Annotated in this window: 34 protein-coding genes, 1 tRNA gene and 3 pseudogenes; 18 read left to right on the forward strand and 20 right to left on the reverse strand. The window is 38.6% G+C overall.

Going from position 1 to position 42,110, the window contains the following annotated elements; translation table 11 throughout:
• Positions 1 to 395: 395 nt before the first annotated feature.
• On the forward strand, positions 396 to 1,400 hold the full coding sequence (locus EJF25_RS22715) for a class II fructose-bisphosphate aldolase (protein ID WP_125042946.1): 1,005 nt from the start codon (positions 396 to 398) through the stop codon (positions 1,398 to 1,400).
• Between the two features lie 88 nt (positions 1,401 to 1,488).
• Here EJF25_RS22715 and EJF25_RS22720 read toward each other — a convergent pair.
• The 7 genes and pseudogenes from EJF25_RS22720 to EJF25_RS22750 all read right to left on the reverse strand — a co-directional run bounded on the left by EJF25_RS22720 (position 1,489) and on the right by EJF25_RS22750 (position 8,718).
• Positions 1,489 to 2,731: pseudogene (locus EJF25_RS22720) on the reverse strand (tetratricopeptide repeat protein).
• Positions 2,732 to 2,990: 259 nt separating this feature from the next.
• A complete protein-coding gene (locus EJF25_RS22725; RefSeq protein ID WP_073349793.1) occupies positions 2,991 to 4,151 on the reverse strand; it encodes a sodium ion-translocating decarboxylase subunit beta in 1,161 nt (386 codons plus the stop codon).
• Position 4,152: 1 nt separating this feature from the next.
• Entirely contained in the window at positions 4,153 to 4,590 is a 438-nt protein-coding gene (locus EJF25_RS22730; protein ID WP_125042948.1) for an acetyl-CoA carboxylase biotin carboxyl carrier protein, read from the reverse strand.
• Positions 4,591 to 4,614: 24 nt separating this feature from the next.
• Positions 4,615 to 5,535 carry an OadG family transporter subunit gene (locus EJF25_RS22735; RefSeq protein ID WP_125042950.1) on the reverse strand — a complete coding sequence of 307 codons (921 nt, stop codon included), beginning with the start codon at positions 5,533 to 5,535 and terminating at the stop codon, positions 4,615 to 4,617.
• A gap of 21 nt (positions 5,536 to 5,556) precedes the next feature.
• Complete coding sequence (locus tag EJF25_RS22740) at positions 5,557 to 7,110, reverse strand: acyl-CoA carboxylase subunit beta (RefSeq protein WP_125042952.1); 1,554 nt, start codon at positions 7,108 to 7,110, stop codon at positions 5,557 to 5,559.
• Positions 7,111 to 7,139: 29 nt separating this feature from the next.
• Positions 7,140 to 7,544 carry a methylmalonyl-CoA epimerase gene (gene mce, locus EJF25_RS22745; protein WP_125042954.1) on the reverse strand — a complete coding sequence of 135 codons (405 nt, stop codon included), beginning with the start codon at positions 7,542 to 7,544 and terminating at the stop codon, positions 7,140 to 7,142.
• Positions 7,545 to 7,719: 175 nt separating this feature from the next.
• On the reverse strand, positions 7,720 to 8,718 hold the full coding sequence (locus tag EJF25_RS22750) for a GNAT family N-acetyltransferase (RefSeq protein WP_125042956.1): 999 nt from the start codon (positions 8,716 to 8,718) through the stop codon (positions 7,720 to 7,722).
• A gap of 125 nt (positions 8,719 to 8,843) precedes the next feature.
• On the opposite strand from EJF25_RS22750, the gene EJF25_RS22755 reads away from it, so the two are divergent.
• Entirely contained in the window at positions 8,844 to 9,386 is a 543-nt protein-coding gene (locus EJF25_RS22755; protein ID WP_125042958.1) for a beta-class carbonic anhydrase, read from the forward strand.
• Positions 9,387 to 9,411: 25 nt separating this feature from the next.
• Here the strand turns inward: EJF25_RS22755 and EJF25_RS22760 are convergent, their stop codons facing one another.
• Entirely contained in the window at positions 9,412 to 9,591 is a 180-nt protein-coding gene (locus tag EJF25_RS22760) for a hypothetical protein (RefSeq protein WP_125042960.1), read from the reverse strand.
• A gap of 184 nt (positions 9,592 to 9,775) precedes the next feature.
• Here EJF25_RS22760 and EJF25_RS22765 point away from each other — a divergent pair, with 184 nt between their 5' ends.
• The 5 genes from EJF25_RS22765 to EJF25_RS22785 all read left to right on the forward strand — a co-directional run bounded on the left by EJF25_RS22765 (position 9,776) and on the right by EJF25_RS22785 (position 12,617).
• On the forward strand, positions 9,776 to 10,312 hold the full coding sequence (locus EJF25_RS22765) for a nitroreductase family protein (protein WP_125042962.1): 537 nt from the start codon (positions 9,776 to 9,778) through the stop codon (positions 10,310 to 10,312).
• A gap of 2 nt (positions 10,313 to 10,314) precedes the next feature.
• Positions 10,315 to 10,650, forward strand: coding sequence for a hypothetical protein (locus tag EJF25_RS22770; RefSeq protein ID WP_125042964.1), 336 nt, complete (start codon positions 10,315 to 10,317; stop codon positions 10,648 to 10,650).
• A 15-nt stretch (positions 10,651 to 10,665) separates the two neighbouring features.
• Positions 10,666 to 11,454: a Rossmann-like and DUF2520 domain-containing protein gene (locus tag EJF25_RS22775; RefSeq protein WP_125042966.1), complete on the forward strand. Its 789-nt coding sequence runs from the start codon at positions 10,666 to 10,668 to the stop codon at positions 11,452 to 11,454.
• Entirely contained in the window at positions 11,441 to 11,962 is a 522-nt protein-coding gene (locus tag EJF25_RS22780; protein ID WP_125042968.1) for a KdsC family phosphatase, read from the forward strand. The genes EJF25_RS22775 and EJF25_RS22780 overlap by 14 nt, the downstream gene beginning before the upstream one ends.
• A gap of 73 nt (positions 11,963 to 12,035) precedes the next feature.
• Positions 12,036 to 12,617 (forward strand): Maf-like protein, encoded by a 582-nt coding sequence (locus EJF25_RS22785; RefSeq protein WP_125042970.1) that lies wholly within the window; start codon positions 12,036 to 12,038, stop codon positions 12,615 to 12,617.
• 214 nt (positions 12,618 to 12,831) lie between these two features.
• Here EJF25_RS22785 and EJF25_RS22790 read toward each other — a convergent pair whose 3' ends face one another.
• From EJF25_RS22790 to EJF25_RS22820, 7 genes and pseudogenes are all read right to left on the reverse strand, one after another.
• Positions 12,832 to 15,039: a tetratricopeptide repeat protein gene (locus EJF25_RS22790; protein WP_235016898.1), complete on the reverse strand. Its 2,208-nt coding sequence runs from the start codon at positions 15,037 to 15,039 to the stop codon at positions 12,832 to 12,834.
• 85 nt (positions 15,040 to 15,124) lie between these two features.
• Positions 15,125 to 15,262: pseudogene (locus tag EJF25_RS22795) on the reverse strand (porin); the annotation flags it as partial.
• 141 nt (positions 15,263 to 15,403) lie between these two features.
• Complete coding sequence (locus EJF25_RS22800) at positions 15,404 to 16,372, reverse strand: ABC transporter substrate-binding protein (RefSeq protein WP_125042972.1); 969 nt, start codon at positions 16,370 to 16,372, stop codon at positions 15,404 to 15,406.
• Between the two features lie 93 nt (positions 16,373 to 16,465).
• Entirely contained in the window at positions 16,466 to 17,725 is a 1,260-nt protein-coding gene (locus tag EJF25_RS22805; protein WP_125042974.1) for a phosphoglycerate kinase, read from the reverse strand.
• A 93-nt stretch (positions 17,726 to 17,818) separates the two neighbouring features.
• Positions 17,819 to 18,496: an endonuclease III gene (gene nth, locus EJF25_RS22810; protein WP_125042976.1), complete on the reverse strand. Its 678-nt coding sequence runs from the start codon at positions 18,494 to 18,496 to the stop codon at positions 17,819 to 17,821.
• Positions 18,493 to 19,692 carry an MFS transporter gene (locus EJF25_RS22815; protein WP_125042978.1) on the reverse strand — a complete coding sequence of 400 codons (1,200 nt, stop codon included), beginning with the start codon at positions 19,690 to 19,692 and terminating at the stop codon, positions 18,493 to 18,495. Before EJF25_RS22815 ends, nth begins: the two co-directional genes overlap by 4 nt.
• Before the next feature lie 144 nt (positions 19,693 to 19,836).
• Positions 19,837 to 20,856, reverse strand: coding sequence for a phenylalanine--tRNA ligase subunit alpha (locus EJF25_RS22820; protein ID WP_125042980.1), 1,020 nt, complete (start codon positions 20,854 to 20,856; stop codon positions 19,837 to 19,839).
• A 119-nt stretch (positions 20,857 to 20,975) separates the two neighbouring features.
• Here EJF25_RS22820 and EJF25_RS22825 point away from each other — a divergent pair, with 119 nt between their 5' ends.
• The 3 genes from EJF25_RS22825 (at position 20,976) to EJF25_RS22835 (ending at position 25,927) form a co-directional block, all read left to right on the forward strand.
• Complete coding sequence (locus tag EJF25_RS22825; protein WP_125042982.1) at positions 20,976 to 22,016, forward strand: energy transducer TonB; 1,041 nt, start codon at positions 20,976 to 20,978, stop codon at positions 22,014 to 22,016.
• Between the two features lie 68 nt (positions 22,017 to 22,084).
• Positions 22,085 to 22,294 carry a hypothetical protein gene (locus tag EJF25_RS22830; RefSeq protein ID WP_125042984.1) on the forward strand — a complete coding sequence of 70 codons (210 nt, stop codon included), beginning with the start codon at positions 22,085 to 22,087 and terminating at the stop codon, positions 22,292 to 22,294.
• A 177-nt stretch (positions 22,295 to 22,471) separates the two neighbouring features.
• On the forward strand, positions 22,472 to 25,927 hold the full coding sequence (locus EJF25_RS22835) for a glycoside hydrolase family 78 protein (protein WP_125042986.1): 3,456 nt from the start codon (positions 22,472 to 22,474) through the stop codon (positions 25,925 to 25,927).
• A 76-nt stretch (positions 25,928 to 26,003) separates the two neighbouring features.
• On the opposite strand, the gene EJF25_RS22840 is transcribed toward EJF25_RS22835, so the two are convergent.
• Positions 26,004 to 26,077: transfer RNA gene (locus tag EJF25_RS22840), tRNA-Ala, on the reverse strand.
• A 112-nt stretch (positions 26,078 to 26,189) separates the two neighbouring features.
• Here EJF25_RS22840 and EJF25_RS22845 point away from each other — a divergent pair.
• From EJF25_RS22845 to EJF25_RS22870, 6 genes are all read left to right on the forward strand, one after another.
• Positions 26,190 to 26,492: a DUF4286 family protein gene (locus EJF25_RS22845; RefSeq protein ID WP_125042988.1), complete on the forward strand. Its 303-nt coding sequence runs from the start codon at positions 26,190 to 26,192 to the stop codon at positions 26,490 to 26,492.
• Entirely contained in the window at positions 26,489 to 27,055 is a 567-nt protein-coding gene (ruvC, locus tag EJF25_RS22850; protein ID WP_125042990.1) for a crossover junction endodeoxyribonuclease RuvC, read from the forward strand. The genes EJF25_RS22845 and ruvC overlap by 4 nt, the downstream gene beginning before the upstream one ends.
• 36 nt (positions 27,056 to 27,091) lie before the next feature.
• Entirely contained in the window at positions 27,092 to 29,098 is a 2,007-nt protein-coding gene (pulA, locus tag EJF25_RS22855; RefSeq protein WP_125042992.1) for a type I pullulanase, read from the forward strand.
• A 93-nt stretch (positions 29,099 to 29,191) separates the two neighbouring features.
• Positions 29,192 to 30,646, forward strand: coding sequence for an ATP-binding cassette domain-containing protein (locus EJF25_RS22860; protein ID WP_125042994.1), 1,455 nt, complete (start codon positions 29,192 to 29,194; stop codon positions 30,644 to 30,646).
• 162 nt (positions 30,647 to 30,808) lie between these two features.
• Positions 30,809 to 32,953, forward strand: coding sequence for a GH92 family glycosyl hydrolase (locus EJF25_RS22865; protein WP_125042996.1), 2,145 nt, complete (start codon positions 30,809 to 30,811; stop codon positions 32,951 to 32,953).
• Between the two features lie 69 nt (positions 32,954 to 33,022).
• Positions 33,023 to 35,227: a S41 family peptidase gene (locus EJF25_RS22870; RefSeq protein WP_125042998.1), complete on the forward strand. Its 2,205-nt coding sequence runs from the start codon at positions 33,023 to 33,025 to the stop codon at positions 35,225 to 35,227.
• 158 nt (positions 35,228 to 35,385) lie between these two features.
• On the opposite strand, the gene EJF25_RS22875 is transcribed toward EJF25_RS22870, so the two are convergent.
• The gene (locus EJF25_RS22875; protein ID WP_125043000.1) at positions 35,386 to 36,678 is read right to left on the reverse strand and encodes a VapE domain-containing protein; all 1,293 of its coding nucleotides are present in this window, start codon (positions 36,676 to 36,678) and stop codon (positions 35,386 to 35,388) included.
• Between the two features lie 341 nt (positions 36,679 to 37,019).
• Here EJF25_RS22875 and EJF25_RS22880 point away from each other — a divergent pair, with 341 nt between their 5' ends.
• Positions 37,020 to 37,640 carry an HU family DNA-binding protein gene (locus EJF25_RS22880; protein WP_125043002.1) on the forward strand — a complete coding sequence of 207 codons (621 nt, stop codon included), beginning with the start codon at positions 37,020 to 37,022 and terminating at the stop codon, positions 37,638 to 37,640.
• Positions 37,641 to 37,795: 155 nt separating this feature from the next.
• Positions 37,796 to 38,185: a hypothetical protein gene (locus tag EJF25_RS22885; RefSeq protein ID WP_125043004.1), complete on the forward strand. Its 390-nt coding sequence runs from the start codon at positions 37,796 to 37,798 to the stop codon at positions 38,183 to 38,185.
• A 41-nt stretch (positions 38,186 to 38,226) separates the two neighbouring features.
• Here the strand turns inward: EJF25_RS22885 and EJF25_RS22890 are convergent, their stop codons facing one another.
• The 3 genes and pseudogenes from EJF25_RS22890 to EJF25_RS25965 all read right to left on the reverse strand — a co-directional run.
• Complete coding sequence (locus tag EJF25_RS22890; protein ID WP_125043005.1) at positions 38,227 to 39,693, reverse strand: TolC family protein; 1,467 nt, start codon at positions 39,691 to 39,693, stop codon at positions 38,227 to 38,229.
• Positions 39,694 to 39,754: 61 nt separating this feature from the next.
• Positions 39,755 to 41,935, reverse strand: coding sequence for a peptidase domain-containing ABC transporter (locus EJF25_RS22895; protein ID WP_125043007.1), 2,181 nt, complete (start codon positions 41,933 to 41,935; stop codon positions 39,755 to 39,757).
• Between the two features lie 34 nt (positions 41,936 to 41,969).
• Positions 41,970 to 42,110: pseudogene (locus EJF25_RS25965) on the reverse strand (HlyD family secretion protein); the annotation flags it as partial.

Consider the following 42,110-nt stretch of genomic DNA (forward strand, 5'->3'; position numbering starts at 1 on the left):
TTGCTACTTAAATTAGTCTTTTCTTTATTACTATGTTCTTTCTGTTTGCTTGCCTGTAATTAATTTCTTGTTTGCCTATTACTAATTCGTTCCATAGATATATCTATTAATGTTAGTATGTGAAAACACTATGTTTAGGATACTAAAAAAATGAATTTTACAATAATTTTCTTTAAGTATATCAATAACAAATTTGTTGCGATGGGAAATTTACCTTGAACGTATATTTGCAAGGTAGACATTACAATATTATGTCGGAAGTACTCTTTGCAAGGATTTAGTAGAGTGATTTGAACGTTTTTCGACTATATTTTCTTTTCTAGCGTTCGTTATTAACAGGATAATGTTTACTTTTGCGTAGAATTTTTATTCACTAACAATAAATTTTAAACAAAATGGTAAATTACAAAGACTTAGGCTTGGTAAACACAAGAGAAATGTTTGCTAAAGCTATCAAAGGCGGATATGCAATTCCGGCTTTCAACTTCAACAATATGGAACAGATGCAGGCTATCATTAAGGCTGCTGTTGAAACTAAGTCTCCGGTGATTCTTCAGGTATCTAAAGGTGCTCGTCAATATGCTAATGCTACTTTGTTGCGTTACATGGCTCAGGGTGCTGTAGAATACGCAAAAGAATTAGGTTGTGCTCATCCTGAAATCGTTCTTCACCTTGACCACGGAGATACTTTCGAAACTTGTAAGTCTTGTATCGACTCAGGTTTTTCTTCTGTAATGATCGACGGTTCTCATCTTCCTTACGAAGAAAATGTAGCTTTGACTAAGAAAGTTGTAGAATACGCACATCAGTTTGATGTAACTGTAGAAGGTGAACTTGGTGTATTGGCTGGTGTAGAAGACGAAGTTTCTGCTGAACATCACACATATACTGACCCGGAAGAAGTAATTGATTTCGCTACTCGTACAGGTTGCGATTCATTGGCTATCTCTATCGGTACTTCTCATGGTGCTTACAAATTTACTCCGGAACAATGTCATATCGATCCTGTTACAGGCGTTATGGTTCCTCCTCCATTGGCATTCGAGGTTTTGGATGCTGTTATGGAAAAACTTCCGGGATTCCCTATCGTTCTGCATGGTTCATCTTCTGTACCTCAGGAAGAGGTTGAAACAATCAACAAATTTGGTGGTAACTTGAAAGCTGCTATCGGTATTCCTGAAGAATGGTTGCGCAAAGCTGCTACTTCTGCAGTTTGCAAGATCAACATTGATTCAGACTCACGTTTGGCTATGACTGCTGCTATTCGTAAGACTTTCGCTGAAAAACCAGCTGAATTCGACCCACGTAAGTATCTTGGTCCGGCTCGTGACAATATGGAAAAACTGTACAAACACAAAATTATCAATGTGTTAGGTTCAGACAATAAATTGGCTAACTAATTAGCGAATCTTATCATAAAGAAAGGCTGCAATCTGTTGAAGGTTGCAGCCTTTTCTTATTTTTTTCCGGCAGATACAGGCTTTCCGTTCAGGAAAAATCTTCTATCTTTTGTTTGCTTTGAAGATCTTTCAACCAATTGGCAGCAGTATTATACTAACTGGCTTCTCTCAATATACGACTTTCCGCCTCATATTTTTCCGTTTGATTTTCTTTCTCATTCTTGGGGCGTGTTTTCAGGAATGCTTCCAAATACCGTTTGTATTCTTTTTATCTTTTAGATTATAAAAGTAAATATAGACTATTTCATATAATAATTTGTGGTTCTCCCTATCATATTTCTTATAACGTTCTTGAATGGATTCTATTTGTTTTTGGTACATTTGAGCCATCTTATAACAATCAGTCATTCCGATATAAAGACGTGACATTACGCTATCTCTGGGAATAGCTAGGTTAATTGCTTTTTCCAGAGATTCTACTCCTTGTTTTTTTCATGATGTTTAAGCATAGGTACCTCCCTGATAATAGAGGAGTCGATATTCTCTGGTTCTTGCTTAAGGGCTGTTCCTAAGGGCACATGGGCTTCATAATACTTATCGACTGCATAGTCATTGATTTCCTGGTAAAAACAAGTTTGGAAAGCATTATCTCCTTGATCGAAGAGACATTTATAACGCTGGATAGCGTTGGGATAATCTTTCTTTAAGCAATAAGCTAAAGCATTTAGACGATTGATAGCGATATTAGTAGAATCAATTTAGCGATATTTTTCTGTCACTTCAATGGCTTTATCATAAAAGAGTTGGTAACGCAGAGAATACTTAGTTTAGCTGCCGATAAATAGTCGGATGCATATTTTTCCTGAATCTTATAGTAGCAATCAATAGCTGGTAAGATTTGTTTCATTCCTTCAAAACACTGTGCCTGTAAGTGTAAGATGGTGGCGGAACTATCTGTTTCGATCATCAAATAGCTTTCTTTTAACGCTTCTTGATATTTCTCTAAAGATAAAAGTAAAGTAATGTATTGAATACGTGCATATTTGTTTTTAGGAGCTAAAGCAATTGCTTGTTCGTAGTATTTTAGTGCTTGATTGTTTTGCACTAGTTTTCGGCAAAAAACTGCGGCTTCGATAAATGCGCGTGTATTGGTCGTGTCTCTGGATATCACCTGTTTATATATAGGCAGTGAGGGCTTCTTTATTTAATCCTAGCCCTCGTAAAGCTTTTCCCTTTTGTAAGAGTAGCGGGACAGTCTGTTCTTTTTGCTCAATGAGAGAAAGTACTGTTTCATAATCATAGTTAGCCATTGCTTCCTGAATTTGCTCCATGTGCTGAGCCCTTAATAGGGTAGTGGAACAGAGGAATAAAAGAAGAAGGATTTGTTTCGTAAATGATTATTTTAGGTTGTTGTTTATGATAGTGCAAGTTACTAAAATAATTGTGTTTACGAAATGTCCGTAGGGTGGTTTGTATAAATTAACGTGATAAAAATATCAGAAGGAGATGATGTGAATATGTTGAGGTGTAATAAAAAAAGCCTCTTTCGATTTCGCGAGAGAGGCTTTTTTATAATGATAGATGATTTGTTTACATCAAGAATCCAAGTAAGATACCAGCAGCAACAGCTGAACCGATTACACCTGCTACGTTCGGCCCCATAGCGTGCATTAACAAATAGTTGGTAGAATCATATTCTAAACCTACTACTTGAGAGATGCGCGCAGAGTCGGGAACGGCAGATACGCCTGCGTTACCTATCAACGGGTTAATCTTGTTATCTTTCTTCAGGAATAAATTGAAGAATTTAACAAAAAGTACTCCCGAAGCAGTAGCAATGACAAATGACAATGCACCTAGAGCGAAAATCTTGATAGAATCCCAAGTCAAGAACTCTGATGCCTGTGTAGAAGCACCTACAGTCAGACCTAACAGAATTGTAATTGTATCAATCAACGGACCACTTGCTGTATTAGCAAGACGGCGAGTTACACCACTTTCTTTCAATAAGTTACCGAAGAATAACATACCTAACAAAGGTAAGCCGGAAGGAACTAGGAAGCAAGTTAGCAGCAAACCGATGATCGGGAAAATAACCTTTTCTGTATGAGAAACAGCACGTGGAGGTTTCATACGGATCAAACGTTCGTGTTTCGTGGTGAGCAGACGCATAATAGGCGGCTGTATCACCGGTACTAACGCCATATAAGAATACGCAGATACAGCAATCGCTCCCATTAAGTTAGGTGCTAGTTTAGACGAAAGGAAGATTGCCGTTGGACCGTCAGCCCCACCAATGATACCAATAGCACCAGCCTGCATCGGATCGAATCCCATTTCCAGTGCAATCATGTAAGCACCAAAAATACCAAACTGTGCAGCTGCACCGATTAACATCAATTTCGGGTTCGAAATCAGCGCCGAGAAATCAGTCATGGCACCAATACCCAAGAATATGAGTGGCGGATACCAACCAGATGTTACTCCCTGATATAATATATTCAACACAGAACCTTCTTCATAAATACCGACTTTCAAACCGGCTTCCATGTTGAAAGGTATATTACCGATTAAAATACCGAATCCGATAGGAATCAGTAACATCGGTTCAAACTCCTTAGCAACTGCCAGATAGATGAAAAACAAACCTATCACAATCATGGCGATATGTCCTATGGTAGCGTTCGCAAATCCCGTATAAGTCCAGAAGTCAGCTAAGTTGTTTCCTAAAAAGCTAATAAAATCTCCCATATCATTCAATAATTACGAGGTCATTACCTTCAAGAACTGAATCTCCCTTATTTACGTTGATAGCAGTAATTTTACCGTCTTTGTCAGCGTTGATATTGTTTTCCATTTTCATGGCTTCTAGGATGATAATAGTCTGTCCTTTCTTTACTGTGTCACCTACATTCACTTTAATATCGAGGATCACACCAGGAAGTGGAGATTTCACACCTGATTTGCCGCTGGAAGCTGCAGCAGGTTTTACTACTTGCGTAGTAGGAGTAGCGGGAGCAGTCGATACCGGACGTACAACTGGCTTCACTACAGTTTGCTTCACCGGTTGTTGCTCCATTTCTACTTTATAAGGAGTACCGTTCACTTCTACATGAGCGATATTATCTTCAATATCTCCAATCGTTACTTTATATAAGTTACCATTGATTTTATATTTATATTCTTTCATCGTTTTATCTTTTTATTGAGTGACTTACTTTTTGTTGGGAGTTTCACGCAGTGTATAAATCTTCGAACTCCATGGTGAATAGCTACGTTTCACACGAGTGATGGTCAGCACTGTTTCTTCTACATCGTGTACATCACTTTGCATTTCATGCAGAGCCATAGCAATAGCAGCATAAACATCGCCCGGAGCTTGTGTCAATTCTTTCGCTTCATGCTTATCGATACCTTTAGCCCTCATTGCATTACGTTTGCTCAGATTGACAGAGATTTTACCAACAATTTTGAAAGCGATATAAAGAAGAATTAAACCTGTAAATACAACGCTCATAGCAGAAATAGACATACCGATACCGACAGCATCATGCTCTTCGAATTTCTCCATTTTGGCATTACTGTTGATCGTTTTGTTGTTAGTGCTTGGAGTCACATATTTGTCAGGAGATCCACCTTTTACTTCCCATTGACCGGCAGCATCGCTGACACGTGCATACGATTCGTCAGCGGACAGAGTTCCTGCAGGAACCACAATTTGGTCAATTAACTTACGCCCTGAATCGAATAAACCAATCCAGTTGTCAGTCTGTGTATTTAATTTGAAGTTGGTGTGGAATGTTCCACGGTTAGGTTCGCCGTCTGCCCAGAATAAAGCGTGTTGGCGCGGTTTTACCAAGGTTAGTACGTCTCCTTTAGGGATAAAGTATGTTACAGTATCCCCGGGCTGATTGCTTACTTTGAGCAGCCAGCCGGCCAGATCGGCACTACCGTATGATCTGTTGAATATTTCAATCCATGCACTGTGTAATCCGTAGTCGTCCTGAAAGTTACTTTGGTTGTCGATCAGTACTTCATTCAATAGCAGTTTATTGTTTGATTTTTGTTCTTGGCAAGAGCACAAACCAATCAACATCAACAAGGAAAGGAATATTCCGATTTTGGTTTTATTCATAATCGTTTTTCTTTTTAATGTTTACAATGGAATGTTACCATGCTTCTTAGAAGGATTGGCTAATTTCTTAGTCTGTAACTGTTGCAAGGCACGGATGATACGGAAACGAGTATTACGCGGTTCGATAACATCATCGATATAGCCATACTTAGCTGCATTATAAGGATTAGCAAATAATTTAGTGTATTCTGCTTCTTTTTCCGCAAGGAATTGAGCCGGATTTTCTTGTTCTTTAGCTTCTCTTGCATAAAGTACTTCTACAGCACCAGCACCACCCATAACAGCGATTTCGGCTGTTGGCCATGCATAATTCATATCGCCACGAAGTTGTTTACAACTCATTACGATGTGAGAACCACCATATGATTTACGCAGAGTGACGGTTACTTTGGGAACAGTAGCTTCTCCGTAAGCATACAACAATTTTGCACCGTGCAGGATAACACCATTATATTCCTGTCCTGTTCCCGGAAGGAATCCCGGAACGTCTACTAATGATACGATAGGAATGTTGAATGCATCACAAAAACGCACGAAGCGCGCACCTTTACGGGAAGCGTTGCTGTCTAGTACACCTGCCAAGTATTTGGGCTGATTAGCAACAATACCAACAGATTGTCCGTTGAAACGTGCAAAACCGATGATGATATTTTTTGCGAAATCTTTCTGAACTTCAAGGAATTCACCATTATCGACAATAGCAGCGATAATTTCATACATATCGTATGGCTTATTCGGATTGTCAGGTATGATTTCGTTCAGTGAATCTTCCAGACGGTCAATTGGATCTGTACAATCGATATAAGGAGGTTCTTCCAAATTGTTTTGAGGGATATAACCTAGTAATTTGCGGATTAGAGCCAAACCTTCTTCTTCAGTAGAAGCTGTGAAATGAGTAACACCGGATTTAGTAGAGTGTACGCTTGCACCACCTAAATTTTCCTGGGATACATCTTCGCCTGTTACAGTCTTTACAACTTTCGGTCCGGTAAGGAACATATAAGAAGTACCTTCCATCATCAATGTGAAGTCAGTCAGTGCCGGAGAATAAACCGCACCACCTGCACAAGGACCAAAGATACCTGAGATTTGAGGAATCACACCGGAAGCAAGGATATTGCGTTGGAAAATTTCTGCGTAACCTGCTAATGCATTGATACCTTCCTGAATACGTGCACCACCTGAATCGTTAATACCGATACAAGGAGCACCCATCTTCATTGCCTGATCCATGATCTTACAGATCTTAAGAGACATGGTTTCTGACAATGAACCGGCCGAAACGGTAAAGTCTTGTGCGAAGATATATACCAGACGACCTTCGATTGTACCGCAGCCAGTTACTACACCGTCGCCGGGATAATGTTTTTTCTCCATGCCGAAGTTGGTACATCTATGTTCAACGAACATATCCATTTCTTCGAAGCTACCTTCGTCAAGCAACATAGCTATGCGTTCGCGTGCTGTGTATTTACCTTTTTCATGTTGTTTGGCAATTGCTTTTTCACCGCCTCCAATACGCGCTACGGCACGGCGTTCGATAAGCTCTTTAATTTTGTCAAGTTGATTACTCATGAGTTCTTGTAGTTTTTAGAGTTTATAGATTAGTGTTCGCAGAGTTCTGTTAATACTCCCAAAGTAGATTTCGGGTGAAGGAAAGCGATACTCAATCCTTCTGCACCTTTGCGGGGAGCTTTGTCGATTAAACGGATCTCTTTGCTTTCTGCTTCTGCCAAAGCATCAGCCACACCGTCTTCTACTGCGAATGCAATATGGTGCACACCCACTCCTTTATTCTCAATGAATTTAGCAATAGTACTTTCAGGGCAAGTTGGCTCCAATAACTCAATTTTTGTTTCACCTACTTTTAAGAAAGCTGTTCTTACTTTTTGGTCTTCTACTGTCTCGATGTTGTAACATTTCAAACCTAATACATTTTCGTAGTAAGGAAGGGCTTCTTCAATGCTTTTTACAGCAATGCCCAGATGCTCAATGTGTGAAATCTTCATAACGAATTTATTTTAAATTGGTTTTAAATCAGTTTTTGTATAGCATAAAACAAGCACAAAGAAAGACATTTCTTATCTAATAAAGAAATTTTTCAGCATTTAATTATTGGAGAATAAAAGATAAAAAGTGGTAAGAATGGAGGATGAAGGAGCTTTTGCAATCCTGAGATTGCATTTATACATAGAATTTGACCAGTAACTTATTGAGCCAATCCCAATTAACGCGAAACCAACGACGTGTACTACTTTGTTTACCCCCAAAACGGAGTACAAAATCACGATAACCATGCTTGCGGAATGGTAGTCCCACATCCATAAATTCCATGTGGCTGATGCCACGTTCGTGTGCATCTTCTAATGCTTTCCATACGGCTAATATACCTGGGTATTGTAACGCATAAGTTTTTCGCATTCCTCCCGAAAACCAGAGATAAGCATTATCTTCGGAGTAGATACAAACAGCTCCTCCAATGATTTTCTCTTTATATTTGACAATGAATATTTTTCCTTGTTTTCCTTTGATTAGCAGGTTGTGCATGTGACTGAAAAAGTCCTTATTAGGAAAATAGCGGCGTATACGGGATGAATATATTTTATGCAGCATGTGTGAAAATTCCTTTATTTCTTCTACGGTGTGTGCCTCTTTCACTATTGCTCCGTTATGAAGTCCTTTTTTTACTTGGCGAATGCGGGATGGGCTAAATCTATCTTCTACTTTTTTCATGCTGTGAAGAGAATTGCGGACACGCAACCAATTGACCGGAAAATATCCGTTACTTCGGAAAAAACGATAGCCGAACATCGAATTTTCCAGGTTTCTAAATTCGATGAGAAGACAAGTACGAGAAGCCTCCTGAGTCAGATGTTCAAGAATCTCTCCAAAGATTTCTTCTTCCTTTTCTTTGTTGAGATGCGAAGGCTCAAATAACAGTTCGCCTGATCCATATACAACACATTGTTTGGTGAGTGAGGAGGGAAGCCACTTCCGGGTTTTACGAATGGCAGCCAATAAGCGTGCCACTGGTTTATCGTCTTCTGTTGCTACAATTAGGAGAGGTATATACCCTGGAGTCGCTTCATAAATCAGAAACAACTCTTTTGAATGAAATGTGTTTTTTCCCGGTAAATCGGGAATATCCTTTCCACGATAATATGTAGTTAATTTAAGTGGCATAAGTACAAATTTACACTTTTTATTTGTCTTTCAACAAAAAGAGGAATATTTTTGTTGAAAATGTAATAACTGAAAAAGAAATTTATCTTTGTATGTCTACTAACCTTTAAACACTGATTAAAATTATGATTGAAGAAATGCTAGCCTACAATAAACAGTTTGTAGAGAATGAAGGATATAAAGAGTATATAACCAATAAATATCCCGATAAAAAGATAGCGATTCTTTCTTGTATGGATACTCGGTTGACTGCGTTACTTCCAGCTGCATTGGGTATAAAGAATGGAGATGTGAAAATGATTAAGAATGCTGGGGGTGTCATTTCTCATCCCTTTGGCAGTGTCATTCGTAGTTTGTTGGTAGCAATTTATGAGCTGGGAGTCGAAGAAGTTATGGTAATTGCTCATTCCGATTGTGGCGCTTGTCATATGCATAGTGAGGAAATGATTGAGAAGATGGAAGCTCGTGGAGTCAATGCCGATTACATTGATATGATGCGTTTTTGTGGGGTAGATTTTCATTCTTGGTTGGATGGTTTTGAAGATACGGAAAAGTCAGTGCGTGGTACGGTAGATTTTATAGTCCGTCATCCTTTGATTCCTTCAGATGTAAAAGTGCATGGATTTATCATTGACTCTACTACCGGGGAATTATCGAGAATCATTTAATTCCTATTAGATCATTAAAGGCATTTTAATAAAATAAATAAGGCAGCTTATTATTAGCTGCCTTTATCTTTTTGCGGTTGTATACTTTCTTTGACTGGTGCACTCTCTTATGACAGATAGGGTGACCGTACATCTCTATTTCAGCCTCCCGGCTGGCTTTGCGATTCGCTTTAATGTAATCGTCTTGTGTAATTCGTTTTTTCATGATTCATTTCTCTTTTCTTGATGCAAAGATACAATTAATTCTTCATTTTACAGAGGTATTCCCAGCCTTTTCATAGAGTGGGTAGTACTTTGATAATGGAAAATGAAAAACAAACTTTTATTTCTTATTACGCTCGGTTTACACTATCTTTGCATACATTAATCATATGAAACCACAAAATAATATGGAAAATTTCAGTGAATTGATAAAGAACCGTCGCAGTATGCGTAAGTTTACTGATGAAGAACTCACTCAGGATCAGGTAGTAACTTTGATGAAGGCAGCATTGATGGCGCCCACATCCAAGCGTAGTAATAGTTGGCAGTTTGTTGTAGTAGATGATAAAGAGATATTGAAAGAATTGTCACATTGTAAAGAACAAGCTTCTGCTTTTATAGCCGATGCAGCTTTGGCGATTGTCGTGACAGCGGATCCATTGGCGAGCGATGTTTGGATTGAGGATGCTGCTATTGCTTCTGTTATGATTCAACTACAGGCTGAAGATTTGGGATTGGGTAGTTGTTGGGTACAGGTTCGTGAACGTTTTACAGCAACTGGAATGCCATCTGACGAATTTGTTCATGGAGTATTGGATATTCCTTTGCAACTTCAGGTTCTTTCTGTGATAGCCATCGGTTATAAAGGGATGGAACGGAAACCTTTCAATGAAGAGCATTTACAATGGGAAAAAATTCATATCAATAAGTTTGGGGGAAAATAAAGATGGCTACTGCAAAAGCAAATAATCATAAGGATACTTATAAGGCTACTGCCGTTTCTCTGATAGTCATTGGATTACTTTATTTGATTGATAAGCTAATTCATTTTGCTTCTATCGGGTTACCTTGGGTGATGAATAAAGACAATCTACTGTTGTATGCTTCTATTTGTTTTCTGATTTTTAAACGGGACAAGTCGGTAGGATGTGTATTACTAGCACTTTGGCTGGTTATGAATATCGGATTAGTGATGTCATTGCTTGGTTCGTTGTCGGGTTATTTGTTGCCGCTTGCATTACTATTAGTAGGAGGTATTTTATTGTTAGTTGCAAGTCGATAATATGGAGAAATGAAGATGAAAAGAAGTGTTGAAGATACTCCAATAGTATTTATCGGTGCCGGAAATTTGGCTACTAATCTGGCAAAAGCGCTTTATCGAAAAGGATTTCGTATTGTGCAGGTTTATAGTCGTACGGAAGAGTCTGCATGTACCTTAGCACGAGAGATAGAAGCTGAATTTACTACGGATTTGCAGGAAATATCGAAAGAGGCACGCTTATATATAGTCTCGTTAAAGGATGCTGCTTTCGTGGAGTTACTGCCTCAGATTTCGGAAGGAAAGGGGAAAGCTTTATTAGTACATACTGCCGGAAGTGTTCCTATGACTATTTGGGAAGGTTATGCAGAGCGGTATGGAGTTTTTTATCCTATGCAGACGTTCAGTAAGCAGCGAGAAGTAAATTTTGAAGAGGTACCTTTCTTTGTAGAAGCGAATAGTCAGGAAGATGCCGAGTTATTGAAAGCCATTGCCGGAACTCTCTCTGAAAAGGTATATGAAGTAACATCTGAACAGCGAAAGAGTTTACATCTGGCAGCTGTCTTTACATGTAATTTCACAAATCATATGTATGCTTTGGCAGCCGAATTACTTGATAAGTATCATTTGCCTTTTGAAGTCATGTTGCCTTTAATTGATGAAACGGCGCGTAAAGTACACGAGTTGGCTCCGCATGATGCACAAACGGGACCTGCGGTGCGTTATGACGAAAATGTGATTAATCATCATCTTACAATGCTGGAAGATACTCCGAAGTTGCAAGAAATCTATAAATTAATTAGTAAAAGTATTCATGAGCACCATTAATTATGATTTATCCCGTATCAAAGCATTGGCTTTTGATGTAGACGGTGTATTGAGTTCAACTACTGTTCCGTTGCATCCTTCGGGAGAGCCGATGCGTACAGTGAATATAAAAGATGGTTATGCTTTACAACTGGCTGTGAAGAAGGGAATTTATATTGCTATAATAACCGGTGGGCGGACAGAAGCAGTACGTATTCGTTTTGAAGCATTGGGAGTGAAGGATTTATATATGGGTTCGTCTGTGAAGATTCACGATTATCGTGTTTTCCGTGATAAATACGGTTTATCCGATGATGAGATTTTGTACATGGGGGATGATGTTCCCGACATAGAAGTGATGCGTGAATGCGGATTACCATGTTGTCCGAAAGATGCTGTGCCGGAGGTGAAAGCTGTTGCAAAATATATATCTTATGCCGATGGTGGTCGTGGTTGTGGACGTGATGTGATAGAACAAGTGCTGAAAGCACATGGCAAATGGATGGCGCAAGATGCCTTCGGTTGGTAAGAATAGAATATAAGATCAGTTTACGGTTAATAGAAATTTTATCTATAGTTATATTATTAATATTGAGATTGCTATGCTTGATAACTTGAAGAAATATGATATTATATTGGCCTCTAATTCTCCCCGCCGAAAAGAATTGATGTCGGGTTTAGGTGTTGATTATGTGGTGAGAACATTACCTGATGTAGACGAATCATATCCTGATACATTAGTTGGAGGGGAAATTCCCGAATACATCTCGAGAGAAAAGGCTGATGCTTACCGATCCTTGATGAAGCCAAAAGAATTATTGATTACAGCAGATACGATCGTCTGGCTGAATGGAAAAGTTCTTGGAAAACCGAGTGGGCGAGCGGGGGCTATTGAAATGTTACGTGATCTTTCGGGAAAACTCCACCAGGTTTTTACAGGGGTCTGTTTGACTACAATAGATTGGCAGAAAAGTTTTACGGTTGTTTCTGATGTACAGTTTGACGATTTATCAGACAAAGAGATTGAATATTATGTAGACCGTTATCTACCAATGGATAAAGCGGGAGCATACGGGGTACAGGAATGGATTGGATATATAGGGGTTAAATCTATCTCTGGTAGTTTTTATAATATTATGGGACTTCCCATACAGAAATTATATGTAGAGTTGAAGAAACTGTAATATAGTATAGTTACAATGGAAATCAAATCTTCGGGGTAATACGGACTTTGATGATTTATTCGTGGCATTTGTTCAGACTTTTACTGGTTATAATGATTTGGGAGTTTAAAAGATCATATACACTCATAATAATAGCTCAGAATTAATTAAATGTCTGAGCTATTACTAGTTAGGTTCTCAACTTACTATTTCGATGGTTCGTTATCTATGATGATTATAATAAATCCAGCATCAAAGGTATATCTTCTTCTCGAATACCTTGTTTGAGAAGAGCTCCTTCGTCTTTGTGAAACATTTCCAGAAATTGTTCCCTACTATCACTTATAGTTATTGCTTTTCCGTAAAAGACGGCAGCTTTCTGAATGTCTCCCATTACCCAGGCAACGTGTCCGGCATTCATGAAGTCAATAGCCAATGGCATATGGTCTATAATTTTTTCGTAGTATTTTATAGCTTGTTCATATTTCAATCCAATAAATGAACACCAGCCAATACCACGCCATGCTCTGATACTGTTATTTTCCATGAAATCCAATTTAAAGAAATAGTTTAATGCCTCTTCATTTAGTCCAAGTTCGGAGAGGCAGCTACCAATATAGAACGTTACATTAGTATCATTCGGAGCTACTTCTTCTACCTTTTTATAATAGGTTAGTGCTGCTTGATAATTTCGGTTCAGGCGATAGCAAGTCGCCAGATGACGATTGGTCCAAATGTTATCTGGTTTTAATGTATCCGCTTTTAGATAAGCATCGATCGCAGCTGCATATTTTCTTTGCTTTTGAAAAGCAAATCCAAGTTTCTGATAGCATTCCGCAGCATTCTTGTCTAAAGCTTCAATAGATTCTAGTTCTTCATAAATCTCAATTGCTTCATTCCAGCGTTCTTTTTTTATGTAGAAGTCTGCAATCGGAAATAATATTTCGTCCCAATAAAGTACATTGTCGAGTGCGGGAATATGGTGCAGATCAAGTTTTTCTTTAAATATATCCCTGAACTCATGACGACGTACGCTGAGTTTAAAAAAACGATATAAGTCATGCAAATATTGGTTGCTGACAGTTCCCGGTCTTTCGAAGAACTTTTTCAGTGTATCTGCATTCGACTTGTCTGTTAATTCTGCCACCTGCTGCTCATTAAGCTGGCTTAACATCATGTCTTGCTGTGACTTGGGCAACTGTTGGATAGTAAAGAAGAGCGAATATTTATCACTATTGCTAAAAAATCCCGATTGAAGCAGTATATCTAACAAGCTATTTTTTTCGTTTGTTTTTGATTTCAACATATTATGTACGTCGGATTGTTGTTTAGTGAAAGGATAAAACCAATTATGTACTTCCCGGAAAAACGGATAACTTTTTAGACCGGCAAACGTACTCATATATACATCAGCACCTTCCAACTGCAATTCGTTCATTTCACGCAGCTTGTCACCTAAGCCGGATTTTTCAATAGCTTCTTCCCAATCCGGATTCTTGTCATTGTTTTCTTCTTCATTTTCTTCAATGCCAAAACGTGTATCTCGCATGGACGAAGCATTTTTCAACATTTCGGGAATAATCTCTTCTCTCATTTTTTTATCTATCTTCTCCGTTTCCTGGCAAAGCAACATTTGCTGGTAGATACGAGCGACATCTCTTTGGAAGAAAGGATCTTCCGCGATGAGATCTACTCTTTTGAGTAATTCAGTATAGAGGTTAAGACGATTCCTGTGAATATGGAAGATAATAACAAGACTCACCAGTGCTCGTTGTCTCACATTGATATTTGGATGTGAGTATGCATCCAGTAGCCACATGATTTTACGTAAATCGAAACATTCCATCAGACTAAGCATGATTGCGCTGATAAATAAGCACAAATCATCGATCAATAGTTGTTCCGAAGCAAGCATGGCTTTTGCATCCTCTTCTTCTTGTGAATTCCATGAACTGTTTGTCCAGCCTTCCAGGAAAAGAAATTTGAGGGTGTCTTCATGACGTTTCATAACTTCAAGTGTTTTTGCCTCGGATAGAAGTCCGCTTACTGCCAGATCGTCATTGAATGATTCCAATATATGTAACAGCTTTTTGAGATCATAAGCTGCCAGTCCATCCGTACGGGGAGTCCGGCGTACCTCATGATAATATCTTGAAGAAGAATTATCTAACATCAGCAAGCGTGACTGATCGGCAATACTCCACGTATCCGCTAGAAGTTTACGATATACATTCCAACGTTCAGGGTCATTGACCCCCTGGCGCATATAGTCTAGCATATATTTGTAAGAAGTCTGAAGTTGTTCCAGCTGTGTCCGTAAATTCCAATTGGGACATTGCCAGAGTAAAGACTCTAACTGCATTAATGCTTCTTTGAGTCTTTGACCTTCAAGAAGGGTACGTATATATGCGTATTGTTCATTAATTGTTTTTTCGTTCATCATTGTTCAACTATTTATTTCAGTATATGAATAAATACTGTTTATTCTATAACAAAAAGGATGCCAAAAAGGATATGAAAGAAAGTCTCTAAAATCTGACTTGTATTTGTTTCAGATTGGAGTTTTTAAGTCCATTTTCTTTTTTGTCGCAGAATGTATATTGTGTCTGCAAACGACATTTGGGATAAAACCAATATTGTAGCCCCGCAATATAATTATTTTGTTTCTGCAAGATGATTCGTTCTTTCAAAGTATTGACGACCTGGCTGATCGTTTTGTTTTCCTGAGCGATAAGGGTACTATGCATACTTAGTATACTTAGTACGATGATTGGGAATCGAAGAATTGTCTTTTGCATACGTCGTTATTATTGCATTGTGGTTAGTTGGGAGTGAATATATGTTGTGTCTATTAGATTATTTTCTTCATATGATTTAGGTATGCGATGATTAGCTTTTAACCAATTTACGGCTTTCTCTATTGCTTCCGGTGAGGGTTGTGTCGCTTTTTTGTAAGCAGGAAGTGCGATTAATCCGGTTAGATTTTCTGGGACACCTATTTCTACTAACACTTGTTCCCATTCTTTTTGTGGATGAGTCTTGATATAGCCTACACCGAGGTTGTAACCTGTAATAAGTAATTCGATTTCTCTTCTTTTTTCATTCAGGGCTTTTAGGGAAAAAGCGGTGACAGTAAAGTCAATATCTAATTCCCGGGTGCTAACTAAAGAACAGTGTCCATTATCCATCGCAACAGAAGCAGCGGGATCGGGTAGAAAGGAAGCGTCTAGCTGATTAAAGTCTAACATTTGTAAACGCAGAGGAATTTGCCCTATTTCCGGTTTGTTTATTTCTGAAGATTTTATTCCTGCTTTATCTAATAATAAATCGGTTGCATATTCAATAATTGTATTCCGCGATACAGCGATATTTTTTTCTTTAAGTTGTTTTAATTGGTTGATATTACTTTCTTTAGAAACGATAAAGCAAAAATAACTGTCGTTTTTCTGAATCAGTCTTAGATTGGTGTGATGGTTGGCTTGCAATATTACAGCACTCGAATAATCAGTAATGATACCGTCTACCTGATGAGTCTGAAATGCAGCATCCCGATCGTTGGCAGAATAAAAAGGAAAGATCGTTAATTTTAATCCTAACGAGTCGTAGATACCTTGTTTTTGAGCGATGTAGTAAGGTAATCCTTCTAAAGTTGGCATCACTCCTAATGTGATCGGTTGTAATTCGGATGGAGGCAGAAAAGAACTTTCTCCTTTTTTTCTCTGGCAAGAAGAAAGGAAAGAAAGTAAGATACAGAACACGAGTATCAGCTTTTTCATACCTTAATATGTATAATGAAGGGCAATTCTTTTCACAAAGAACTGCCCTTTAATCTATATTTTAGATTTTAACACTATTTCCACTAATTGGACTTATTCTTTGATAGCAGCAATACCCGGAAGAACTTTTCCTTCGATTGCTTCGAGCAATGCTCCGCCACCAGTAGAAACATAAGATACGCCGTCAGCCAAACCGAACTTGTTTACACAAGCTACTGAGTCGCCACCACCTACAAGTGAGAATGCACCGTTCTTAGTTGCTTCAACGATCGCTTCACCTACTGTACGTGAACCGTGAGTAAAGTTATCGAATTCGAAAACACCCGTAGGACCGTTCCAAAGAATAGTCTTAGATTGTTTGATAACGTTAGCGAAGATTTCTTCAGTCTTAGGACCAATATCAAGACCTTCCCATCCGTCAGGAATTTCATTAACAGGACAGAACTGAGTATTAGCGTCGTTAGAGAAAGCGTCAGCGATCTTAGCATCTACAGCCAATACTAGATTTACACCTTTTTCTTTAGCTTTCTTTACCAGTTCCAAAGCGAGGTCAAGTTTGTCATCTTCACAAATAGAGATACCGATCTTACCACCCATTGCTTTAGTAAATGTATAAGTCATACCACCTGCAATGATCAGATTGTCTACCTTGTTCAACAGGTTTTCGATAATTTCGATTTTAGAAGAAACTTTAGAACCACCCATGATAGCTGTGAACGGACGTTTGATGTCATTCAATACCTTATCAACGGCTTTCACTTCTTTTTCCATCAGGTAACCGAACATCTTATCATCTGCATCGAAGTATTTAGCGATCAGCGCTGTAGAAGCATGAGCACGATGAGCAGTACCAAATGCGTCGTTTACATAACAATCAGCATAAGAAGCCAGTTTCTTTGTAAATTCTTTCTGACTTTCTTTTACAACTTTTTTAGCAGCAGCTTTTTCTTCATCTGTTGCATCTTCTGCCAAACCTCTTGGCTTGCCTTCTTCCTCAGCATAGAAACGGAGGTTTTCGAGAAGCAGAACTTCGCCCGGTTGTAATGCAGCAGCCTTAACAGCAGCTTCTTCGCCCATACAGTCATTAGCGAACTGAACTTCAACGCCCAGTAATTCTGACAGATGTTTGATGATATGTTTTAAAGAGAATTTATCGGCAACGCCTTTCGGACGGCCTAAGTGAGAACCGATGATAATACTACCGCCGTCTGCCAGAATCTTCTTTAAAGTAGGAAGAGCTGCACGCATACGAGTGTCATCTGTAATGTTGAAGTTTTCGTCCAGAGGTACATTGAAGTCCACGCGAACAAATGCCTTTTTACCGGCAAAATTGAATTTGTCAATTGTCTGCATAATACTCTATTTTATTTAAAAAGTGTTTAAGTTCATCATTTTTTTGATTGACCGCAAAGTTACTATTTATTTCCGTTCCTTACTATTAAATCGTTATTTATTCTTGGCTTTTGGTGCCTCTTTTGCAACTTTATAGGTGTTACAGAAATATTTGCACATCATTTGTAAACCGCAGGTGTCACATTTAGGAGTTCGTGCCTGACAAACGTAACGACCGTGAAGGATAAGCCAATGATGAGCTTTTGCTACTAAACTTTCCGGGATATTCTTCATTAATTCTTTTTCAACACTGAACGGAGTTTTACAACTATCGGATACCAGTCCAATCCGATGACTGACACGGAATACATGTGTATCTACTGCCATTGCCGCTTTGTTGAATACAACCGATTGAATAACATTTGCCGTCTTTCTTCCTACTCCGGGCAATTTTATCAGATCTTCCATATTATCAGGTACTTCACTGTTGAAGTCCTTTACTAGCATTTTCGCCATGCCAACTAGATGTTTGGCTTTATTGTTCGGATAAGAAACGCTTCGGATATATTCGAAAACCACTTCCGGTGTACTTTCGGCAAGTATCTCCGGAGTTGGGAAATCTTTGTATAGTGGTGGGGTAATTATATTCACCCGTTTATCTGTGCATTGTGCAGAGAGGATTACTGCAATAAGTAACTCATAGGGATTATTGTAATGTAGTTCCGTTTCGGCTACCGGCATATTTTCCTGAAACCAGGCAATTACCTTTTCATAACGTTCTGTTTTTCTCATCTTAGTTTATTTTTATGGTAGTGAGGTGTTACTTTTAAATTGAAGTAAATAGCAGATACTACGGTCAGGCAAGCTCCGAAAAGATATGCCTTGTCGAAAGTGCTGATTTCGGCAATATAACCTCCTGTCAGCATTCCGATACCAATGCCTACATCCCAAGATGTAAGGTAAGTGGAAGTTGCTGTTCCACGCTGGTTGTTAGGGGCCAGATTTACAAATAATGTATTGAAAGCTGGAAACATGATTCCGAATCCGATACCAAGTAATAAGGCGATTCCGAAAAAGATAATCATACAGGCATTATCATTCCAATGAACCAGATACACACAGGAAGCAAGTAGAAAAAAACTGAATACAACGAGGTAGAGTCCTGCTGTAATTACTTGTGTAATCTTTCCCCGATCAACTATTTTTCCTGAAAATATTCGTGAAATTGCCATTCCAATTGCCATAAAGGTGAAGAAAAAACCGGTTTGAGTATTGAGGCCAATCTGGCGGGCATACATGGCAACATAATTGGTTGTCATTCCATAAGGGATGGAAAGCAATAATAAGCTAAATCCGGCAGGTAATCCTTTTAATAAAATAAAACGGTCTAAAGAAATCGGTTCGCGTTTAACAGGAGGCTTATAAGGTGTCTTTACCAGATTCGCAGCCAGAAGTCCTAAAATACAGGAACCAAGTGAATAACAGAAAATTGTATCAAAAGTTATTCCAGCATCATGAAGAAATAGCCCGAACATCGGGCCGATAGACATAGCTATATTATTGGTAAGTCCATAATATCCTAATCCTTCTCCTCTGCGTGAGGATGGCATAATATCAATGACAACTGTATTTCCACCTACTGTTACCATTCCGAAAGAAACACCATGAATGATTCGGACTATAATAAATAAGGTAAGGCTGCCGGCAATCAGATATCCTGCAAACATCAGCATAAAAATGAAGTATGCAAATAGATAAAGAGGTTTACGGGCAAATGTGTCAAGTAGATAACCGGAAAATGGGCGAATACAAAGTGCTGCTACCGTATAGCAAGAGAGCACCATGCCTATAGTAGAATTACTCGCTTGAAAAAACTCAGACAAGTAGAACGGCAAAACAGGAATCAGCAACCAGAATCCAAAGTAGAGTAAGAAATTGGCTGCCAAGATGAAACAGTAACTGGATGTAATGAGTCTATCTTTTGCCATAAATGAATAGTATATTCAGCAGCCTTGTTAGGATGCGTATCTTTTCTGAGATAAATTTACCCAGGACAAAGTCCTGGGTCATTATCATTAGTTAGGTTTTTCCCGAATAAATTCTGTTAGCGGATTATAGACCGCTTTGGATTTTTAATATGCTGCTTCGAATTCTTTTAAGAAGCGTGTATCATTTTCAGAGAACATTCGGAGGTCTTTTACCTGATATTTCAGGTTAGTGATACGTTCAATACCCATACCGAGAGCATAACCACTGTATATTTTGCTATCGATTCCGTTAGCATCCAGTACGTTAGGATCTACCATACCGCAACCTAGGATTTCCACCCAACCGGTATGTTTGCAGAACGGACAACCTTTACCACCGCAAATGTTACAACTGATATCCATTTCGGCACTAGGCTCAGTGAACGGGAAATAAGATGGACGCAAACGAATCTTTGTATCTGCCCCGAACATTTCTTTGGCGAAGAGCAACAATACTTGTTTCAGATCAGTAAATGATACTTCTTTATCTACATACAAAGCTTCTACCTGGTGGAAAAAACAGTGTGCACGATAGCTGATTGCTTCGTTACGATATACACGTCCCGGACAGATGATACGGATAGGGGGCTGAGAAGCTTCCATCACGCGAGTCTGTACAGACGAAGTGTGAGTACGCAGTAAAATATCCGGGTGAGATTCAATAAAGAAAGTGTCTTGCATATCACGCGCAGGGTGGTCTTCTGCAAAATTCAGTGCAGAGAACACATGCCAGTCATCTTCAATTTCCGGACCTTCGGCAATACTGAATCCTAAACGGGCGAAAATATCGATAATCTCATTTTTTACAATAGAAAGCGGGTGACGGGTACCGAGTTCCATGGGGTAAGCCGAACGTGTCAAATCTACTCCGTCGCAACCGTTGTCCTGATTCTCGAACTGTTCTTTTAGCGCATTGATTTTGTCCTGCGCCATAGTTTTTAATTCATTCAATTTCATGCCGACTACTTTTTTCTGTTCGGCAGCTACGTTACGGAAATCAGCCATTAAATTATTAATGGCACCCTTCTTACTGAGATATTTAATGCGGAGAGCTTCAAGTTCTTCGGCATTAGAGGCATGCATTGCTTCCACCTCTTTCAGAAGTTGTTCAATCTTAGCTATCATATTTTTGATGTATTGTTATTCAGTTTCTTGGTAAAAACCGTGCAAAGATACAATTTTATCATTAACCTTCGAAATATTTTGTATCTTTGTTGCCGACTTACACCGAAAACCGACAATATATGAAAAAGATTGTTATATTTCTTCTTTTTTTATTTTTTTCTTTTCATCTCCCGGCCCAGACTGATTACTTGGAACCGGTAAAACCTTTAGATACCTATCCGGGCGAACTAGGAGAATATTACCGGAACGTATTTTCTTTGTTAAACACAGGTTTTCAGCAACAACCTTATGCTCGATTTACAGTTATTCCTTCTTTTTCACCTGAATATGCTATGTCGGTTGAAAAGAAAAATGGACGTTATTGTCTGATTTCAAATACATTGTCACGTACTTACTGGCAAGCGGAGAAAGGAACAGTAAAAGTGGAAAAGAAATCAGTTTTTATCAGTCAGTCTTTGTATTTGTCTTTAGGAATCATTTTTCGATTGGTGACTAGTCAGATTCAAGATTTGGATGGCTCTACTGCAGGTTTGGATGGTATTGTTTATTATTTTACTTCGGTAGATAATAAAGGTAATGTTTTAAGCGGGCGGAAGTGGTCACCGGAAAAAGGATCTTTGATGGAACGTCTTGTGTTGGTTTGTCAATCAGCCTATTTATTAACTATAGGTGAGAGTATTTCTGAAGATGCATTAGCGAATGAAGCAGATGTTTTGTTGAAAGAATTGCAGAAACGTACAAAAGAACAACCGAATGCTCATAAACGTCCGATATATGTTGGTATTTATGAAGTAGGTCCTCAACTTGTGACCAATTCCGGTAAATTGGTAGGAGTGACTCCTAAGTTTTCTTCCGGCACCCCGGAAGAATATGTAGAAGCTGAAATGATCTATCCGGAAAGTTTATTGGCAAAGAATATAGAAGGCTATGTACTTTGTGAATTTACTATTGATAAAACGGGAGTTGTCCTTCGCCCTCATATCTTAAAGTCCACCCATTCCGGATTTGCGGAAGAGGTATTGCGCATTGTTAAAGGAATGCCGAATTGGATACCGGCAACGACTGAAAATAAAGCGGTGGAAACAAATTATACCCTTTATGTCCCGTTCCGTGTTCAGGCTTATCGGGAGCATTTGCAGAAAAAACTCTCCCAAAAATGATTAAAAAAGGGAACTTTTCTCCTTGTTTTATTGTAGTAATACGGTAAACCATTAAAAGTAAAAACATTATGGATGATATGATTAATAGAAACGACTCGATTGCCGAAGAAAATATCGAGCCGAACGGACGTCCCGCATCCAATCAGTTTGGAGAATGGAGTGAAGAAGTTTCCAGCCGTGCGGATAATGTATATAAAGATAAAAAACATCTTACGAAGAAAGAACGTGAAAAACGTTTGAAAGAAATGGACGAAGTAGTAAAGGAAGATTTGGAATAAATCTTTAAATTTGGGTATGATATTTATGGTTCGAAATAGGTTATTTTTTTATTAAATGAGTAAAGAAATTATCTATTAGAGAATAATAAATATCATATTTTTTATGTAAAGACAAAATAACTATTACTTTTGCATTTGTTTTAGTATTAAAATAAGCACGATCTAATACTTGAAAAGATGATACGTACTACATTGCTATTTTTGTCTATTTTCCTTTTATTACCTTTAAATGCTTCAGTGAATAATTTACAGGTAGAGTATTTAACGAATCCTATTGGCTTGGATGTGAAGACACCTAGGTTTAGCTGGCAACTCCAATCTGATCAAAGAGGTGTTAAACAGTTAGCTTATCAAATAACGGTCTTCAGAGATAAAGACTTTATAAGTGAAGTGTGGAATTCCGGGAAAGTGAAATCTGATAAATCAGTTCATATTGATTATGCAGGGCAGGCATTAGCCCCCTCAACTCGTTATTATTGGAAAGTAACTGTTTGGAATAATAAAACAGGTGAAGAGTCCTCTTCTGAAAAAGCGTTTTTTGAGACTGGATTGTTGGATGAAGGATGGTCGGATGCAAAATGGATTAAGGCCACGAACATAAATAAAAACTCGGAAATAAATCCTGGGAATCAGCAAATAGAAAAAGCTTGGATGTCGTTGGATGTTGATGTAACAGTAACCTCAGGCAATGCGTCTGTGCTTTTTGGCGTTCAGAATACTGCAAATTTATTTATGTGGTCTATCAATACATTGGACAATGAAAAGGAGCCGTTGATTAGAAGACATGTTTACGAACATGGCAGATTACAATCAAGCGATACACCTATTGGGAAATATTTTTCAAAAGAGGATTTGTTGAACAAGGAATGCCATTTGAGAATTGATGCAAGAGATGGTGTTATCAAGACATTTATCAATCATGTGTTGGTAGATACATATCTGGATAAGGCTGGCAAATTGAAGAATGGTGCTGTTGGTTTTCGTGCTTATAAAGGAAATGACAATGAAACGGCAGTTTATGATAATGTAGTTCTTACAGAATATGTGAAGAAAGGGGATAAAATACTATCAAAAGTGGTGTTGGATGAAGATTTTGAGAAAGGAACTTCTACTTTTGATGGGGGAGAGGTAATAGCTATAGATGGAAATCATAAATTGAATATCTTTTCTACTTCCGGTGATTTTAAAGTATTACAACCTATGGCGGAAGGTATTCCGATGTTTCGCAAAGATTTTAAATTACGGAAAAGAATTGCTTCGGCTCGTATTTATAGTTCAGCATTGGGAGTATATGATCTGTTTATTAATGGTCAGCGGGTCGGTACTCCACAAGAAGATGGTAGTATGCTTTATGATGAACTGAAACCGGAATGGACAGATTATAGAAAAACCGTTCATTATCAAACTTATGACGTGACTTCGCTGCTTCATAAAGGTTTGAATGCTGTTGGAGCGCAGGTAAGCTCAGGCTGGTTTGCGGGAGATGTGAATCATGGAGAATATGGTATTCATGATTTAGGATTTATTGCTAAAATGGTTATTAATTATACTGATGGAAGTTCGGAAACTATTGTAACAGATACTTCATGGTTGTCTTCTACTTCCGGTCCTATATGGTTAGGAGATATTTATCATGGGGAGACTTATGATGCACGTCGTGAAACTGCATGGACGAAACCGGGATATAATACATCCAAGTGGAATAAGACTGCTGTGAATACCTACTTCAAAGGGCAGATTATAGGATTTGCCGGTCCTACTGTTCAGGTTCGTCCGGAAATGAAACGTATGCCGGTAAGTATAACTACATATCAGGGTGAAACAAATGGTAAAATCAATGTTCTGAATGTGACGGACGGACCAACTGTCATTCATTTGAAAAAAGGGGAGACGGCTGTTTATAATTTGGGGCAGAATATGGTTGGCTGGGTCTATTTTAAAGTTAAAGGTAGTTCCGGAACAAAAATGAAGATTCGTTTTGCGGAGATATTGAATGATACCGGTGATAAATCACGTGGTGATGATGGACCTGCCGGAAGTGTTTATACTGCTAACCTCCGCTCGGCAAAAGCGACTTTGAAATATATTTTGAAAGGCAGTAAAGAAGGCGAATCGTTTCATCCTTCTATGACATTTTTTGGTTTTCAATATTGTGAAGTAACGGCCGATGAAGATATAGAACTTCTTTCTTTGGAAGGTCAGGTTATTGGTTCAGCCACCGAAGAAGGTTCATCTTTTGCTACTAGTAGTTCTCTTGTTAACCAGCTTTATAGTAATGTGTTGTGGGGACAGCGTGGAAACTATCTAAGTATTCCGACAGACTGTCCGCAGAGAGACGAACGCTTGGGATGGACGGGAGATACGCAAGTTTTCTGCCGGGCGGCTTCTTATAATGCAAACGTTTCTGCATTTTTTGAAAAATGGATGGGAGATATGCGTGATAGCCAGTCGCCTGATGGGGCTTATCCAAGTGTGGCTCCCCACTGTTGGGGAGTACCTCATGGTCAGTCTGCCTGGTCTGATGCAGGAATCATTGTACCGTGGACGATGTATTTGGTCTATGGAAATAAGGGTATTCTAAAAGATAATTATGATTCCATGGAGAAATATATGGAATTTCTATCCCGTCAAAAAGCCGATGGATTCGATTATAACGGTGCGGGAGTAAGTTTTGGTGATTGGTTGGCATATGAAGGTACTGAAAACCGTTATATTAGCGTATGTTATTACGCTTATGTTACACAGTTGATGACAAAGATTTCTTCTGCTTTAAGCAGGCAGGGTGGAGATAAATATGATTTGAAAGCTCGGGAATACAAAGCACTGGCACAAAAAATCAAAGAAGAATTTCAGAAACGTTATGTAGATGTTCAGGGAGATTTGAAACAGAAGAGTCAAACAGCTTATTTGCTGGCTTTAAAATTAGATTTGTTCCCAACAGAAGAATCTATGAAGCGAGGGCTGGATACACTTGTTAATAAAATAACAGCCAATGATAACCGTTTGAGTACAGGGTTTGTAGGAACAGCTACCTTAAATCAAACATTGAGTCAATATGGGGCCACAGGAATTGCTTATAATTTATTACTGCAAAGAAAAAATCCTTCCTGGCTTTACAGCATAGATCAGGGAGCAACGACTATTTGGGAACGTTGGGATTCTTATACGAAAGAGAAAGGTTTTAATACCGTTACCATGAACTCGTTCAATCATTATTCTTATGGTGCTGTTCTCGAATGGATGTATAGTGTAATGGCGGGTATTGACGTGGATGAAGCTTCCCCTGGGTTCAAACATATTATATTGAGACCGGAACCGGATAACCGTACCACAGTACCTGGTGGACAGGAAAGAATTAACTGGGTAGATGCCTCTTTTCATTCAAGTTATGGAGATATTAAAAGTGCATGGAAAAAGGAGAATGACGGTACAATAGTTTATAAAGTAACAATTCCTGCAAATACTACTGCGACACTTCATCTGCAATTGCCCACACTTGATTATGTAGTAGAGGAAGATGGACATGCTGCGGTGAAGTCCGAAGGTGTTTCTTCTGTAACATTTATGAAAGGACAAGCTGTATTAGAATTACAGTCCGGTAGCTACGTATTTGTAGTTAAAAATGGAAAGTAGTCAAAGCAGATGATAAGAGAAAAAGCATTGATAATCAATTTATTTTTTGATTATCAATGCTTTTTTATTAATGAAGTGGAGCGTATCGGACTCGAACCGATCACCTTAACACTGCCAGTGTTACGCTCTAGCCAGATGAGCTAACGCCCCTTCTATATCTAATGGTAACGTTTGTAAACGTACCATTTTTGTTCGCGCAAATATAATGCAATATTCTGAAATAATTGCTATGTTTGCGGAAATAATACTTTAAAGAAGAAATATGCTGATTTATAATACAACTTTTCAGGTGGACGATGAAGTACATGATAATTTTCTGATTTGGATGAAGGAAAGCTATATTCCAGAAATAGAGAACCATGGAACATTGAAGTCACCGCGTATCTGCCGGATATTAAGTCATAGGGATGACGGAAGCGCCTATTCCTTGCAATGGGAAGTCGAAAATAGTAGTTTGTTGCATCGCTGGCATTTGGAACAGGGAGTGCGCTTAAACGAAGAACTGACGAAAATATTCAAAGACAAGGTGATTGGATTTCCGACATTGATGGAGGTGATAGAGTGATTCAACCGGTAATAGAAAAGATAATCCTGGGAATTGACCCCGGTACGACAATTATGGGCTACGGAGTTCTGCGAGTGAAAGGAACCAAACCCGAAATGATCGCGATGGGGATTATTGACTTGCGTAAATTTGGCAATCACTATTTGAAGCTTCGTCATATTCACGAACGGGTATTGAGCATTATCGAGAGCTATTTGCCTGATGAATTAGCCATAGAGGCACCGTTTTTTGGTAAGAATGTACAATCGATGTTGAAACTGGGACGTGCACAGGGGGTTGCAATGGCAGTAGCATTAAGCCGTGATATACCTATTACCGAGTATGCTCCTTTGAAAATTAAGATGGCTATAACCGGAAACGGACAAGCATCAAAAGAGCAGGTAGCGGATATGTTACAGCGGATGTTGCACTTTTCAAAAGATGATATGCCTACTTTTATGGATGCAACGGATGGATTGGCGGCAGCATATTGCCATTTCCTGCAAATGGGACGTCCGACGATGGAAAAAGGATATAGTGGTTGGAAGGATTTCATATCAAAGAATCCGGATCGGGTGAAATAGAATATATAGATCGAAAAGTCGTAATCATGGGGAAAGATGAAAGTAAGTACAAATTATTTAGCAATATTTGGAGTAACTACAGTGGCAACAGTGATGAGTTGTTCTTCCGTGAAAAAAGAATATACTTCTTTTGAATTGTATCCGGTTCGTACCGGTAGCTTGGTCGAAATGGAATATACACCGGGGGCAACTAATTTTATGCTTTGGTCGCCGACGGCAGACGAAGTGCGTCTAATGCTTTATGATGCCAGTGAAGGTGGACATGCTTACGAAACCGTTAAGATGCAGCCGGGTGAAGATGGTACTTGGACGGCGACAGTAAATGAAGACTTACTTGGAAAGTTCTATACTTTTAATGCTAAGATCAATGATAAATGGCAGGGAGATACTCCGGGAATAAACGCACGTGCTGTCGGTGTCAATGGTAAACGTGCTGCTATTATTAATTGGAATTCGACGAATCCGGAAGGTTGGGAGAATGACCGGCGCCCTCCTTTAAAGTCACCGGCAGATATCATCATTTATGAAATGCACCATCGTGACTTTTCGGTAGATTCCACTTCCGGTGTGCGGAATAAAGGAAAATATCTGGCTTTGACAGAACATGGAACAACAAACCCTGATAAATTGCTGACAGGTATCGATCATTTGATTGAGTTAGGAGTGACTCATGTTCATTTGCTTCCTTCATTTGATTATGCCTCTGTAGACGAGACAAAGCTTGACGAAAACCGTTATAACTGGGGCTATGATCCGCAGAATTACAATGTGCCCGACGGCTCTTATTCAACTGATCCGTATAAACCTGATACCCGTATTCGGGAGTTTAAACAGATGGTGCAGGCATTGCATAAAGCGGGTATTCGTGTGATTATGGATATGGTGTATAATCACACTTTTAATACGGGAGGTAGTAATTTTGAACGCACTGTCCCCGGATATTTCTATCGGCAGAAAGCAGATGGAACATGGGCTGACGGATCTGGTTGTGGAAACGAGACGGCAAGCGAACGTCCAATGATGCGTAAGTTCATGATAGAGTCGATACTTTATTGGGCAAAGGAATATCATATTGATGGTTTCCGGTTCGACCTGATGGGAGTTCATGATATAGAAACAATGAATGCGATCCGAGAAGCTGTGAATACGGTGGACCCTACCATTTGCCTGTATGGTGAAGGATGGGCTGCACAATCTCCTCAATATCCGGCAGATTCATTGGCAATGAAGGCCAATATGTTCCAAATGCCGGGAATTGCAGCTTTTTCGGATGAACTGCGCGATGGAATATGCGGACCTGTAAGTGTGAAACATAAAGGTGCATTTCTAGCCGGTATTCCGGGTGGAGAAATGAGCCTGAAATTTGGTATCGTAGGAGCAATCAAACATCCGCAGATACATTATGATTCGGTAAACTATAGTCGTAAGTCATGGGCGGAACAACCTACGCAAATGATCAGTTATGTCTCTTGCCATGATGGATTGTGTCTGGTAGACCGTTTGAAAGCAAGTATGCCCGGAATTACTCCCGAACAATTGGCCCGTCTTGATAAATTGGCTCAAACAGTCGTTTTCACATCTCAGGGTATTCCTTTTATTTATGCAGGAGAAGAAATCATGCGTGATAAACAAGGAGTGGACAATAGCTATAAAAGTCCCGATGCTGTGAATGCCATTGACTGGAGACGTAAAACAACAAACGGAGATGTTTTTATGTATTATAAGCGTCTGATTGATCTTCGTAAGTCTCATCCGGCTTTCCGTATGGGAGATGCGGAGATGGTCCGGAAGCATCTTGAATTCCTTCCGGTCGAAGGAAATAACCTGGTCGCTTTTTGTCTGAAAGATCATGCGAATGGAGACAGTTGGGGAGATATAATTGTTGCATTTAACTCTCGTACCACTCCTGCAAGGTTGGTAGTACCTGCAGGAAAATACACAATAGTATGTAGGGATGATGTGATCGATGTTCGCGGATTAGGGATCCAAACCGGATCGGAAGTCATCATTCCAGCTCAATCTGCGTTGATAATGTATAAATAAAGCTTGTAATTAATCAAATTGTTCATGAAATCTCTCATTCTGTTGTAAAATAGTTACCTTTGTGCCCGATTATTAAAACAGGATAAAGGTATTATGAAGCAAAATACATTTAGCATAGTGGGTGGGGTAGCACGTAATCCGCTAGTGCGTTTGGCACAACCTGCCACAGTCGATATTGTCGCAGACGAGCATATAGCTATTGTGGGTCCTAACGGTGGGGGCAAAAGTCTTTTTGTTGATACATTGACAGGTAAATATCCATTGCGTGAGGGTACTCTGAAATACGATTTCTCCCCTTCGGCAACTCAGACTGTTTATGACAATGTAAAGTATATAGCTTTTCGTGATACCTATGGGGCTGCTGATGCCAATTATTACTATCAACAACGGTGGAATGCTCATGATCAGGACGAAGCTCCTGCAGTAAATGAGATGCTGGGAGAAATCAAGGATGAGCAGTTGAAACAGGAACTTTTTGAGCTTTTCCGTATCGAGCCAATGCTTGAAAAGAAAATAATCCTTCTTTCAAGCGGTGAGCTAAGAAAATTTCAATTAACAAAAACTCTTCTGACAGCTCCTCGTGTATTGATTATGGATAATCCATTTATTGGTTTGGATGCACCTACCCGCGAACTTCTTTTTTCTTTGCTCGACCGTTTGACAAAGATGTCTTCCGTTCAAATTATTCTGGTGCTTTCTATGTTGGACGATATCCCTTCTTTTATCACTCACGTGATTCCTGTTGATAAAAAGATAGTATTTCCAAAAATGGAAAGAGAAGCTTATCTCGAGGCTTTTCGTACCAGGGACGTGCCTGTATCTTTTGACGAATTACAGCAAAGTATTCTTGATTTACCTTATGATGGGAATAACTATGACTCTGACGAAGTAGTGAAGCTTAACAAAGTCAGTATCCGTTATGGCGACCGTACGATTTTGAAAGAACTTGATTGGACTGTTTGTCGTGGCGAGAAATGGGCTTTGAGCGGTGAGAATGGTGCGGGTAAGTCTACTTTGCTTAGTTTGGTTTGTGCTGATAATCCTCAATCGTATGCTTGTGACATCAGTTTGTTTGGCCGGAAAAGAGGTACCGGAGAAAGTATTTGGGAGATAAAGAAACATATCGGATATGTGAGTCCTGAAATGCATCGTGCTTATCTTAAAAATCTGCCCGTTATTGAGATTGTAGCCAGCGGTTTGCATGATAGCATCGGTTTGTATAAACGTCCGCAACCTGAGCAGATGTCTATCTGTGAGTGGTGGATGAATGTATTCGGTATTGCAGAACTGAAAGACAGACCTTTCCTGCAACTTTCCAGTGGCGAACAACGATTGGCCCTATTGGCACGTGCTTTTGTGAAGGATCCGGAATTGTTAATTTTAGATGAACCTCTTCATGGATTAGACACATATAATAGGCGTCGTGTGAGAAAGATTATCGAAGCTTTTTGTCGTCGTAGAGATAAAACGATGATTATGGTGACTCATTATGAATCTGAATTACCTAATACGATCACTAACCGTATTTTCTTAAAAAGAAATAGATAAGAATTTCTATTTCCTTTTCTACTCGAAGATGATGTAATCATATTTTTTATTCTTTTTTCTTGATGCAAACTATAAAGTATAAATAAAAAGTTATATATTTGAGTTTTCATTAGTAGATATAGATTGAAACAACACACATTGCTCATTTATTATTTTTTTGACATGAAAAAGCACATCTTTTTTTTAATACTCTCAGTTTTGATCGTAGGCTGTAAGCCAACTGAACAATTAACAAAGTATGTAAATCCCTTTTTAGGAACCGCTACTCTTTGGGAACCGGAAGATTTGGGGTATGTTCGTAAAATGAAACAACGTACTTGGGGCGCTGAAGTATTTCCCGGAGCGTCGTTGCCTAATGCAATGGTGCAGTTAAGCCCTATAACCCAATTCCGTAGTGGAGCCGGATATCAATACGAAGATACAGTAATCTACGGATTCTCTCATACCAACAAAGGACATTGGAACCTGTTACATGTCCCTTTGTTGCCTGTAACCGGTGAAATCTCTCCGAGTGATTACTGTTCCGGATACAGTCATCGGAACGAATCGGCACATCCGGGTTATTACCAAGTGTTTCTTGAAAGATATAATGTCAATGCCGAACTTACTTCTACGCTGCGCTGTGCTTACCATAAATATACCTTCCGGAAAGAAGATGATAAAAAACTGGTAGCCGATATGATGCGGTCGAATAATCGGATTAGCGATTGGAGCATTCAAAAGGTGGATGAGAATACTTTTACGGGTTCTCAGAATGGCGAAGGAAGAATATACTTCTATGCAATTTCAAATTACAAAATAAAAGACATAGAACAGGTAAAAGATGATAATCATGAAGTGTCTCTGGTTAATTTCTTAGACAGTAAAGATTCGAATCCGTTGGAACTCAAAATCGGTTTTTCCTTTGTAAGCATAGAAAATGCGAAGTTGAATCTGGAAAAGGAGATGATGGACAAATCGTTTGCTCAGGTTCGTGAGGAGGCTGATCATATCTGGGAAAAACAACTATCAAAAATAATCGTAAAAGGCGGCAGTGAACGTGAAAAAGGAATATTCTACTCCTGCCTGTATCGCTCATTCTTGTGGCCTGTGCTACGAAGCGATGTGAATGGGGAATATACGGATGCTAAAGGAGAAGTGGTAAATGGCGGATTCAATAATTATACGGATCCATCTTTCTGGGATGACTATCGTAACAAATTGGTACTGCTGGAAATGTTATCACCTGATGTGACAGTAGATATTATTCGCTCTATCACTGATCGGGGAGAAAAAAGAAATGGTTATATGCCTACCTTCTTTCATGGCGACCATGCTTCGGCTTTTGTTGCCGGAAGCTACTTGCGTGGACTTCGCGGATTTGATCCCCAGGCCGCTTACCGGCTTCTGTTGAAAAATGCCACTATTCCCGGTCGCGGAGGCAGACCGTATTTGGACGAATATATCCGCCAGGGCTGGATTGCAGAAAAAGACACAACGAATGTTCCTACTTGGGATGAGTATAAAGCTGCCGTAACGAAAACTGTGGAATATGCTTATGATGATTATGCTACTGCATTATTGGCTAAAGAACTGGGTGATGACGCTAATTATAAACTCTTGATGAAACGTTCCGAAAACTATAAAAATCTGTTTGATCCCAGTACTGGTTTCTGGAGAGGGCGTATTGCCAATGGAGAATGGATTAAAGATTTTGATCCCTATTATCCTTATTATGCTTATATGTACCGGGAGGCTAATGCCTGGCAATCTTTATTCTTTGCCCCTCATGATCCGGAAGGAATGATTGCTCTCTATCCTAGTAAGCAGGCTGTGGAAATGAAACTTGATTCTCTGTTCTCCGAACCTTGGAGAGGATATGAAGCACACAACATGACAGGATTTATTGGAAATTATTGTCATGGTAATCAACCTGACCACAGTGTACCATATACCTATTACTTCATTGACAAGCAAGAAAAAGCGCAATGCGTGCTTGACAGTATTATGGATCGCTTCTATGATATGGGAGCTGATAAATTGGCTTATTCAGGTATGGATGACGCCGGAGAAATGTCATCCTGGTATGTATTCAATGCTATCGGACTTTACACCTACTCACCTGCTGATCCGGAATACATAATGACCGTTCCTTTATTTGATGAGATAGTATTTACTTTGGGTGACGGCACTCAGTTTAAAATTCGTAAAGATGGAAAAGGGAAGAAGATTACCAATATTACTTATGGCGGCAAAAAGATAGATGGATGGTTCATCTCGCATGATCTGCTCAAAGAAGGAAAAGAGTTGGTTATACGAACGGAATAAGAATGTTTTGTAGTGAATTGATTCCTATGATCTGATTTTTGGTGTACAGAGATATTTAATACATCGATTATGAAAAACAAACTACTTTATTTATTATCATTTTTAGTCATCACCTTTGCTGCACAAGGACAAACACAACAGGGCAAAAAAGGATTTCTATCTTTTGATGACGCACAGATTCATACGCTTTCCGACCCTGGCTTGCAGAGATTTAAAATGGCATGGGCCAGTGATGATTCGGAAACACAAGTTGATTCGCAAACTTTATATGGCAATCAACCTTCCTTGTTCGTCCGGTCGTCACAGGGAAAAGGTGTCAAGGTGCAGTTTCATTTTTCAAACCGGGACATCGTGGGGAAGACAGTTGTTTTTAGCGGTAAATATAAATGTGCCCAGGCACGTAATGCCAAGGTCCGTTTTGCAATCGGACTCGACACTTTCCTAAACACTTTCGAAAATGAGAGTACTGAAGTAGAGTGTAATGGAGACCAAGATTGGAAAAGTTTTTCAGTGGAAATGCCACTTACACGTACATCGTTCTTTTTTTTCCGCTTAATGACGTCAGGCGATATGAAACTCTGGCTTAGCGACTGTCAGGTGTTGATAGACGGACAATCGCTTGACATATTGGTGGACCCTTCTGCCGAAGTGGACAAGGATACGGAATTTATGCGTGACTCTCGCGTGGCTCTTACCGAACCTATACAGCAAGTAATGGAGAATCTGGTTGTATTAGGTAAGGTATGGGGATTTCTTAAATATTATCATCCTCAGGTAGTGATTGGAAAGTATAATTGGGACTTTGAACTATTCAGGGTATTGCCTGAGATTGCACGTGCTCAGAATAAAGAGGAGCGCAATCGTGCTTTGAGTAAATGGATAGACAAGTATGGCGGGATTACAGAAACCGAAGATTATACAGTGAAAGATTCTACCCAATATCACAGGTTTGCTTATTTGCAGTGGTTGGAAGATCCTATGCTTTTCGATACAGACCTGTCGGATAAACTGGTAAAGATAAAGAATGCCAAACGTAATGGCGTACTTAATTACTATCTTCCTCCTTTGGCTTGGAAAGAGGAAGTAGAGTTCCGCAGAGAGAAAGTTTATCCAGGGATAAGTTGGAAAGATCAGGGATTTCGTCTTCTCACACTTTACCGGTTATGGAATGCTGTCGAATATGGTTTTCCATACGTCAATCTTACAGATCACCCTTGGTCTACGCTTTTGGAAAAATATCTTCCGGAATTTTATAATCCGGTTTCCGGAAGTGAATTGTATCTTTCTATACAAAAATTGTTGGCAGAGATCAATGATTCGCATGGAACGTATGAACTTCCGGTCAAAGGTTCCAGAATGCGTGGGCTTCCTTTGGGGATAACATTAACTGCGGATGGTAACTATGCAGTAGAATCTACCCATTTGAAGGAAATAGATAGGGGAGCCGTTATCAAAGCTGTAAACGACAAGTCTGTTCAAGAGCTTATCGAGGAATTCCGTCCAATCATAGCCTCTTCGAATGAAAACACTTTAAAAAGAGACGTGGCTCGTAGAATGTTTTTAACTAAAGAAGAGGAAGAAACTGTTACTGTAAAAGAGGGGAAAAGGACTTCTAAAAGGAAAGTGCATACTCAAGTTTATACTATGCCCGAAGCAGTGGGACGAAAAATGCCTGAGGAGTATGATTTGGATTCGAAAGATATTATTTATATCAATGTTGCACAAATAAGTGCGGACAGATTGAATGAACTAATGTCTGCTCGTATAAATTCAAAAGGGCTTATACTAGATATGCGGCAATATCCGCAACTATATACCAAGGATATCCTTGAGAAATATCTGTATCCTAAACCGGTTCCATATATGTGGTTCTCTATGAATTCAAAAAAATATCCAGGCAATTACTTTCTGGATATAAAGGGAAATGTCGGTCCGAAAGAGAATCCCGGTTATTTTAAAGGAAAGATTGCTATTTTAGTCAATGAAGGGACGCAGAGTTTCGGAGAATTATCTTCCATTGCTTATCGGGCAGCTCCACGCAGTGCAGTTATCGGGACTCAAACAGCCGGAGCAAATGGACATATCGGTTACTTTTTTCTTCCTTACGGAATAAAAATCAATTATACAATGGCCGGTGCCTTCTATCCCGATTGGGGAATGAATCAACGTGTTGGAGTGAAAATTGATATTCCTGTGGAACAGACAGTAAAAGATGTGAAGTATGGAGAAGATGCGTGGATTAAAAAGGCGATAGAGTATATAGAAGGAGAATAACGTATGATATGAATTCCATAGCTTTTGTATGTTTTCAATTAAATGAGAACAATAAAAACCTATGGAATTCATACTTATATCAATATGAAATCAGTTTGGGTTCATGTCATATTTTCCTGTAACTTCTTCTCTTATAGTGAAATAAAATGAAGCAACCATTATGACTGAAGATTCATCACATAATATCGGTTTCCATACATTGAATGTTTTGCAAAAAATCCCATTGCCGGAAGATGTGAAGTTAACTGTTTCACAGATGTGTTTTTCATTGCAGATGAATTAAATCGATGTAATGTATTGTAAATCTCAGCGGCAGTAAGCCAAATACCTTTTTCTGCTTCCATAGGTTGTCGGAAACAATTATAAAACACATCCTCCAATGGTGACTGGCGGTAATAAGCTTTATTGTGTTTTTGTAACAGTTGCTCTTCTTCACTGTTCAGAAAATCGGGTTTGCCTGCTTCCAGTTCCGCTTTTAGTTGGGCGTATACCTGTTTGTGTTCCAGAGGTTCTTCCGAGATAGTGTGCAACACCTCCACGCAAAGGAAACGGCGGCTTCCTGTAGGGTCAGTTAGTATTTGATAGGAGTTAGTCGTAGCTATAAATGAAGCTAGTCTGTTCTCGTTTACCCATCCCAATCGTTTGCCACGAAAAATAGGAATATTGACCATTTGGAGTAAATTTTTGAGGTTTGTTTGTTGGCTCTCTCTGATTTTATCGAATTCATCCAGATTAATCAATCCGTTTTTAACAAGTTTCTTTTCGGGGAAAGTGCTGGCAGCCAGATTTAAATTATCAAGATAGTAATATCGGAGTGAGTCCGGTAGTAAAGATCTACAAAAAGTACTTTTGTTCAGTCCCTGTTTGCTGCTGATTAAAATAGGAGTCAGTGTATTGGCGTGAGTCCGCTCTACACCGGTCCATTGTGAGGTCATGGCACGTAACCAATAACGTCCGCCTTTTAGCCATAACTCATTGTCCGATACTCCTAGTAATAAAGAAGTCACACGGTCTGTTCCATCCCATACCGGAAGCTCTCTCATGTAAAGATGAAAAGGATTATAAGCTTCTACTTTGCTGGATAATACTAAAGTTGGAATGTCATTTCTCCAACAAGGGATACCCTCCAGTCGGGCATCTACAATCATTCCGTTCATTTCCCTTTCACTAATTGGTCGAAAGCGGTCTGTTGTGTTTTTTAATTGGAATTCGGTGGCTCCTGTCAGAGTGTTATAGCGGAATGTAAAGTGTTCTAATAGATATTTCCGCAGCTGAACGGTCATAGTCTGACTCCTATTCCTTTTTGAGGTCCCGTCGGGACTTTCTTGCTTTTCTGTATTTACCTTTTTCTCCGGTTTGTCGGATACATTTGTCTCTTTGTTAGTCTGTTCTTCTATGCGTGCAAGTAATTGTTTCAACGTTTCTAACATTTTTTGAATCATTGTTTTCATTTTTGTTCTATTTTATAGTTAATACTTCGAAAATGTGAGACGCAAATATATAATTCGAAAAAGCGGATTTGCAACTATATAGATAAATGATTCTCAAAAAAGTGAGTTATCTAAAATTATTCGATAAAGTATTGTTTTTAACTAAATAAATTAGTAATTTTGATGTATCATATTAATTGTAGTACAAATTGTGCGATGGCTGTTTCGCATTTTGTGCAACAACTGTTGTATAATATATGAGTTAGCTGTTGCACATAATGTGAGTCAGTCAATAGATTGGCATAAAATAAATAAAACTACCGCGTAAATTAGCTAACAGTTGCGCACAATACAATTAGTATATGAGTGCACTTTATGATTTCTTTCTGACTCCCCAACCTAAAGATTCCAATAAAAAAAGATATCATGCCCGTTTGGTGGTACGTGATACGATAACCCTCGAAGATATTGCAGGAATTATAGAATCAAGAAGTAGCTTGAGAAAAGGCGATGTCATCGGGTCTTTTATAGAGTTTGCCAATGTTTTCAAAGATGAACTGTCCAATGGGAACAGTATTCATATTGAAGGGGTCGGTTCATTTCGTATTAAGGCGGAATCTCCGGAGGTTCGGTCGCCTAAAGAAATGCGTGCGGAGCATATACGCTGTGCAGGAGTTGTTTTTACTCCGGAGAAAGAACTCCTTCGGAAGTTGAAAGCAACTACCTTTGAGAAAGTTCGTGAAACACGTCGTTCACAAGAATTGAGTGATATTGAGATTGATGGAAAATTGGCGGAATTTTTTAAAGATCATGATTATATCACTACGCGTCAGCTCTGTGCGTTGTGTGGACTGCGAAAGGCTACTTCTCTCCGTCGGCTACAGAAGCGGGTAGAAGAAGGAAGAATGACACATCCCGGATATCTTCGTTCTCCTTTTTATTTCCCTGTTCCGGGATGGTTTGGAGTGTCACGAAATAGATGACGCAATGCAACTGATTGGATAATAGTGAAATATGAGAAAATATGACGATGAAGGAAAGTGATTTCATATTGTATTTTAAGTACTATTTTTTGTTCATAGATAGCTTATTGCAGAGAAGTTGATAATGCAAAGTTATTAATCAATGATTTTACTTCATGCGTTTAGGTGAGAAAGAAAAAGCATTAGCCACGATTATGCAGATTGAGAAATTATGTGTGCAAGACCCTTATTATCTTATGGGGAAAGGAATGCTCTTAGAAGTGAATGATAACAAACTATTGGCATCGGAAAATTATAAACAGACTGTATTTTTATTCGAAAAACGTTTAAATGAAAAACCTGTTGAATCTGATTTAATGAATTATCTATTAGCACTTTATTTGAGAGATGATAAAATGTATTCTTTGGAAGAGGTCGAGCAGAAATATCCTAATGTTTTTAAACCTGAAAAAAGGCAATATATAACAGGGATGATGGGCAATTTAGGCAAGCAGAGTAGAGAGAATTTGATTTATGAGATGGTCAGTAGGTGGTCAATGAGATAATATAGATTCTTAGAATGTTGATTAGTGACGGAATTGGAAAATTAGAAGAATAAATCTTCCAATTCCGTTTGTTTTGCAAAATCATAAAGTGTTGTTTTTCGTAACATGCAGAAGCTATTCCAAGCATTCATGATGGCATTGTAATATCTTTGCATGGCATTATATTGTTCTTGTTGAGCAGAAGCCAGTTCATAAACAGATACTTTGCCGGAATGGAACTTTTGTGCTAACAAAGCATATTGTTCCTGAGACAGCTGGTAACTTTTAGTGGCAACGAACCATAAATTCATATTGTGATTGTAATCTTCTACTATGTCTTGTATGTCATTGTCAAAATTAGCTTCAGCTTGCTCTATTTCTATCATGCTGTTTTGATAGTTATTTTTTGCTATACGTATTTTGTTACGGTTGATACCCCATTGGAAGATCGGTATTTGTACTCCTATCATAACTCCTTGTGTGTAATCAGGTTTTCTGTAAGCATCTAGAAAATGATCGGAATATTGGTTTAACCCATAACTTAAGTTAAGGTTACCATTGAAACGGTTATTTAATTTAGCAGTAAATAATGTTTGTTCAGCCTTTAGCCTTTTTTCTTCTTGTGTTAAAGCAAAGGGACTGTTGTGTCGTGCGTAAAAGATAGCTAACTTTTCATCTATTTTCAGTGGTAAATCAAATTCCGGTGTTTGTATTTCTACCTCCTTATCCATCCATTCTGATTTATTGAGAAAGGTTATAAGCTCTCTTAGGGCTTTCTGATAGCTTTTAATAGAACTTTCATAGGCATATCGATTGTTAAGTTGCTGCAACTCCATTTGATGATATTCATATTCGGTGAAATAACCATTGTCGAGTAATGCCTTACTGGCAGTGAGAAGAGTATCAGATATTTGGAGATTTTTATAGGATAATTCGGTGGAAAGTTTGCTTGAAAATAAACTCATAAATAAGTTTACTGCTTGTGTCTGAACATTTGCAATTTCTGAACAATATTGCTTTATTGAATTATTGAGTTGTGCATATTGTATATCCCGTTGTTTCTTGTAGTTATAAAATCCTCCGACAAAAGGCTGTGAATAATTGATGTATAGCGGATTCGTCCCAAAACGATCTCTATTGTTGGAAAATTCGCGTAGATAGTTCAAACGGGAACTCACACTCAGTTCACCACCTATAATACCAATCTTTTGTCGGATGGCAATCTCTGTACTACTACTGTTCGTGTAGTCTTCTACATAAGAGTAGTTTCCACTTTCAGCATTCTGCATTAATTTCTGAGAACGGTTAAAGTGCACAGGGTTTAATGAAAAAGCAATGGAAGGTAGAAATTGTTTCTTGTAGTTATCAAATGCTAGTAATGTATTTTCATAAGATAGCTTTATTTTTTTTGCTGACGGTGAAGATAAGCACCATTCATTCAATACTTGCTCTAAAGAAATTTGATATGGCTGTCCATGTAAAAAAGTTGGAACTAATATAAACCATATGATTATCCATTTGCGATTCATAGGAACATTTTATTTATTGCTTTGGGTAGAATGATCATTTATAGTCTATTGATTGATGGAATTATTCTGATTGTGAAGAAACCAGGTTATAATATTCTCCTTTTCTTTCCATAAGGTTTTCATGATTACCAATTTCTACTATTCTTCCCTGGTGCAGAACAACAATTTGATCTGCATGGCGTATGGTACTTAATCTGTGTGCTACAACGATTACAGTTCTGTTTTTAAATGCGGAATTTAATGCTTCAACAATTTTCTTTTCATTGATGACATCCAGTGAATTTGTGGCTTCATCCAAAAAGAGGAAATCAGGGTCACGATATAAAGCACGTGCTATTAATAATCTTTGTTTTTGTCCTCCACTCAATCCTCGGCCTTTTTCTCCAATGAAAGTATCAAAACCTTTAGGCATACCGTTTATTTCATCTTCAATCTGAGCCATTTTACATGCTTCATGTAGGCGGTCATAATTGATATGTTCGTCATCCAGTACTATATTGGCAAGGATGGTGTCGCTGAATAGTTTACCGTCCTGCATCACTACTCCACACATATTGCGCCATGTGCGTAAGTTAATACTCGATACGTTCATATTTCCCATTTTTATATCTCCGTAAGTCGGTTTATAAAGTCTTACTAATAATTTGAGTAAAGTGGATTTTCCACTACCACTTCCACCGACGATGGCGGTCACTTTGTTCTGTGGGATAGTCAGGAATATATTGGAAAGTACTAAAGGTGAGTTGGGGCTATATTGAAAAATAATGTTTGATAGTGTAATATCCCGGCTTTCTGGTAAGATGGAAGTAGCTCCAATGGATAATAACTCTTCTTCATCTTTCAATTGTCTTATTTCATTCATACGTAAGAAACTTATTTTGGCATATTGAGCAGATACCACGAAGCCAATAAACTGAATCAATGGACCGTTTAGCATGCCAATAATAAACTGTGTAGATATCATGACGCCGAATGTGATTTCTCCTTTAATGACGGCACTTGCACAGAAAAATACAATACCCATGTTCTTTATATTTTCAATAAACTGAGCTCCTAAATTTTGCATATTAGTAACATTAAGTACTCTTTTATTGACCTTGTATAGTTTGGCTTGTATTTCTTCCCATTTCCATCTTCGATACTTTTCGTAGTTGTATATTTTAATATCCTGAATGGCAGATACAGTTTCAACCCAGTAACTTTGATCTTGAGAGATTAGTTCGAAGTATTCCCAATCCAGTCTTTTTCGGATACGGAGGAAAAGAAGTACCCAAGCTGCATACAATATTGATCCGGAAAGGAAAATATAAAATATGATGGGATTATAAATTAGCAGAATGACACTGAAAACCATAAAAGTAAGTGTGGAGAATACTAGTGACAAAGAATTATTCATGATAAAGCTTCGGATACGTTCGTGGTCACGAGCACGTTGCAATATGTCTCCTAAAAGTTTATTCTCAAAAAAGGTAACCGGAAGTTTCATCAGTTTAATCAAATAATCAGATATAAGAGCTATATTTACCCGTGAGGTGATGTGCAGTAATATCCAGTCACGTATTACATTGAATATTGTGATACTTAATAAGATGCATATATTGCCTATCAATACCATGTTGATGAAGTTGATGTCAGTTGTTTTAATCCCCACATCAATCACAGCTTTTGAAATAAAAGGAAGTATGCCTTGAAGGAGGGTTGCTACAAGCATGATAAAGAATATGGTTGCAAAACTATTTTTATAAGGGATAAAATAGCGTAGGATACTTATAAAACTATTTTTCTCCAATTCTTTTTCAATAGCACTTCGTTGAAAATCAATTGTAGGTTCTATCGCTAAAAGTACGCCAATAGATTCTCCTTTTGGATACCATCCGGCTTGAAACTCCTCATGTGTGTATTTTACCCTTCCTTTTGCAGGATCGGATACCCAAATGTATTTTTTATTAGCATGATAAACTACAATAAAATGGGATTCTTTCCAAAAAATGATAGCCGGGAAAGGGACTTGATTTACTACATCGCTCAATGTGCATTTAATTGCTAATGTACGAAGCCCGATACTTTCGGCACCGGTACTTAAATCTAGTAATGATACGCCTTGGTTAGTTATTCCACATCGGTCTCTAAGATACTGTAATGAATAAAATCTTCCAAAGTGTTTGGCTACAATTTTCAGGCAAGCCGGACCGCAATCTTGCATATCCATTTGATAATCAACCGGAAATCTGTGTAATATCATTGTGCGTTATAATTTATATATTATAATTAGAGTTTTATTGTTCGGCATTTGCCTTTAAATTATCGAATAGCCTTTCTATTAGTTTCTTGGGTTTTGTTATAATTTCAGCAGTTCCTTGTGATTCGAAGTCGAGGTCGAGAGTCTTGTTGAAATTAGTTTGTAAACCATTGGGGAA

This window comes from Bacteroides faecalis (assembly GCF_003865075.1).
GTDB classification, from domain to species: domain Bacteria; phylum Bacteroidota; class Bacteroidia; order Bacteroidales; family Bacteroidaceae; genus Bacteroides; species Bacteroides faecalis.

What these genes read in the sequence shown, in the direction of transcription:
- EJF25_RS22715 (WP_125042946.1), top strand. Translation starts at nt 396, where the DNA reads ATGGTAAATTACAAAGACTTAGGCTTGGTAAACACAAGAGAAATGTTT.
- EJF25_RS22725 (WP_073349793.1), bottom strand. Translation starts at nt 4,151, where the DNA reads ATGGGAGATTTTATTAGCTTTTTAGGAAACAACTTAGCTGACTTCTGG.
- EJF25_RS22730 (WP_125042948.1), bottom strand. Translation starts at nt 4,590, where the DNA reads ATGAAAGAATATAAATATAAAATCAATGGTAACTTATATAAAGTAACG.
- EJF25_RS22735 (WP_125042950.1), bottom strand. Translation starts at nt 5,535, where the DNA reads ATGAATAAAACCAAAATCGGAATATTCCTTTCCTTGTTGATGTTGATT.
- EJF25_RS22740 (WP_125042952.1), bottom strand. Translation starts at nt 7,110, where the DNA reads ATGAGTAATCAACTTGACAAAATTAAAGAGCTTATCGAACGCCGTGCC.
- mce (WP_125042954.1), bottom strand. Translation starts at nt 7,544, where the DNA reads ATGAAGATTTCACACATTGAGCATCTGGGCATTGCTGTAAAAAGCATT.
- EJF25_RS22750 (WP_125042956.1), bottom strand. Translation starts at nt 8,718, where the DNA reads ATGCCACTTAAATTAACTACATATTATCGTGGAAAGGATATTCCCGAT.
- EJF25_RS22755 (WP_125042958.1), top strand. Translation starts at nt 8,844, where the DNA reads ATGATTGAAGAAATGCTAGCCTACAATAAACAGTTTGTAGAGAATGAA.
- EJF25_RS22760 (WP_125042960.1), bottom strand. Translation starts at nt 9,591, where the DNA reads ATGAAAAAACGAATTACACAAGACGATTACATTAAAGCGAATCGCAAA.
- EJF25_RS22765 (WP_125042962.1), top strand. Translation starts at nt 9,776, where the DNA reads ATGGAAAATTTCAGTGAATTGATAAAGAACCGTCGCAGTATGCGTAAG.
- EJF25_RS22770 (WP_125042964.1), top strand. Translation starts at nt 10,315, where the DNA reads ATGGCTACTGCAAAAGCAAATAATCATAAGGATACTTATAAGGCTACT.
- EJF25_RS22775 (WP_125042966.1), top strand. Translation starts at nt 10,666, where the DNA reads ATGAAAAGAAGTGTTGAAGATACTCCAATAGTATTTATCGGTGCCGGA.
- EJF25_RS22780 (WP_125042968.1), top strand. Translation starts at nt 11,441, where the DNA reads ATGAGCACCATTAATTATGATTTATCCCGTATCAAAGCATTGGCTTTT.
- EJF25_RS22785 (WP_125042970.1), top strand. Translation starts at nt 12,036, where the DNA reads ATGCTTGATAACTTGAAGAAATATGATATTATATTGGCCTCTAATTCT.
- EJF25_RS22790 (WP_235016898.1), bottom strand. Translation starts at nt 15,039, where the DNA reads ATGATGAACGAAAAAACAATTAATGAACAATACGCATATATACGTACC.
- EJF25_RS22800 (WP_125042972.1), bottom strand. Translation starts at nt 16,372, where the DNA reads ATGAAAAAGCTGATACTCGTGTTCTGTATCTTACTTTCTTTCCTTTCT.
- EJF25_RS22805 (WP_125042974.1), bottom strand. Translation starts at nt 17,725, where the DNA reads ATGCAGACAATTGACAAATTCAATTTTGCCGGTAAAAAGGCATTTGTT.
- nth (WP_125042976.1), bottom strand. Translation starts at nt 18,496, where the DNA reads ATGAGAAAAACAGAACGTTATGAAAAGGTAATTGCCTGGTTTCAGGAA.
- EJF25_RS22815 (WP_125042978.1), bottom strand. Translation starts at nt 19,692, where the DNA reads ATGGCAAAAGATAGACTCATTACATCCAGTTACTGTTTCATCTTGGCA.
- EJF25_RS22820 (WP_125042980.1), bottom strand. Translation starts at nt 20,856, where the DNA reads ATGATAGCTAAGATTGAACAACTTCTGAAAGAGGTGGAAGCAATGCAT.
- EJF25_RS22825 (WP_125042982.1), top strand. Translation starts at nt 20,976, where the DNA reads ATGAAAAAGATTGTTATATTTCTTCTTTTTTTATTTTTTTCTTTTCAT.
- EJF25_RS22830 (WP_125042984.1), top strand. Translation starts at nt 22,085, where the DNA reads ATGGATGATATGATTAATAGAAACGACTCGATTGCCGAAGAAAATATC.
- EJF25_RS22835 (WP_125042986.1), top strand. Translation starts at nt 22,472, where the DNA reads ATGATACGTACTACATTGCTATTTTTGTCTATTTTCCTTTTATTACCT.
- EJF25_RS22845 (WP_125042988.1), top strand. Translation starts at nt 26,190, where the DNA reads ATGCTGATTTATAATACAACTTTTCAGGTGGACGATGAAGTACATGAT.
- pulA (WP_125042992.1), top strand. Translation starts at nt 27,092, where the DNA reads ATGAAAGTAAGTACAAATTATTTAGCAATATTTGGAGTAACTACAGTG.
- EJF25_RS22860 (WP_125042994.1), top strand. Translation starts at nt 29,192, where the DNA reads ATGAAGCAAAATACATTTAGCATAGTGGGTGGGGTAGCACGTAATCCG.
- EJF25_RS22865 (WP_125042996.1), top strand. Translation starts at nt 30,809, where the DNA reads ATGAAAAAGCACATCTTTTTTTTAATACTCTCAGTTTTGATCGTAGGC.
- EJF25_RS22870 (WP_125042998.1), top strand. Translation starts at nt 33,023, where the DNA reads ATGAAAAACAAACTACTTTATTTATTATCATTTTTAGTCATCACCTTT.
- EJF25_RS22875 (WP_125043000.1), bottom strand. Translation starts at nt 36,678, where the DNA reads ATGAAAACAATGATTCAAAAAATGTTAGAAACGTTGAAACAATTACTT.
- EJF25_RS22880 (WP_125043002.1), top strand. Translation starts at nt 37,020, where the DNA reads ATGAGTGCACTTTATGATTTCTTTCTGACTCCCCAACCTAAAGATTCC.
- EJF25_RS22885 (WP_125043004.1), top strand. Translation starts at nt 37,796, where the DNA reads ATGCGTTTAGGTGAGAAAGAAAAAGCATTAGCCACGATTATGCAGATT.
- EJF25_RS22890 (WP_125043005.1), bottom strand. Translation starts at nt 39,693, where the DNA reads ATGAATCGCAAATGGATAATCATATGGTTTATATTAGTTCCAACTTTT.
- EJF25_RS22895 (WP_125043007.1), bottom strand. Translation starts at nt 41,935, where the DNA reads ATGATATTACACAGATTTCCGGTTGATTATCAAATGGATATGCAAGAT.